A 57,671-nucleotide genomic window follows, 5' to 3' on the forward strand; every position below is an offset into this window, starting at 1 on the left:
ACTTCAGTCTGGCTCTGAACTTTCTTCTCATGAACAGGAAAAGGTCAATCGTCTTGCAGAACTGAGCGAACAGTTTGTAACCGCGGACAAATATGTTTTTGTAACGCCTATGTGGAACTTTTCATTTCCACCGGTTATGAAAGCTTATTTAGACTCTGTAGCCGTAGCCGGTAAGTCATTTAAATACACGGCAGAAGGTCCTGTTGGGCTATTAACGGATAAAAAAGCGCTTCATATTCAAGCGCGCGGAGGCATTTATTCGGAAGGTCCCGCAGCTGATATGGAAATGGGGCATCGTTATATTGGAATTATGATGAATTTCTTCGGAGTACCTTCGTTAGACGGCATTTTTGTCGAAGGGCATAACGCAATGCCAGATAAAGCGCAGGAAATTAAAGAAAAGGGAATAGACGAAGCCAAAAAACTTGCGCAAACTTTTTAATACAAAAACCCGCATAAAGCGGGTTTTTCTACGCAAAAAAACTTTCTCTTTCCCTTTCGATCCATCTGTCCATTTCCTGATCACTTTTTTCTACAAGTCTGTTAACGAGAATATCATGCCAAATATAGTTTTCAAGTAAATTAATGTTGACTGCGTTATTTGTATAGTAAGCCATTTCTTTATGACCATAAATCATTTCACTGCTGTCAACAGATATAATAAACCAGTTTTGATTCCCAATGTTTTCGGTATAGCTTGTATGACGGTGCCGGTCAAATTCCTCCATCGCTTCATCTTGTTCAAACACAATTCCTTTTAGTGTGACACTCTCCCTTAGCTGTAATAAAAGGGGCTTCAACTCATTATAAATATCGGGCCAAAGCGAGATGACAATTTTATTTTTTGCTTTTAACAATAGCGACTCACAAAAAGCAAGAATCGCTCTTTCCCCTTTCATCGTCAGAACCCGGCTTTCTTCTATAGACTCTGCAGCTTCAAGACGTTTAAGCGTTTCGCTAACGTCTTCATACGTTTCGTTCCATTTTTTCTGCAGCGAATGCAAAAAAGCATCGACGGGCAACGATGTGTACTGGGTGCCATCATTACTCTCTTCTTTTAACACCATGCCTTTTTCCTCTAGTGTTTGTAAAATATCGTATACACGCGCTCTTGGCACACCTGAATGTTTACTAATACTATAAGCAGTGGAAGATCCTTTTTTGACAAGCGTCACGTATACTTTTGATTCGTACTGATTAAATCCAAGCGACTGCAGCTGCTGAATAATATTTTCCATAAAGGAAACCTCCCTGTTTTTTAAGTTATTTGAAATTTTCATCATTTACATATTTACAACTGCTTTTTATATAGTTACTATTTAAGTAGTCACTATATATTATGACATGAGGAAGGTGCTTTATGGAAGAATTAAGTTTACAGATTGTTCTTTTGCTTTTACTATTTGGTTTTTTAGCTGCATTCATCGACTCTGTAGTTGGCGGAGGGGGTTTAATTTCAACGCCTGCCCTTTTATTTTTAGGCCTGCCTCCCGCTGCTGCCTTAGCTACAAATAAATTAGCCGGAACGATGGGCGTATTAACGAGTACCATTCGATTTGTTAAATCCGGAAAAGTCGATTTTCGCGTCGTAGGTAAATGGTTTCCTTTTGTATTTATTGGTTCTTTAGGAGGTTCAATCACCGTTCATTTTCTATCCTCTGCTTTTTTGAAACCTGTTATTTTGATTCTCCTTGTTTTAGTTGCTATTTATACAATCTTCAAAAAAAACTGGGGCACCACGTCCACGTATAAGCCGCTGTCTATTAAGAAACTTATTTTCTTTACTGCACTTATTTTTATTATTGGCTTTTACGATGGTTTTTTAGGAGCAGGCACAGGTTCATTTATTTTATTTGCTTTTTTATTTATGGGATTTGATTTCCTGCAGTCAGCAGGCAGTGCAAAATTTTTAAATTTCGGCAGTAACTTAGGTGCTTTGCTTGTGTTTTTATATTTCGATTCTGTTGTATTTTCTTACGGATTAATTATGGGGTTTGCGATGATCGTGGGTTCTTTTGTCGGGTCAAATGTCGCTCTATCAAAAGGCGTGACGTACGTCCGAACGCTTTTTATCCTTGTCACTTTAAGCCTTATTAGCAAAAACATATTCGATTATGTGAATCAGTACAAATAGATCAATGGTTTCTTTAGAACCATAACAATGAACTATATATCTATTAGATTAATAAAACCACCTCTTACTATTTTCTTATTTTTGGGTAAATGTGTAAAAAAACACTAAAATTGCTGTATACTGGTCCATGTTGTTTTACATAATTTAGAAATATTATACAGAGGTGAACATTTTGTTTAAGAAATTCAGGTTTTTATGGTTTATTCTGCTGATCTTTGCACTTATTTTTGTCAAAAATACGTTCTTTTCTTCTTCAGAGAACGCCGCTGAGACTCTAGCAACGTCAGATGTTCCACAAGCCGCAGATACTTTCAAAGATGGAAACAATCAGCAGGACGGAGTCATTATTCAAAAATATCGCAAACAGCTAGATGCAGCGCAGAAAAAAAGCGACGAAAAAGCTACTAAAGAAATACAAGAAAAAATTTATGAACACGGAAGACAAGCGGCACTAAACTTTTTACCGCGCAATAAATTTCAAAGAGCTTTTTCTCAGCCTTCTAAAAAATCGGCCGATGATATTTATAACTTTCTAATTGCCCAAGTGGGGTTTGGAGGATATGATTCTCTTTATCAAGAAGCAATAGCCGCAAAAAAAGAAGCAGCTTCTTCTACTGATGAATTAAATATGAGTGGCATTCAAGCTAAAACCGCTGCACTTACATACGGCACACTAGCACAAAGAGAGCATCTGCTTGTTACAAGTCTTGCCTATGACTTAAGCAGCGTAGGCGTCATTTCTTCCGATACAGCTAAAGATATTGATAAAAAAGCTACTCATATGCTAGAAGTTAGAAAAGAAGGAATAAATGCCGCGATGCAAAAATAGTTTTGCGAAGTGAAAAACAGCGGGTAAAACTGCTGTTTTTTTATTCTAATGTTCAGGTATTTCACTATTTTAATAGCCAATCATTTAATAACACTGGTTAAAGCTTTCATACAAGGATATAAAAATGGAGGTAATTTCTATGAAAGAAGCGATTGTTTATCAATACGATGCATTCAGCACGCGCCCTAATAAAGGAAATCCTGCAGGAATCGTGTTTAACGGAGATGATTTTTCAGCTGAAGAAATGGAGAAGATTGCTTATCAAGCACAGTTTAACGAAACGGCTTTTATCATGAAGTCTTCCCGCGCTGATTTACGAATTCGATACTTTACGCCCGGCCAAGAAGCAGATTTGTGCGGTCATGCAACCGTCGCTTCTCTTTATGCTTTACATAGTAAAAACAAACTTCCAAAAACTACATTTACAGTGGAAACAAATGCTGGAATTTTGCCGATGACTGTACAGAATAGAAACGGACAACCTGTTATCACCATGAGTCAAGCTTCTCCGCAGTTTCATCCGTTTTCGGGTTCAAAAGAAAAACTGGCAAAAGCTCTTAATCTTCATATTGATGACCTTGATCAAAGACTTCCTATTGTATATGGAAGTACGGGGAACTGGACGCTTATTGTACCTTTAAAAAATTTAGATGCCTGTAAAAAGATGAAGCCTAATCAAGAAGATTGCCCTCATATTTTAACAGATATGCCAAAAGCATCTATTCATCCCTTTTGTTTTGAAACGATTCACTCAGAAGCCCATATGCACGGAAGACATTTCTCTTCACCATTTTCAGGTACGGTAGAAGACGCCGTAACTGGAACAGCATCAGGCGTAATGGGCGCCTATTATGCGAGATATGTGGACCAGCAAGATAATGACCGCTGGCAATTTGTGATTGAGCAAGGACAGGAAATAGATAAAGATGGCTTCGTTCATGTAAAAATTACAAAAAAAGAGAATACGTATGGTGTGGTAATCGCAGGAGAAGCGGTCTATGTAACCAAGCAAATCGTTTCTCTTTCCTAATAAAAACGTGTCCGCCTATTTGGCGAACACGTTTTTTTGTTTAGTAAATAATAGCCTGTACGCTCATTATTGTAACGGTTAAAATAAGAATCACGTTCCCTATAATTAACCACGGCTTTGCGCTTCCTCTTCTACCTTTAATAGCCGTGATTAGTCCAGCAATGGGCAATAAAGCCATAACGATGACCCAAATTTTACGAAGAATGCTGGAATCCAAATAAAAACCAAACTGCATCATCGCAAATAACACGACTGTGATAAGGAAGAAAAGTGTAGGCACAGCTAAATGAATGCCTCTTGGTCTCATTGAGTAGTACACAACATCACTTTCTTTCTATGTAAAATCTTACGTAAAATAACGTTATCATTTACAAAGAGTTTTGACAACTTTTTGAAGGATTTTGTCAACAAATTTTAATAATCTAGAAGAAATTACTTCTCACCCAGCTGCCCTAAGACTGCCGGCAGTGCAGAAATAACGTCGCTTGCTAACATATCCATCATTGTATGCCCCTGATCGAGCAGCACATCCGCTGCTTTTCCGTGAACATATACCGCATTACTGATTGCTTCTTGAAGAGAATCATGCTGCATAATAAAAGCGAGGATGATCCCTGTTAACGTGTCACCCGTTCCTCCTTTCGCAAGTCCCGCGTTTCCAGTGGTATTTACGTATTGTTTTCCGTCAGGTGTTGTAACAATCGTGTTTGGACCTTTTAATACAAGGTACACACCATTTTCCACTGCGTATTGCCTAGATATTGAAAATCGATTTGCTTCTACTTCGGCGATTGTTGTGTCCACGAGCCTTGCCATTTCTCCCGGATGAGGTGTTAAAATCGTGGCGTGTTCTCTTTCTTTTACTTCTGTTTCTAAATGGGGAAGATGAAAAAGAGCATCGGCGTCCACCACTACAGAAACCGGCTGGTAAAGCACTTGTTCGACGACTTTCTTCGTTTCTTTCGTTCTCCCAAGCCCTGGTCCGACTGCAATGGCATCATACTTCGCTTCTTCTAAAGGTATCTCCCCTGCAAAAAAGCCATCTTTGCTTGGACATGGTTTATACATCACTTCCAGCATGTGACCAGCTGCAATCGCATGAATATCGCTCGGAAGCGCAAGCGTTAAAAGTCCCGCTCCGCTTGTGAGCGCTGCTTTTGACGTTAACATCGGCGCTCCGGGTGTTTGGATTGAACCTCCTATTACGATTCCTTTTCCGTGTGTACCTTTATTGGACGAAGCATTCCGAATAGGAAAAGATTGTTTAATATGCTGAGTTGACCATACCTCTTTAAAAGATGAACTTTTTTCAATTGCTAGCGGCGACATTCCAATATCTACCACAATCAATTCTCCATAACTTTCTTTGCTGGGGTATGTAAAAGCCGTGATTTTCGGCTGCTGAAGCGTAATCGTAGCATCTGCACGTACTGTAAGCTCTTGCTTCTGTTCCATTACTCCACTTGGGACATCGATGCTGTATATGTAAGCCTTAGAGTCGTTTATTTTTTTTATAATATCATCGTAAGGAGATTTGATGCTGCCTTTTACTCCTATCCCTAGTAGACAGTCAATAAGCACCGTATACTTTTTTACAGAGAAATTATCTCCCGCCGATTGCCACGTAAACCCGGCATTTTCATAGATGATCATTGCTTTTTTAGCCGCGCCTTTTATTTTTTCCCGTGCAGGAACTACCCAGACGTCAACTTCATAGCCTTTTGACTTCAAAGCACGGGCAATAACAAAGCCGTCTCCTCCATTGTTTCCCGTTCCTATAAGCAGCCCTATGTTTTCATGTTTTTCGATTCGCTCACTCAGCGCGTTTGCAGCAGCCTGTCCGGCATTTTCCATAAGGGACTCTTCACTCATCCCAATTGTATTCATCATATAATCATCTACTTGATACATCTCTTGATTCGTTACAATTCTCATTATGCTGCTCCTTACTGAAACGGAAATGGTTCATCTGTATTTACCGTTCCTTTTATTTTCGTTATAGTTAATTGTTCTCCTTTCATCCAATCTTCAAACGAGAAAATGAGAGGCTTTGCTTTTCGTCCAATCCCCACAATAACTTGCAGCGTCTCCGGTACATATGCTACTGTATGAAGCGTTCCAGCAGAATTCCGGTAATCTTCTTTAAAAATACCGTATTCATCTTCATTAAATAAAGAGAAAGCTTCAAGAGGCGATAGCTTTTTTTCAATATGATCTCGAATATGATCGAGCCTTTCCTTTGATTCTACCAAATGATGACGATTTTCTTCGACCAGCTGATTAAAATGGTTCGTACACCCCATCATCGTTCCTCTTTGTACCTGAACGCCTCGTCCAGATGCTTCGACTACTGCTCCCTGTCCGCTGCGGTCATAAATGGAATAATTGAACGCATGACGATGCGGTGCTCTTTCTAAAATAGCAATAGCCTCTTCTGTCGTTTCACATGTTTCTAAAATAAACCGAGCGAGCGTACAGCAAATAAATCCGTTCGTTTGACGGCGGCGATTAACAAAATGATAGCCAATTGCTAATCCTTTTTCATTCATTCCATCCATTCGCCCCACCATTCTCGTTCCAAATCCGACGCTTGCATATCCTTCATTTGGCTGAAAAAGCAAAAATCGACCTTCGTACGTTTTAGGATGATAATCGTAGTTTCGCACATACACGCCGTGCTGCATAAGAGCCGAACATCCCGTTTTTTTCCACTCTTGCTGATACCCGCTGTACTCATGAATAACGTCTTCAAGAGGCCAATCTAAGCCTTCTGCTAAGCCCACTAGCTCATCCCACAGTCCCGGAGCAAATAAGTCGTAATAATGACGAGCTTCTTTTGCTATCGTTTGATAGCTTCTTAATGAACGTTTTCTTCTTTTTTGATGATTTTCAAACAGCTTTGTTCCTTTATGTAATTTCCCTTGCATTTCACCAAGCTCTCGGTAAGAGCCTCGTCCTTGAATAACTTCTACCTGTATTTCTTTCACTTCTATCACTCCAATTTTCCAGTACCTTTATTGTGCAGCAAGCGCTCTATTCTTTGCAACTTTCTCCTTTCATAGAACTCTCTTCCTTTGAATACAGTTATAAAGAAACAGGTCGAAAGATTGAAAAGCATTATCATAAGAGGTGATCATATTGCTAAAGGAAGTTCAGCTAGAGATTCAGCGAAGAATCGCCTATCTGCGCCCAACACAAAAAAATGACGGGTCATTTCGCTACTGTTTTGAAACAGGCGTTATGCCTGATGCGTTTTTAATTATGCTTCTTCGCACCTTTGATTTAGATAAAGAAGGGTTGATTAAACAATTAACCGAACGGATCGTTTCCCTTCAAAATGAAGATGGTCTTTGGACGTTGTTTGATGATGAAGAACATAACTTATCCGCCACTATTCAAGCTTATACAGCTCTTTTATATTCAGGGTATTACCAAAAAAACGACCGGATTTTGCGAAAAGCAGAAAGATATATTATAGATTCGGGAGGCATTTCGCGCGCTCATTTTCTTACAAGATGGATGCTTTCTGTTAACGGTTTATACGAGTGGCCAAAGCTATTTTACCTCCCGCTTTCTCTTTTGCTCGTGCCTACCTATGTACCGCTTAACTTTTATGAATTAAGCACCTATGCCAGAATTCACTTCGTTCCGATGATGGTAGCAGGAAACAAAAAATTTTCACTTACTTCTAGGCATACACCTTCTCTTTCTCATTTAGATGTAAGAGAACAGAATCAGGAATCGGAGGAAACTACTCAAGAATCACGCGCTTCTATTTTTGTAGTCGACCATTTAAAACAGCTGGCTTCTTTACCTTCTTACATCCACAAGCTTGGTTATCAAGCAGCGGAGCGTTACATGCTAGAAAGAATTGAAAAAGACGGAACACTCTACAGCTACGCCACCTCTACTTTTTTTATGATTTACGGTCTTTTGGCTCTTGGCTATAAAAAAGATTCATTTGTGATCCAAAAAGCAATTGACGGTATTTGTTCACTACTTAGTACATGCAGCGGCCACGTGCACGTAGAAAACTCCACGTCAACCGTTTGGGATACCGCGCTGCTATCTTACGCTCTACAGGAAGCAGGTGTACCGCAGCAAGATCCTATGATTAAAGGCTCAACTCGCTACTTAAAGAAAAGACAGCATACAAAGCTTGGAGATTGGCAGTTTCATAACCCAAATACAGCACCTGGAGGCTGGGGGTTTTCCGATATTAATACGAATAACCCTGACTTAGACGATACGTCTGCTGCTATCAGAGCTCTTTCTAGAAGAGCACAAACCGATACAGATTATTTGGAGTCTTGGCAAAGAGGCATTAACTGGCTGCTGTCCATGCAAAACAAAGACGGGGGTTTTGCTGCATTTGAAAAAAATACTGACTCTATTTTATTTACTTATCTCCCGCTTGAAAATGCAAAAGATGCAGCGACGGATCCGGCTACTGCCGATTTAACCGGTCGAGTGCTTGAGTGCCTCGGAAACTTTGCTGGTATGAATAAATCCCACCCTTCGATTAAAGCTGCAGTAAAATGGCTGTTTGATCATCAATTGGATAACGGGAGCTGGTACGGCCGGTGGGGAGTTTGCTACATTTACGGAACGTGGGCCGCTATTACAGGACTTCGTGCTGTAGGGGTTTCTGCTTCTGATCCGCGTATCATCAAAGCTATCAACTGGCTCAAAAGCATTCAACAAGAAGACGGTGGATTCGGAGAATCATGCTATAGCGCTTCTTTAAAAAAATATGTGCCACTATCGTTTAGCACCCCTTCTCAAACGGCTTGGGCTCTCGATGCTTTAATGACAATATGTCCATTAAAAGATCGAGCCGTTGAAAAAGGAATTAAATTTTTACTGAATCCAAATCTTACAGAGCAGCAAACTCATTACCCCACGGGAATTGGTCTTCCTGGACAATTTTATATTCAGTACCACAGCTACAATGATATTTTCCCTCTTCTTGCACTTGCTCACTACGCAAAAAAACATTCTTCGTAAAGAGGCTGGGAGAAAAGTAGTTTAGCTGAAGGAAGATCCGAACGATGAATCGAGATTCTTGCTTGAGAATCCAACTCGTTCGGATTTTTTCATTTGTAGAATGAACGTAGGCTTCATGTATGTAGAGCAGTTAATGGAAAGCCAAGGCTTGCACGGAAGTCAACCGCGGTGTAACAAGCACTCCATACTAGCGTACCGATCCCATTTGTTTTAAGATTCGATGGACATAGTTATGTCTGAATTTCTTTTATACATAAAAGCAGGTTTTTTAGGAGACAAGTGGAATACCTTTTTAAATGTTAGAAAAGAAAGGATGCATCAAATGAATAATGTTTCACCACTTTTAAAAGGAAAAAACGTGATACTAAGAAAACCAAAAGACAGCGATGTAAATGACTATCTAGCATGCAAACAAACAAAAGAACTTATTCGCATGTACGGAGGCGATACCCGAAACTTAAAATCTCTTACATTACAAGATGCCAAGCGGCACGTCGAGTACATAAAGTCTCAAAAGCTGAATTGGTGTATTGAATATGAGCAGCGTTTTGTTGGAGAAGCACGGCTGACCGTTAACGAGCACGACCGGCGCGCACGGTATGCAATTGGTTTATTTGATTCTTCCGTCTGGAATCAAGGGCTAGGCACCGAAGTTACAAAATTGGTACTTGCGTACGCATTTGAACACCTTCACTTGCACAGAGTCGATTTACGAGTGCTCGAATACAACCATAGAGCCATTGCTTGTTATGAAAAATGCGGTTTTGTAAAAGAAGGAATAGAGCGTGAAGGTGCTTTTATTGAAGAAGCATTTCAGACAGATCTTATCATGAGTATACTCGAACAAGAATATTATCAGCTGTAGAAAAGAGAATCAGCTGTCGTCATCCTACTTCTTTAAAAGTTCGTATAGCCCAAGCCTTTTGTGAATAAAGTAACATAACGATATAATCAAAGGAGCCAACGATGACAGCTTATGATTCCTCTTCTTTTGTATTTGTAACCATTGATAAACATGACATTGCTGCTTTTTTACTAATTGATATTATTTGCAGCACCACTATTTATGTAGCATGTAAACATTATCTCCACAATGAGCTTGTTTCCATTGCAAGCAGCGCTCTTTTTCCCATGGTATGTAAGAAGGTTTCTCGACGCTAGCTCAGCTTTTTACCGGTTCTTTTAATGACAGCCAAGTGCGTTCCTTCTGCTGCTGAATCTCTACGGAGTGATTAAAAAATTTAGAAAGATGCGGCTCAGTGAGCTGGTCTTTCGTTTTTCCAGAAGAAAACACTTCTCCTTGGCGCATACAAAGCGTATGGGTAAAGCACGGCAAAATTTCTTCTACATGGTGAGTAACATAAATAAGCGTAGGCGCTTTTGGCTGCTCTGCCATTTTTGCAATCAGCTGAAGAAGCTGTTCTCGGGCCATTATATCTAGTCCTGTACATGGCTCATCAAGTATTAAAAGCTTTGGTGAAGCCATAAGAGCTCGGGCAATTAGCACTCGCTGGCGCTCTCCTTGAGAAAGTGTTCCGTACGCCTGATTTTGTAAATCTTCGCAATTTAGCAGCTTCATTAATTCTATAGCTTGGTTCATATCTTTTTGCTCCACTTGTTCATACAAACCAATAGATGCAAATTTGCCGCTTAAAATCATTTCTAAAACCGTATCGTCATCTTGAAACCGCTGCTGAAGCGAAGAACTTACCCACCCGATTTCTTTTCTGAGCTCAGACAGATTTGTTTCTCCAAATTTCCTTGAGAGAACTTCTACTTGGCCTTTTGTAGGCCAGATATATCCGTTGATTATATTTAAAAGCGTCGTTTTTCCGGAACCATTTAACCCAAGCAAACACCAATGTTCCCCTTTTTTCACTAACCACGACACGTTTTTTAAAATTTCTTTTTCTGCTCGTTTTACCGAAACGTTCTTAATTTTGATCATGCTAACACTCCTATACTCTCATTTTTCATTATATATACTATAAAAGAATAATGATTTGTCCCATTTGTTAACTTGCTTTTCTTTTTTCATGCCAATTCTTTCAGCCACTTTAATCGATGGGTAATTGTCAGGATCTATCAATGATGTAATTTTCTGAAATTTCAGCGTATGAAGTCCATAATCTAAGCAAGCTTTTGCTGCTTCACTCGCATAGCCCTTCCCCCAGCGGCTGCGTAAGAATAAATAACCAAGTTCTGGATCTACCTTTCCGTCTACTTTTTGAAGAACCATGCCGCACTGCCCTAGAAACTCTCCTTTCTGTTTATCCTCAGCGATCCACATGCTAATGCCGTACGTTTGATAATGCTGCTTCATCCATTGAATCCAGCGGCGTGTGTCTTGTTCGCTTTTAGTAGAAGAATAATACTTCATTGCTTCAGCATCCTCAAAGATTTTCAGTAAATTTTCTGCATCGCTTTCGGCCATGGCTCGCAACGTCATTCGTTCTGTCTCAATAATCGTATGAATCCTCTCCTTTCTTACATTCCAACATCTACTATCTTTATTATCCGCTACTATTTTCTTTTCGTAAAGTTTTCCTTTTTTTATTTAAATGAACGAGAAAAAACGCACCAAAAAAGGCTGCTACACACAGCCCTTTAATCTGGATCACACGTTTTCCCGTACCGTAATACGTTATATATAGCACGTCCATCACTTGCAGATGTCTCTGTATATTGAATTGGCAGCAGTGAGAAAATAACATAATAGACTGAAAAATAAACAAATTGATAGCAAAATATATCTTCAGGCAGAATATTAGCCATAATTAATCCATTTATTATAAAAATAGTAAGCACATTAAACAGTACACCACCCGCATACACCACTGCATGAGAAATGCGACTGTCATTCTTAAGATTTTCATATTTACAAAACGAGTCTAAAAAATAGACTGACTTAATTTTAAACTTCCCCATTTTAAGAATCGTTTTCCCTCGCCCAATAGTAAAATCGACCTTCCCTCCGAAAATAATTGCCATGACGGAATGCCCCAGCTGATGAACAAATGATACAAGTGGCAATACAAGACAGAATGACCACACAAACTTTGGAAGATCATTTAACCCAAACACGTTTATCCCTCCTTTTTGTTTCTTCTCTCTACTTTTCCTCCCCGTTTTCACTTAAAACTACATTTAATTTCTTTTTTAAAACTCATACGGAATAACTAGCATACACTTCATGTCTTATGACCTAGATAAACCCTGATGTATGTAGCTTATGAAAAATACATTTTTCGAAAAATAGTTGGCGTAACGTTTTCCTGTTCTTTGAAACGCTTGATAAAGTAGCTTGGATGTTCATACCCTACTTGTCTTGCTATATCTTGTACAGAGATTTGGTTGTTTTTAAGCAGCAGTTTCTTTGCTTTTTGAATCCGCACGCGCGTTACGTATTCAAATGGCCGGATGCCAAGAGATTGTTGAAAAAGCAAACACGTATACTGCTCCGTTACGTTGAGCTGCTGCGCCAGTACTTCTAGCGTTAACGGCTGATGATAATATTCCTCGATATAACGAAGGACTGGGTTTAGCTGAGTAATTTGCTGCAGGCGACTTTTGCTTTCTATATATACGCTGTCTTGGCGAAGTTTTAAAATGACGCTATATAGTAGTTCAGAGCACTGCATGGTGCTAGAGGTATGATTTTCTTCTAACCGATCCATTAGTTCTTGAAGCATCCTGTAAAGACTTTCAGCATTTGTAAGGACGATTTTTCCCGAATTAATAAATTGAAGAGAAAGCATGATATCATCAATCACACTTCCGTTAAAAGAAACCCAGCATACTTGCCATTCGCTCGTAACGGGATAGTATTCGTGCGGAACGTGCGGCGTCAGAAACATCCCTTCATTTTCTTTTATAATATAAACCTCATCATTTACACGAAGCTCGCCTCTTCCTTTTATGCATTGAATCCATTGATAATCAGGAAACTCTCCCTGACGCTTAATATGCTTTTGGTGTCTCCAGCTTCCAGCGCTTGTAACATAGAATGGCAGTTTCATATCTTCATCTGAAAGAGCCGGAAAGTACATACGGTCCACATTACTTCCCCCTTTTTATGTGAATATAGTTATATTACCATGAAAATAATTAGATTGATAAGGTTTTCAGAAAACGTTATCATTTTCATATAAACTAATAACCTAGTACTTTAGAAATGAGGGATCGACGTGTTAAAAACCGGCAAGAAATTTCATTATACAGCACCTGCAAACGGATACCCTGAATGGAATAACAACCCTGAAATTTTTCAATTGAACCGTTCAAAAGCACACGCTTTACTTATGCCTTATCAAACGGTCGAAGAGGCCTTAAAAAATGATAGAAAATCTTCTGTTTACTATCAAAGCTTAAATGGCAGCTGGTATTTTCATTTTGCTGAAAATGCAGATGCCCGCGTCAAAAACTTTTTCGCACCTGAGTTTTCATATGAGAAATGGGACTCTATTTCAGTTCCTTCACATTGGCAGCTGCAAGGATATGACTATCCTCAATATACAAACGTGACATACCCTTGGGTTGAAAATGAAGAGCTCGAACCTCCTTTTGCACCGACTAGATATAACCCTGTCGGTCAGTACATCCGTACTTTTACACCTAAACCAGAATGGAAAGATCAGCCGGTGTACGTCAGCTTCCAAGGCGTCGAATCTGCTTTTTACGTATGGATTAACGGTGAGTTTGTTGGATACAGCGAAGACAGCTTTACTCCAGCTGAATTTGATATAACTTCTTACCTTCAAGAAGGTGAAAATACGATAGCAGTAGAAGTATATCGCTGGAGTGATGCAAGCTGGCTTGAAGACCAAGATTTTTGGCGAATGAGCGGCATCTTCCGAGATGTGTATCTCTATTCTACTCCACCAGTTCACATCTATGACTTTAGCGTTCGTTCGTCGCTTGATAACAACTACCAAGATGGTGAACTTATCGTTTCAGCTGATATCTTAAACTACTTTGAGCACGATACTCAAGATCTAACATTTGAAGCCACGCTGTATGACGCGAATGGCCAAGAAGTACTACAAGCTCCGCTGCAAATAAATTTAAGTGTGAGCGATCAACGTACAGTCTCCTTGCGTACACACATTAAAAGCCCTGAAAAATGGAGTGCAGAAAGCCCTCATTTGTATACGCTTGTACTCAGCTTAAAGAATTCTGCTGGTTCTATTATTGAAACAGAAAGCTGTAAAGTCGGCTTCCGTACATTTGAACTAAAGAACGGTCTTATGACAATCAACGGCAAACGTATTGTACTTCGAGGAGTGAATCGCCACGAATTTGATTCAGTAAAAGGCCGGGCAGGCATCACGCGCGAAGACATCCTTCACGACATTTTGCTGATGAAACAGCATAATATTAACGCCGTGCGTACATCCCATTATCCTAACGATTCAGTATGGTATGAACTGTGTGATGAATACGGACTGTACGTTATTGATGAAACCAATTTAGAAACGCACGGAACGTGGACTTATTTACAAGAAGGTGAGCAAAAAGCCGTTCCAGGAAGCAAGCCAGAATGGAAAGAAAACGTATTGGATCGCTGTCGTTCGATGTACGAACGTGACAAAAACCACCCTTCTATCATTATTTGGTCGCTTGGAAACGAATCATTTGGCGGAGAAAACTTTCACCATATGTATACCTTTTTTAAAGAAAAAGATTCCACACGACTTGTTCATTACGAAGGAATCTTCCATCATCGCGACTATGATGCTTCAGATATAGAAAGCACGATGTACGTTAAGCCAGCAGATGTAGAGCGCTATGCATTAATGAATCCGAAAAAACCTTACATCTTATGTGAATACAGTCATGCAATGGGCAATTCATGCGGGAATTTATACAAATACTGGGAGATTTTCGATCAATATCCGATCTTGCAAGGCGGTTTTATATGGGACTGGAAAGATCAAGCTCTTCAAACAACAGCAGAAGACGGTACTTCTTACTTAGCTTACGGGGGAGATTTTGGTGATACGCCTAACGATGGTAACTTCTGCGGAAACGGCTTAATCTTTGCTGATGGGACAGCTAGCCCTAAAATTGCAGAAGTAAAAAAATGCTATCAGCCCGTAAAGTGGACAGCAGTCGACGCTGCTAAAGGAAAGTTTTCCGTTCAAAACAAACACTTGTTTACAAACTTGAACGCCTATGATTTTGTTTGGACTGTTGAAAAAAACGGTGAACTCGTTGAAAAGCATGCGTCTCTTTTAAATGTAGCTCCTGATGGTACAGAAGAACTGACGCTTTCTTATCCTCTTTATGAGCAAGAAAATGAAACTGATGAATTTGTTTTAACTCTTTCTCTCAGATTGTCCAAAGATACAGCTTGGGCTTCAGCTGGATATGAAGTGGCATACGAACAGTTTGTACTGCCTGCCAAAACCGCTGTACCTTCAGTAAAAGCTGCTCATCCTGCTTTAACCGTTGACCAAAATGAACAAACGCTTACGGTTACAGGAACTAACTTCACGGCTATTTTTGATAAGCGAAAAGGACAGTTTATTTCTTACAACTATGAGCACACCGAGCTGCTTGCGTCGGGTTTCCGTCCGAATTTTTGGCGTGCAGTAACCGATAATGACCTCGGTAATAAACTGCATGAAAGATGTCAAACGTGGCGTCAAGCAAGCTTAGAGCAGCATGTGCAAAACATAAGTGTGCAGCCGCAAATTGACTTTGTTATCATTTCGGTTGAACTAGCTTTAGACAACTCTCTTGCTTCTTGCTATGTAACGTATACGCTATATAACGATGGTGAAATGAAGATTGAACAATCTTTAGCACCTTCTGAGACAATGCCTGAAATTCCTGAAATCGGCATGCTGTTTACGATGAATGCGGCTTTTGATTCTTTAACGTGGTATGGAAGAGGACCTCATGAAAATTATTGGGACCGTAAAACTGGCGCTAAGCTGGCCCTTCATAAAGGCAGTGTAAAAGAGCAAGTTACACCGTATTTACGCCCTCAAGAATGCGGAAATAAAACGGACGTTCGATGGGCCACTATTACAAACGATCAAGGACGGGGCTTTTTGATAAAAGGTTTGCCAACAGTCGAGCTGAACGCTTTACCTTACTCACCTTTTGAACTGGAGGCTTACGATCATTTTTACAAATTGCCGTCAAGCGATTCAGTAACCGTGCGGGTTAACTACAAGCAAATGGGCGTTGGCGGAGACGACAGCTGGGGAGCTAAAACACATCCTGATTACACACTATATGCTAACCGCTCGTATACAAACACGTTTACATTAAAACCTCTATAAAAGTAAAAAGGACTTTCAAATGAAAGTCCTTTTTACTTATGACGTCACCTCTGGCTTTCGCTGAGAAAGTAAAAATACCGTAGCGATAATAAGAATCGTACCTAACCACTCCGTCCATCCAAAGGTCACATGAAGCCATAGAACAGAGAGCGCCGCTGCTGATAAAGGCTCTGCTGACGCAAGAACAATGGCTTCAGAAGCGCTAATATGCTTCAAACTTTCCAAATAGCAATAAAATGCAATAAGCGTTCCAAAGATGACTACAAATAACACCGCACACAGCGACAATAGCGACCACTCACCTGCTATATGCCACGGCGGGTGAATAAATGAAAAACTTACTCCACCTATCACCATTCCCCAGCCTACTACTTCAATTGAGCTCCATTTCGCAAGAAGGCGTTTAGGCTGAAGCGTATAAAAAGCAGACGTCACAGCTGCCCCAATCCCCCAAAACAACGCCCATCCTGTAATAGACAGCTCGTTAAAATTTCCGCTTGTTGCAAGAAAAAATGTCCCCGTTATGACGAGCGCAACAGAAATCATTTCTACTTTCACCGGCCACTTTCTTGCTTGCACAGCTAAATAGCCAATAATAAATATTGGCGACGTATATTGAAGCACTGTAGCTGTAGCAGCGTTTCCTGCTTCAATAGCTGCAAAATATGTATACTGCACGCCGAGCATACCGATTACACCAAACAAAAGCAGCGAAGTCCTCTCTTCTTTTGTTTTCCAAATTGCAAAAATATTGCGCTGCTTAGAGGCTATTGCCAAAAGCAGCAATCCGGATACTAACATACGAACGACGACCAGCCATTCTGCGTTAAAACTTTTATGCTGAAATAAATATTGAGCCACCGTGCCAGATACTCCCCACATTGTGGCACCAATGATTACAAGCAGCAGCCCCCATGCTCTTCTAGATGACGTTTGAACTCCTTCCACTTGCCATTCCTTCTCTCTTTTTCATATATATTTAACTTACCTCGCTCCTCTTTAACGGTCAATAGCAAAAAAAGTCGAAGCAATATGCTTCGACTTTTTTAAATGCTTTTATGAAGTAATTTCTTCAGTAAAGGAAATAGCACATCGGGAAGTTCTTCGATGTTTGGTACTAGAATACTATATTTCCCGTACATATTTTGAATGGTTTTCTTTTGTCCTTCATCAATTTCTCCGTTGGATAAAAAGACGTTGATGACTTCAATTCCGTGCTTGCGTGCTTCTAATACCGCTTCGTGCGTATCTACAATACCATTTTGTTCATATCCCATAGCGGCTGGTTCACCATCTGAAAACACAAGTAAAAACTTCTGCTGTTCAGAACGCTGAAGCAAACGGCGTGTCATATGGCGAATAGCAAATCCATCACGGTTGTCTTCTTCAGGCTCAAGCTGCATAATTTCAGGACCGCTTTTACGCTTTAACGATGCTTGAAAGTCCATAACCGTCTGCAGGTAGTTAGGCTGGCTCGTTTCGGTGGCATCATTTGTATCTTCCCAAAACCCTACAATTTGATGAGGCACCATAACAGACTTTAACGCTTCATGAAATAGCGTAATCCCAAGCTTCGTTTCATCCATTTTGTCGTACATCGATGCGGAACAGTCAACTAAAAGAGAAAAGACGGCATCAATTTGCGCAGAATCTTCATCTTTTTTATAAAACAAACGAGGATTGTCGTCTGTCCATAGTTTTAGAAGCTTTTTATTCAATCGGCCAAAGTGCAGCTCGCTTCTAGGAAGCGTTTTTTTATGTTCAAGCGTTTTTTCAATCATTTGCTTTAATTTCTTTTGATACGATGCAATAATTTTTTTATTCTCATCATACTGAACAACGTGATCGTCGTTCGGAAGTTTAGAATCTATAAAAACAGCATAGGCATGCTTATTTTCTTTCCCATACTCATAATCCGCTTCCCCGTCTTTTTCCGGATGCGTTTGCTCCATGGCTTCGATTTGAGAATAATCGTTGCGCGATGTTTTTTGAGAAGACCCTTGCACCATGCCCATTGCTTGATCTCCATCGTCGCCTTCACGAACACCATCGCCTAGCATGTCTGTTTTTGAGCCTTGATCCATATCAAACTGTAGAAAACTTTGCGTCGCTTCGCTTGTCTCTCGATGCCACATTTCCATTTTCTCTTCGTGAATGTCTTCATCCCCGTCTTTTTCATGCTCTAAAATATCATCGTTCACTAATGAATCTTTGCGCTTTAAATCTTCAAATGTTAACCCTTCTTCTAACTGATCATACTGGAGTTCAGCCAAGAAGAAATAGGTATTAAGCATATCTTTTTCAATAATATCATCAAAAACATCTACAAGTTCAAGACAGATGCGCGATACATCTTTTGTTGTTTTAGCTTCATATACATTTGTTAGCTGTCTGCGAATAAAAGGCATCGCTAAATTAATCGATTCACTCATTGAAGGAATTTCTTCAAATGGATTTTCGGCCGTCAATAGCAAGTAGATGCCGTTAAAAAGTGCATCCGTATACACGCTTTTTGTTAAATTTGCGCTCATTTGTGTAGCAAAATATTTTCTATAGAGCTGTCTTCTGACGGCGAAGGCTTTTTTCGTTCCAGAACGTTCGCGTTTGCATACTTCTTCTAAACGAATATCTTCAAACAGCATAAACAGCTGCTTAGCTAAGCTAGGTACCGAGGTTTTATTTATTTTCTTTAAATATGCATTAATTTCTTTGAAGTTTGAATGCTTATAGCTTCCAATACTTCTTAAAAATACATCACTTTTTAAGCCGTACACTTTGTCTTGTTCTGGACGGTTATCCCAAAAGTGACTGAGATAAATAATGCCGTGTACAGGATCATAATAAGACGAAACGCGATACTCTACTTCAATTTCATCATTTTTTGTTAATGTTTTCGTTAAATCTGCCAGCTCCATATAGAGAAAGGAATCTACATTTTTGTCGTTAAATTTAATAAATCGCATAGCGCCACTCCTTACTCAAATAATGTTTCAGCAATATTTTGAATGGCGGCTTTTTCCCTTTCATCTTCTAGCTTTTCAATAATACCGCGTTTAATCGCGCGAAGAGGCGGCATATAAAGAGCTAAATCACACGTATCGATAAGCGCACGAATAGACGCAGCTTCTTCTGATACATGGCCGCTTTGAACTTGAGTAATTAAATCTGCAGAGAGCGTGACAAATTTATCAATTAATTTTTCGTCTTTTAACTGAGACTGAGACATCAAAACTTGCTTTAAGCTGCCTCCTTGAATATACGGAACTTCAATAACAACAAAACGATTTTTTAATGCTTCGTTTAATGGAACAGTACCAACATACCCCTCATTAATAGCCGCTACTACGCCGAACGTTTGCTGACCGCGTACTACATCTCCAGTGAATGGGTTCGTAATCATTTTCCGGTAATCAAGAACCCCGTTTAAAATAGGAAGCGTTTCAGGTTTAGCCATGTTAATTTCATCAATATATAATAAATGGCCTTTTTTCATTGCCTGAATAACAGGTCCTTCCACAAACTCAATACCTGTTTTCCCTTCTTGTTCAGCAATTGTTTTAAAACCAAGCAGCGCTTCTGCATCTAAGTCAACCGAGCAGTTAACGCTATGCATCGGCTGAGAAAATAAATGCGACAGCGTTTCAGCCAGCTTTGTTTTACCTGAACCTGTTGGCCCCTTTAAAAGTACATTTTTCCCTAGTGACAAGGCAATAATGGCATCTTCTAAAATATCTGCTTCTTCTGCTGTATAGCCGCCTTTTCCAATTAATAGCTGATCAGCATCGGACAAATTTTCATATTTACGATTCGCTAAAAGCGAAAGAACCTCTTGCGGTAATGATAATTGTGATAGTTGAATTGACATAACAAAAATCCTTTCTTTCTGCATACTTTCTATAGTTTACTAAAAAACATTGTTCATCTCAAAGAATTGCTTTACCTACGCTTTTCTCTAAGGTTTCCGATAGAAAAATCGCAGCCTTTAAACATATATTCAGTAAAAAAAAGTAGGTTATTCACCTACTTTTTTACGATTTTATAATTTTTATGATTAACAACTGTTTTCATGGATTCGCCCGTTTCAGCATCTTTCCCAAAATCTACGATAACCGAATTGTCTCGCACTACCATAACAATTCCTTTAAATCCTTTATAGTCGCCTTTTTTTGGCTGAATCGTATCGCCAACTTTAGCTGCTTTGACTTTAGGTGCTTGTTCTTCTGTACCTTGTGTATTTTCTACGTCCATCATGACCCCACCTTTTCCAATTTACCGTGTTTTTTATAAGTGAAAACACAATTTAATTTACTTTTTGTTGAAAATACTTAGTTCATTTTCCCACAAACATCCATGGTTAAACAACATGTGTTTGTCCATTTTTATTTTGCAAACAAACGCTGTATTTTTTATTATGTATGTAGCTGTTTTTTGTAAGAGCACATCCTTGTTCTATCATAACATTTTCTGTTTCCTTCGAACACCAATTACCCTTTAGTTTTTTAAAAAAATGACAAATTACACGGAATTATGTCGAATTTCATATGGTTTTCTTTTTAGTATGATAAGCTATATATCGTATTTTAAGCATCTTTTATCTATTACATACGATTTTTAATAAAAAAACCGAAACTTTTATCCACAAATTGCGTTGATTAAATGAAAGGGGGAGAAAATGGCACAACAGCATAACTTTGAACACATTTATAAACAGCACATGCATGATTTGCTGCGCTATCTTCTCTCTCTTACTCGCAGAAAAGAATCAGCGGAAGATTTAATGCAGGAGACCTTTTACCGGGCACTTTTACACTTAGAAACATATAAAGGCGAGGAAGTGAAGCCTTGGCTGTTCAAAATTGCTTATCACGCCTTTATTGACTGGTATCGAAAAGAAAAAAAACGCCCTACTGTCGAAATAGAAGAATGGCACTTTACTCCTCAGCCAAGTGCTGAAGAACAAGTGATGATTCAAAGTGAAATCGACGGCTGGCTTTCTGATGTATCTGCTTTGCCTCCGGCTAAGCAGAATATTGTACTGCTACGAGATTATCACGGCTTCACATATGAAGAGATTGCAGAAATGACTGGCTTTACTCTGTCAAAAGTGAAAATGGACTTGTATCGTGGTCGTCAACAATTGAAAAAAAGAAAGGAAGAGGACGGATGAGCTGTCAAGATATGAAGCATCAATGGGAAAAATATAAAAACGGCACTTTGACAGACAAAGAAGCAGAAACACTTGAAGAACATACGGAAAATTGTGAAGCATGCTCAGCTCATTTGGAGCACTTGCTAACCGAAGATGAACCGTTATCGCCAACTGCATCAGCTACTTCATTAAGTGACGATACGATGTTGGATAATAAAAAAGTTAAAAAGTCCATTTATATCGCCAAATGGAAGCAGCGCCTTTCAAATGTGACAACTGTCATTGGCTCTGTCGTTCTGCTATGGATAATCGGCAGCTTTTTATCTATTGTATATTATCATCAATCAAAAACCGAATACATAAACAGCGTGAATCAAGCGGCTATCGAATCTGCTTTTCCGAACGTTCATATACGTGAAACCACTTCTGATACACAGTCCTTTTTCCGCATGCAGTCGCAAATGGAAGCTTATAAGCAAATTGGACGTGAAGAGCAGGCCATTGGGACGTTTACATTTCATCAGCTGTTTGATAAAACAAGCGGTGTAGAAAAAGAATTTCCTGGCGGCAAATACGATCTTAACCTTTCTTTTGTCTATCCTGATCCAAAAAAACTAAAGCAACATACAAAAGAGTATAAGGAATGGACGAATGAAACATGGAAAGCATTAGAAAATCTACCAAAAGGAACGGTAAGCGAAGTGGCTATTTCTTTTGATGATACATACTCGCTAAAAGAAGTTCAGCAAAAAATGAACGCCATCGACAGCCGTGATTTTTCTACCTCTTGGTACGCGCTTAATACAGGGCACGAACAAAAAACAAGTACAAAAGACGAGCCATTAATTGACTTAACATCAACATTTGGCTTTCCAGAGTTTCTAGACTTACCTTACGAACACAAAGGAAATCAAACCCACTCTACTAGCAAGTCGAACGTTTTAAATATGATGAAACTATTAGCTGATAATGAAGAAACGGTCCAAAAAGTTCGTCAGCTAGACCATTCGGATCTGTTGCTAAAGCAGCGATATTCTTATGTAAAAAAACATGGCGTCGGTGTGTACGGCGTTGTGATTACAGGGCCTACAAAAAAGCTTCTGAAATTAAAAAATGATCCGTCGATCACATATGCGTCACTTGGAGATGTAGAGCTATGGAATTGGTTCAGTCGTCCCTCATCAGGTACCTTAATGAATCAGTAGAGGCTGAGACAAAAGTATAGCAATGGAAGAAAAATCCGAACGATGAATCAAGACTCTTGATGGAGAATCAAATTCGTTCGGATTTTTTTATGGATAGGGTGAACGTAGGTTTCATATATGCAGTTATTTCGTTACGTCCCGGCCTCTTTTTTATTCATTCGTTAATTCTTCAAACCTTTTTACCGCTTCGCTTTTATCAAATGAACTAAACCATCGATAGTCTTGGTCATCTAAAACGCGATAGTGCTGACTAATCATATTTTGCTGCAGACGAAAAGAGCCTTCTTTTTGAATTTCTTTCCACCATACTCTTCCTCCGAGCGTTCTATCTTTTGGAGAAGATACGCCGTTATGAGCAATGATTTCTACTACTTCTAAAGGAACGTCTCCTAAAACCGATTGAAGGATTTCACTGTCACCAAACAAACCGCATACTGCAACAGTGGTCGTCCACCCTGCTTCCGTGCGCCCTTTTTCAATTTGAACCAATGTTTTTTTGGAAATACCAATGACTTCAGCCATTCTGTCTTGTGAATAGTTTCTTTCTAAACGAATTAATCGTATTTTATCTGATACTGATTTAATTACTTCTTGTTTATTCATTTTCACAGCCCTTTCTTTCTATACACGTACATTTCTTTAGTGTAATATTACACCTAATTAAAGAAGAGTTTCAAGCGTTTCCCTTCGTCACAAGACGGGGAAATATACTGAAATGGTTTTTGTACACTAAAACAAGTAAAAGGAGTTGAGAATATGTATATCATTGGATGGGCTATGCTTGTACTATACGCCTTGCTGCTAGCTCCGGGAGCAAGCGCCGCTAATAATTTGCTGTTTAAAAATCTTATCACAGGAAATTTTCAACAGGTAGATCCGCTCGTGGTTATGGTATTCTCTTTTTTAGGACTTTTCCCAGTATTGTTTATGATAATGATCTGTAAAAAAGATACATACAAACTGCCTGGATGGCCATTTTCTCTTCTATCATTTGCGCTTGGAGCTTTTTCTCTTTTGTTCTATTATCATTGGAAAGGACAAAAAGTTCGAACACGTTCGCGTATTTCTTCACGCTTCATTGCTATCATTTCTTCTCGTCTATGGATTGGACTGTGCTTAGCGCTCACGATTTCAGGTTACGCATACGGACTATCCGTAGGTTCAATAAAAGCTTATGGAGATGCTTTTATGCAGTCACAGCTTGTTAGCGTGATGACCGCTGATTTTTTTGTTTTAACGTGGCTTTCTTACTCCGTTATGACAAAAGAAAGGATTGCATCCCAGCCTTACCTTCTTTTATGTTTCATTCCAGTTGCGGGCCCTTTTCTTATTTTGTTACTGCTTCCCCGCCAAGATGTTAGAGAAGAAAAACTTTAAATAAAAGTCTTGCGTTCCATTCATTATTCCGTTATAATCATTTCTTGTACGATGAAAGTTGATTAATTAGAAAACATTTATATATCGGCATCTTATTTACATTTGTTATACATACCTGCGCTGTGCGTATACTCATGTTGTCTTAAACCTTTGAGTGTTAAAAGGGAGCTCAAAATTTAGCTGCAGATAGCACGCCCTTCTTGGGACGCTAAACCCGGCTATGAGGGCACCCACCTAGTAGATCTGGGTATTTAAGACACTTAGGGTTACGGCAGTGCGGGCTTATTTTTTAGTTAGCTGTAGCTAGCTTTTTTTATTTTTCATTTTATTAGTTTACATAACTATTTTATTGTTAACTTATATTTTTTTTAGACATGTATGTTTTATTTATCTTCGATTGAGGAACATAAAAAGTAATAAAGGAGATGGATAAAATGAATGAACAAAAAATTGCTAAAAAAGTAAACGAAGTATTAGAAGGAAATCGTGTAGGAACATTAGCCACAGTTGTAAACAACAAACCCCATTCTCGCTATATGACATTCTTTAGCGATGAAGAGGGTATCGCTCTTTACACACCAACAAATATCAATACACATAAGGCAGAAGAAATCGAAGCCAATCCGAACGTGCACGTACTATTGGGCTACAGCGGTGAAGGATATGGCGATCAATACTTAGAATTATCTGGTACAGCTGTTCTTCGTACTGGTGATCAATTAAAAGGGCGTATATGGAACGATCACATGAAAGAATGGTTTGACGGTCCAAATGACCCTGAGTATGTTATTCTTGAAATTACGCCGAACGAAATTCGCTTCATGAATGAAGGCGAAGAAACTCCTCAAACTGTTCAGCTATAATAAAAAAAGCGCACAGTGTGCGCTTTTTTTATTTTCCTACCGCTTCTTTCAATTGAGCTGCTTTTTCTTTTGGAGACGCTGCTAAGCTAATCGCGGTAATAATAGAAACGCCATCTGCACCTGCTTCTACTACTTGTTTGGCATTTTCAGGCGTGATGCCACCGATTCCTACAATTGGAAAGTCAATATTCTGGTTTCGCACTTCTTCAATTAATTTTGTACCTTGCACTGCTTTTGCGTCTTTTTTTGTAGAAGTAGGAAAAACAGGTCCCATTCCTACATAATCCGCCCCGTCTTTTATCGCTTGCTGCAGCTCTTGTACATTATGAACAGAGACGCCCACAATCCCTTTTCCTATTTTCTCTCGAACAATATGAGCTTTTTCATCTTCTTGTCCAATATGAACGCCATCTGCTTGTAAGCGGATCGCTAAGTCAAGATCATCATTCACAACAAAAGGAACGCTGTGCTGCTGACAAATTTGCTGAAGTTCCTTCGCCAGCTGATATTTCGCTTCTCCTGTTAAGGCACCTTCGCCTTTTTCACGAAATTGAAACACGGTAACGCCGCCTTCAATTGCTTCTTTCAACACTTCTTTCGGATCTTTTTTACAGTTATTGCTGCCCATTATAAAATAAACTTGCAGCAGCTTTTTGATTTCTTCGTTTGTCATTTTCCAGCTCCTTTTAACGTTGATGTACTCTTGCATATGATTCAATATCCTGCCCAGATAAAAGATGAAGCTGGTTTAACAGCTCAATTTGAAAGCTTCCCGGCCCTTCTTCACCTTTTTTCGCTGCGGCGATCTCACCTGCCACTCCGTAAAAACTTAAAGCAGCAACGCTTGCCTCGACATATTCTTTTTCTACAGCAGCGAAAGCTCCTATAATTGATGTCAGCAGACAGCCAGTACCCGTCACTTTCGTAAATAACGGGTGACCGTTGTCTACTGTATACGTTGTGTTTCCATCCGTGATTACATCTTGTTTACCCGTGATAACAATCACTGTATCTAATTTGTTCGCTGCTTTCTCAGCAAGTTCAATGACGTCTCCTTGCCCTTCTAATGAATCAACGCCTTTAATGAGCCATGACTCGCCTACTACATTCGCAACTTCAGCAGCGTTACCACGAATAACTGCAATATTTAATTCTTCTACAAGCTGACGTGCTACTTCTGTACGAAACGGTGTCGCTCCGGCTCCTACAGGATCGAAAATAACCGGCACGCCATTTTCATTTGCTGATTTTCCTGCTATTCTCATCGCTTCTACTTCTTGAGCCGTCAGTGTACCCATATTTAAAACAAGCGCTCCGGCGATTCGTGCCATGTCAGCCACTTCTTCCTTCGCATAAGCCATAACAGGTGAAGCTCCTAGTGCAAGCAGTCCATTTGCAGTAAAATTGGTTACCACAACATTCGTAATATTATGAACAAGCGGACTTGTATCTCTTACTTTTTCTAATTGAGCTGAAATTTTACTAATATCCATATTCTCTCACTCTTTTCATTTAGTTTTAACACTGCAAAAAAAAGACAAAAAAGCACCTTGCATGCGCAAAGTGCTTTGGTATGTACTCACATTCCCTGCGCTGGCATTATCCAACAGGTTCAAATGGTCAACAGGCGTCCCTGTACTCTCAGCCTGCCCCGCGCAAGCTCCCATACTATTCTTGTTACGTTTAAAGTTTACTATTAACCTTTTTTATTTGCAACCATTTCACTGTTTTGCCGATAAAATAAAGCTTCTCTATAGGCTGAGTGGCGTTGTAAACCTTACACCTTTACTAAAAGAATAATCAAAAGACCTCCAGTAAGCTACTAGAGGTCTTCTATTCCCTAAGAATTCTATCATTTTTTCCTTATGGTTATTTCTCTTGAACCGCTTGATTTCTCACAGCTGTTTTTCTGTCCTTCCCTGCTCTTAAAGATAAAAGAAAACAAAGCAGCAGTACAAGTGCAGCTGATACGTACGGATAATTAATGTTTATATCAAAGAGAAAGCCTGCTACAACTGGTCCAATAATATTTCCAAGACTTGTATAAGCAGAATTTAGTCCGGCTACATACCCTTGGTCGTCTTGCGCCATCATCGACATTTGCGTGCTGATTGCCGGACGTAAAATATCTGTTGCTAAAAAGACGATGAATGTCACAACAATAATAAGCCAGTACGTGTGCACAAATAGCGTAAGTAAAATAAAAAGTCCCGTCATCATCAAGCAAAACGAAATCACTCTTTTTTCACCAAACTTATTTAAAATCCAGCCAAAAATCGTAACCTGCACTACAGCCCCCGCAATAGAGCCAAACGTAATAACAAACGCAATATCTTTTGGCGTAAAGCTAAATTTATGATCAACAAATAGTGAAAAAATCGTTTCATAATTGGATAATCCAAACGATGTCACAAAAACAATAATTAAACTTAGAAAATAAGGTTCTTTATAGGAATTCATAAGCTGCAGTAGCAGCCGATCTTCTTTTGGATTCTCATTGTTTGAAACAGCATGATTTTGTACAGGACGAGACTCTGGCAAAACAAAAAGCGTAATCACTGCAGCCAAGCCTCCTGCTACTGCGGCCATATAAAATGGTACACGCATGCCGTATTCAGCTAAAAAGCCTCCGATACCGGGCCCAATAATAAATCCTGTTGTAATCGCCGCCGTCACATAGCCCATTCCTTTAGCGCGTTCTTTAGCAGACGTCACGTCCGCTGTATAAGCCATAACAGCAGGCATAATAAGCGCGGCCCCGACCCCTCCTAACATTCTCGATACAAATAATAAAAGAGGTGTACTCACTGAACCAAAGAACCATTCAGATAAGGCAAAAACAATCATTCCCGCTACAATAATTTTCTTTCTCCCTAACGAATCTGATAACCGACCCGCTAAAGGTGAAAACAGAAATTGAGTTAGTGAAAACACCGCTACTAAAAGCCCCATCACGCTGCCGTTGATATGAAGCTCCGTCATATATGTTGGCATAATTGGAATAACGAGACCGATTCCTGTAAAAATAATAAAAATATTTAGCATGAGCAGCAAAATCGCCGCTCGATTTCTTAACAATAATGACATATAAACCTCCTGATTACAAAAATACTGAACGTTCGGTCTATAAAAATACAAAATAATGAGGGATTACTCATTACCGCAATAAGCATCCCCGATTATTTAAGAAGACCTTGCTATAATTCCGTTTAAAAATACATCGATTGCTGAATGGTAAAGCTGCAGGGCATTTTCCGTGTTCGTTTTTCGAGACATACGGCTCATTCCAACAAACAGCCCTTCTAAAATCACTGCAAGCTGTTCTGCATTTTTAGGAGAAAACTCTCCTTCATCAATGCCTTTTTGCAAAAGTTCCCGGTTAAACTCCACGTGTCGTTTCACCATCTCATCAATTCGCTCTTCGATGTCGCTGCCCTTTTCCTCGTTGTTAAAAAACTCATCGGCGGCTTTCGTAAGAGGATGATTTAAATCATCTAAAATGATTTGCTCCGCAATTCCAAAAAGCTTATCTCTTGTTGTTTTGTAAAGAGACTCTCTTTCTTTCCAGTTTCGTTCCCACTCGAGATCCCATTCGTCTATTAAATAGAGAAAAAGCCCTTCTTTACTTTTAAAGTGATAATAAATATTCCCTTTACTGCTTCCCGTAGCCTCTACAATTTCCTCAATAGATGTAGCTTTATAGCCTTTTTGAGAAAACAATGCTTTAGCGGCATCTGCCACTTTTCTTTTGGTTTGTTCACTTTGAAGCTTTTTTTTATTCAAGCTATTTCCACCGCCCCGCACATTTATTATTTATACTGAACATTCGTTTTATATTATCTGATACCTATACTACTTAGGAAAAACCTTTTTGTCTAGTAAGAAAACCTAGTTTATACCTTTTTATATGAATTATGACAAAACAAAAAACAAAGAGGTTAAGACATAACTAAATCAATTCAATCTAAAGACACACAAACGGGATAAATGATCAGGTATGAATCATTTGTTACACCGCTGTCGATTACCATGAAAAAATCCGAACGAGTTGGATTCTCCATCAAGAATCTCGATTCCTCTTTCGGATTTTCCTTCAACTAAAATACTTTTGTCCCATCCTCTTTTAATCATTCAATTTCTTTGTCATAAATACACTGTATGGATCTTCTTTGTAGGTAGAAAACGGTTCGCACTCGTAAAATCCAAAACTGGCGTACAGCTTTCTAGCCGGTTCAAAAGCAGACGCGGATCCTGTTTCTAAGCTTAAGCGTCGGTACCCTCGTTTTTGTGCTTCGTTTATTATGTACTGCAGCAGCTCTTTAGCGATTCCTTTCCGCAAATGGGCGGTAGCTGTTCGCATCGATTTAATTTCTCCGTGATGCTCATCTAACTCTTTTAAAGCCCCGCACCCTGCTAGCTGACTGTCTTCCCACACGCTCCAAAACGTAATACCACGTTGCTTTAAGTTTTCAATATTTAGAGCATGAATACTTTCAGGGGGTGAATGTAAGTTCATTCCTTGAAGGTGAGAACTTACCAGTTCAATAACTTCATTGTTCATTAAGTGGTCTCTTTTTATTTTAATCATTTTCTCTTCCTTCCTGCTACTAAGGGGTGGTCAACTACAAACCGACTTATGAATAAATTCACTGTCGACCTTTAAAAATCCTTTTATACACTCCCTTCTTTTTCTCCAGTTATTAAAACCGACTTTGCCAAGCAGATGTTTCATACATTGTTAAACGGAGGTGAAATTCATTGAAGAAGGTTTTATTTTGTCTTATTCCTCTTTTGTTTTTATTATCCGCCTGCTTTAGTGATCCTGTTCAAGATGATTTAATCGACTATAACAATCAAGATTTAAAAAAAGCGGCTCAGCTTGAAAAAGAAGCGATTGACGCATACGATTCTGTTACAGGCGCTAACTACACAAGTGACGCAGTGATGTATGATACGATGACGAGTGAAGTCATTCCTACCTATCGTAAATTTGTTGACGAACTGGAAAACATCGATGTAGAAACCGACGATCTTCGAAAGATTCATGAAAGTTATATAAAGGCTGCCAATATCCAGTATAATGCTTTCATTAAAATTGTCAGCGCTTTAGAAAAGCAGGACCGCAACCTTATTGCTGAGGCAAACGCTATGCTTGATGAAGCACGAAAAGGCATACGCGATTACAATGCAGCTATTAAAAAGCTGGCTAAAGAACATGATGTAAAAATTGAAGAACCAAAAACACAGCGAGAAAACAGCCTATAGTTTTGATGCAAAAAGAAGGTCTCTAAAAATAGTAAGAGACCTTCTTTCGTATGCTGTTTCAATTTCTACACGTTCGTTCGATAGATAAATGAAGAAGAGTATTAGGAAATATTGCTTAACGATGCATAATAAGAAGCAATAATTTCTTCATCGGAATGCGGAATTTCGTTTCCTTTTACAAGCTGAGCGCCGTTAATACAGCCGCTTGTAAGTAAGATAATATCATTCGGCTTTCCTAAAGAAAGCGACTTTAATACTCCTTCTGTTCGAGTAGGGGCGCGGTGAATATTACTTGCGCTCGGATTTGAAAAACCCGTCATCACTTGATCTACAATTACGTTCGGGTCATGATGACCTGGATGATCAACCGTTACGATAATTTCATCCGCTTTTCCTTCAATGACACGCGCCATTTTAGGCATTTTATTAAAATCTCGAATGCCGATTCCTGCAATCATGACAATTAGCTGGTTATACTCCATCTTTTTTACTTCTTCTACTAGACGCGTAAGGGCAACAGGCGTATGGGCATAGTCTAAAATCACTTTTTGGTTATTGGGACCTTCTACCACTTGAAAGCGCCCTTCTGGACTTTCCAATTGAGGAAGCACGCTAATAATATCCTCAATGTGGTATTCAAAATGAAGAGCTGTACCAATGGCCGCTAGCACGTTAGCAATGTTGTAATCGCCATATACAGGCACTGCTACTTTGTATGACTGTCCTTTATACAGTAAATCAAAGAAAGAGCCCCCTTCTTTGACAGTAATGTTTTTTGCTTGCAGAGTTGCCTCCGCATTATTTAATAAGCTATACGTGACTTTAGGTCCTTCAAATAGCCTGCTCAAGTCTTTCCCCATGTCCTGATCATCTATATTAATAACGGCATGTTTTGCCTGCTGAAATAATTTCATCTTGCATTTTTTATAGTGCTCAAACGTTTTATGATACTCTAAGTGCTCTTCTGAAAGATTTGTGTGAATGGCTACATCAAAATAAATATCTTCTACTCGCTGCTGATCAATCGCAATTGAAGATACTTCCATCACTGCCGCTTCATCGCCTCTTGTATACAAATCATAAAAAATTTTATGTAAGTCTACCGATTCAGGTGTTGTAGGCGTACTTTTTTTATAAACTAACTTCTTCTTTGATGACCAAATGCCGGTCGTTCCAATCGATCCTGTCGGCAATTTTAAAAGAGTTAAAAGCGACCTTACGTAAGCTGCTACGGTTGTTTTACCATTTGTACCTGTAACGCCAATTGTCTCAATTTTTTCATCCGTATAATCAAAATACATTTTAGAAAAAGACGCCATTACTTTGCGAACGTCATCAACAGCTAAAAACGTACAGTGAGAATACTGAGTACTCAAAAGACGCAGCTCCTCAATGCTTGTCCCAAAGACTGCTACGGCTCCTCTAGTTATAGCTTCTTTGATATATTGATGTCCATCTTCATTTTCACCTTTTATACTAAAAAATACTGATCCGTCGTGAACCTGCTTTGAATGATATGTCAGATGGTTGATCGTTTGAGATGCAGGCCCAAAAATATGTTTAATTGATAAGTTCATTAATGTATCAAAGTGGATGTTCATAGCTATTCCTCACAGTGTATAAATTTTATTTTTAATATGTTCTAAAATCCCTTAAATACTCTTTGAAGGATATTTTTTCTTTATTTCCATTTATAAAGAACTTTCTACAATTCAATCTTTTTATTTTGCTTTCATGTGTAGAACGAAAATAAAGAAAAGACGGATCACTATTTTTTAAAACTAAAAGCATGTAAAATATGGATGAACTGTGTATATCATACCAGCAGCAAAAGCGAAGTATTGTAGTAAAATATTCCCCCTATACGTGCAAAACGAAACCATTCTTTAAAATAAAATAATTTCATAGAGTGAGTTGAATCATGATAAATACTTGAACGTGGGATAAGAAAGATTACTGTATTAATCAGTGCCTCCCTTTGCAAAATAACAAAGAAAACATCATAATAAAAGATGCGCATAACAGCGTGAATGACTCTGTTTTGAAAGGATGGACTACAGCAAATGACGCGTTCTCTTTTAGCGATTGAACCACTTCCTCTTTTATTTTACCAACAGCCTACACTTGAATTAGCTCAGTCGCTGTTAGGATGTCTTCTTGTTCACGAAACGGCAGAAGGAACTGCATCTGGTTTTATTGTAGAAACAGAGGCTTATAAAGGGCCTTTCGACCGAGCAGCTCATAGCTTTAATAACCGGCGCACAAAAAGAACGGAGGTAATGTTCGGTCCTCCTGGTCATGCCTATACGCATACAATGCATACACATTGTTTACTCAATGTTGTAAGCAGCGACATCGATTGTCCAGAAGGCGTCCTCATTCGAGCTATTGAGCCATTTAGCGGAAAAAATTTGATGAAAAATAGACGTCGAGGAATGGAAAATGAAATAAATTGGACAAACGGTCCTGGGAAACTAACAAAAGCACTAGGGGTTTCAATGGATTTGTACGGTCATGATTTAACCAGCCCTCCTCTTTATATTGCTCGTGGCTTCACTCCTTCAGAGATTTCCGCCGGACCTCGCGTTGGCATTGATAATTCTGGTGAAGCGAAGGATTACCCTTGGCGCTTTTGGGTTGCCAATCACCCTTTTGTATCGAAATTCAGGTGAACCAAAGGCGAATTGATTTACTAACGAAAATAAAAGAAGCACCTCTTTTTAGAGATGCTTCTTTTTGCTTACGCCCACCACATTTGTGAGGGAGTTTCTTCAATTAATACACTTTGTAAGTTTGTAACCGCGCGTTTAAATCCTTCTTCAATCGACATGATTGGATCTTCGTGCTCAATGCTGACTACATAATCGTATCCGTATGTGCGAAGTGCACTCATCATATCAGACCACTCTTTTACATCATGTCCGCACCCTACGGATCTAAACGTCCATGCACGCGTTTGGACTTCTCCGTATGGCTGCATATCCGTCAGGCCATACATGTTAATATTATCCTGGTCCAAGTACGTATCCTTTGCATGGAAATGATGAATCGCATTTTCTTTTGCTAAAATTTTAATAGCTCCTACCGGATCAATTCCTTGCCACCATAAATGACTTGGATCAAGGTTAGCGCCAATCGCTGGACTTGTTTTTTCGCGAAGCTTTAGGAGCGTATACGGAGTATGAACTAAAAATCCGCCGTGAAGTTCTAAACCAATTTTCACATTATGCTCCTCGGCTAGTTCTCCAATTTCTTTCCAATAAGGAACAAGCTTATTTTCCCATTGCCAATTCAATACGTCTCCATACTCGTTAGGCCAAGGAGTAACAGGCCAGTTTGGGTACTTGGCTTCTTCGTGATCTCCTGCTGTTCCAGAGAAACAGTTCACCACTGGAACATCTACTAATGATGCTAGTTGGATGGTCTTGCGAAGCGTTTCGTCAGATACTTTTGCAAAACTTGCCTCAGGTGAAATAGGATTGCCGTGGCAGCTAAATGCGCTGATTGTAAGTCCGCGGTCTTTTATCTGCTTCATATAGGCTTCTCTTTTTTCTTTATCTTCAAGCAGCTCATCTAGCGGACAATGGCTGTTTCCCGGATAGCCGCCCGTTCCGATTTCAACAGCATGAAGACCTGCTGCTTTTACTTTATCTAACATCTCTTCAAAAGAAAGATCCGCAAATAAGACCGTGAATACTCCAAGTTTCATTTTAATTTCCCCCTGTGCGATATATTTCGTCAATAATAGCTGAGACTTGAAGCGCTTCTTGTGGCTTTACCACTAATTCAGCATTTCCTTTACACGCTTCAACGAAATTTTTAGCCTGACTTAGGCTGTAATCATCTTCTCCATCTATCCAAGGTGACGTACTGTTCATGAGCATACCGTTTTTAGACGTGTATAGTTCAAACGGAAACACACTTAAACCGCCCTCTACCCCTGATATGCTTACGTGCTCTTCATCATCTTCGATATTAGCTGCCCAAGAAGTTTCTAAAAGAAGCGACGCTCCATTTTCAAATTTAATATAGGCCGTTACATGATCATCCACGCTGAATGTTTCATGATCAAATGCTCCCCATTGATTTAATTGGTTAGGCGTTTTACTCAGGTCATTATATGTACTTCCCAGCACTTCAGTATGCTTTGGGTTTCCCATCAGCCAAAGCGTTAAATCAAGCAAATGGCAGCCGTAATCAATTAAGCTGCCTCCTCCTTGAAGATCTTTGTTCGTAAATACCCCCCAACCGGGAACCTTTCGGCGACGCATTGCTCTGACACGTGCAACTAATGGGCGCCCTACCTCTGTCATCATTTTTTTCGCAGCCTGCGCTTCTTTCATGAATCGGTAATGATACGCAATCGCTAACTGCTTACCTGATTCTCTAGCAGCAGCAAGCATTTCTTCACCTTGCTCTTTAGACATCGCCATTGGCTTTTCACATAGGACGTGAACGCCTGCTTTTAGCGCTTCTACTGCAAACTCGGCGTGAAATTTATTCGGTGTACAAATACATACAGCGTCCACTTCTTTAAACATATCTTTGTAATCAACAAATACGTGAGGGATATTATGCTCATTGGCTACCTCTGTGGCTCTTTCACTATTAATATCGCTAAGCCCCCAAATCACACATTCATCACCCAGTTGTTTGAATGCTGGGATATGCCTGCTTACAGCAATCCCTCCTGCTCCGATTATGCCAATTCTCACGTTTTTCACCTCTTACACGCGCGTAATTTGTTTCGTTTGACTTGATTTTAAAGCTGCTAAAATAACAGCAAGTGATTTTAATCCTTCTTCACCAGGAACAGGAGATTCTTTATCTTCTGCAACTGCATCTACAAATTGTTCAATGACGTGAGAATTACTTTGTCCGCCTTCATCGTTCGACTGGATTTTTCCTAACTCATAGTTCACCACTTCACCTGTTGCATATTGGGCAACTAATGAATACGTCGGATCGTCCTCTAAACGAAGAATCCCTTTCTCGCCGTAAACAATCGTGGAGTTGTCTTCTTTTCCATTGTAAGCCCAGCTTGCCGCAAGCGTACCGATAATCCCGCTTTCCGTTTTTAATACGCACACAGCATTGTCGTCTACATTTGCAAAGTCTTTTGCATTGCTTTCTACAAATGCACCGACTTCTACAATTTCTTCATTTAATATGTAGCGGAGCATATCGGTTTTATGAACGCCTAAATCCCCCATAGCACCAATAAACGCTTCGTCTTTTTTAAAGAACCAGCTGTCTTTTCCGTCCACGCTCCAACCTTCAGGACCACCGTGGCCAAAAGCCGTACGGAAACTGTAAATTTTACCGATTTCCCCTTTTCCAATAAGTTCACGAGCTTTTTGATGAGAAGCTACAAAGCGCTGATTATGTCCGATCATTAGTTTTTTACCGTTTGTTTTTGCTGCTTCAATCATTGCTTTCGCTTCTTCTTCTGATGTTGCCATCGGCTTTTCACACAGGACATGAACTCCGCTGTTTAACGCTGCCACCGAAATAGGCGCATGAAGATAATTGGGCGTACATACGCTCACTGCTTCCACTGTACCGCTTGCTAAAAGTTCTTCGTAGTTTGTGTAAGCTTTTACACCGTACTGCTGCGCTACGCTGTTTGCACGTTCTGTGTTTATATCGCAAACGGCTACTAATTCTACTTGTTCATTCATCTTATATTCTGGTAAGTGACGGTGTTGCGCAATGCTTCCGCACCCAATAACGCCAATTTTTACTTTTTCCATCTTTCCTATCCCCTTTGCTTAAGCATTATTAATTAGTTTTTAACAGCGATTGATTCAAGCGGTTGCGCATTGCCGTAAACAGGACGTTTTCTCTCTGCTGGCTTCGCCCATTTAATAGCATTCATAATGACACGCTGAATGTCTTTGTTATGGTATGTTGGATATGTTTCATGTCCAGGTCTGAAATAAAATACTTTTCCGTTTCCGCGTTTGTACGTGCAGCCGCTTCTGAAAATTTCTCCGCCTTCAAACCAGCTCGTGAAAATCAGTTCATCAGGTGCTGGAATATCAAAGTGCTCTCCATACATTTCTTCGCGCTCAAGCTCGATAAATTCACCAATACCTTCCACAATCGGATGACTCGGTTCTACTACCCACAAGCGCTCTTTTTCATCTGCTTCACGCCATTTTAAGTCGCAGCTTGTGCCCATTAACGTTTTAAAAATTTTAGAAAAGTGACCTGAGTGTAAGACAATAAGCCCCATACCGTCTAGCACGCGCTGCTTTACTTTCTCAACGATGTCATCTTTCACTTCGTCATGTGCTAAATGACCCCACCATACTAAAACATCCGTTTGATTTAATACTTCTTCAGTCAACCCGTGTTCTACTTCGTCTAATGTTGCGGTGTGTGTACGAAACCCTCCTTCTTCTAAAAAAGAAGCGATGGCACCGTGAATGCCTTCAGGGTAAATTTCTCTTACAACCGGATTTTTCTGTTCATGACGATTTTCATTCCATACTGTAACATTAATCATTTTCATATCCCCTTTTTTTGTGAATGCTAACTTATATCCCCTTTTTTCATAAATGCTAAACTTTGGTTAACCGGTTAACTTACTCTGATTCACCCGCGCTTAGCAGTCGAATCTCGAATAATAAGTTCAACCGATAATTTCACATGCTGCAGCGTGCTGAAACGGTGTTCAATTGCTTGAATAACAGACGTCGCGGCGACGACTCCTTTGTTAAATACATCTTGACGAATGGTTGTTAGACTTGGAGATGCATAGCTACTAAACGTTATGTCATCGAACCCTACGATTGAGTAGTCCTGCGGAATTTTTTTCCCCTTTTCTTGCAGTGCTTTCATAATTCCAAGCGCCAGCGTATCAGAGGATGCAAAAACCGCCCGAATATCCTTATGATCTTGCAGCAGCTTGTTCCCTAAATTGTAACCGTTATCAAACGAACTTTCGTTCACTTCAAAAACAAACGTCTTTGATGGTGTAATGCCCGCTTCTTTTAATGCTTTCTCGTAGCCTATATACCTCTTTTTATCCACTGGACTATTGACGAGGTGATGAGCAACAAAGGCAATTTCTTTGTGACCCAAATTCACTAAATGTGTTGTAGCTAGATATCCTCCATACTCATCGTCTACAGAAATATGATGATAATCGCGTTCGTACCTTTCGTATGTATCTACTAGCACAATCGGATTCGATAACGCTTTCATTTTCTCATACAATCGATGCGGGAAGGCTCCTAAAAACAGAAGACCATCAATATTTCTCGTTCGAATCCATTTTAGGCAATCAGCTGGGCTACTCGCTCCAGATATGACTAGATCATAACCATGCTTACGGATTACATATTCAATTCCACTAATCATTTCACTGTAATAATGGTTATCTTTAAATATAGTAGAAAGTGAATCATCTGTAAGCGGGAACATAACGCCAATCATATTTGACTTTTGTTTCGAAAGACTAACGGCGGTTAAATTTGGTTCGTAGTTTAATTCTTTTACCGCTGTTAAAATTCGCTCTTTTGTTTCATCGGATACTTTGTTAATTCCGTTTAAGACGTAAGATACTGAAGCTGCAGACACCCCTGCATGCTTTGCTACATCACGAATCGTTATCTTTTCTCCCATAAAATCTCTCCAGTTAAACGGTTAACTATTTACTCGTTCATTATAATTCACTCCTTTATTATCAGTCAACGTATTTTTCAAATTATCTGTTAACTATTATAATATCTTCCTAGATTGGTATGTTTTAAGCAGTGACAAGATGTATTGACACCTGTTAATCTTTGAAACGTACATATAAAGTTCGGTGCACAGCACGCACCGATCCGTGATAAAAGGGGCGCTCAAAAGGATTTCAGGAGGTACTTACTTTATGTTTAAGAAACTAGCAATTATTGGAGCACTAGCAGTTCCTATGTTCGGCATGAGTCACGGGGCAAATGCCGCTGAAACAACCCATCGCGTAAAAGCCGGAGAGACTCTTTACAAGATTGGCGCTGAATACGGCGTTACGGTTAAACAGTTAAAAGAAGCGAATCACAAATCTACCGACTCTATTAATGCAAATGAAACATTAACAATCCCTAACTCTATTAGCGAAAGTGATAAAGAATTGTTAGCTCGCCTTGTACAAGCTGAAGCAAAAGGCGAACCTTACGCTGGCAAAGTGGCTGTAGCAACAGTCGTTTTAAACCGCGTGGATAGCGATTCTTTCCCAAACTCTATTCATGATGTCATTTATCAAGGTACACAGTTTACACCTGTACAAAACGGTGAAATTAATAAAGCAGCGGATGCTGACGCAAAAAAAGCTGTAAATGAAGCACTAGCTTTTAGAGGTCAAGGAAAAGGTTCGTTATTCTTCTTTAATCCAGATAAAACAAGCGACCAATGGCTTCGTCAAAAACAGGTTACGATTACGATCGGAAATCACGTTTTTGCAAAATAAACAAAAGATTGAGACATAAAAAATTGCTCCAATCTAAAGGCGAACAAATGGCGTAAAGGAGCTCGTATGGATTGCTTGTGACACCGCTGTTGATTTCCGTGCAAGTCTTCGCTTTCCGCGGGCGGCCGGTGAGCCTCCTCGTTGCTTACGCTCCTGCGGGGTCTCACCTGTTCCGCTTTTCCCGCAGGAGTCTTGGTCTTGCGCTCCAATCAACAGCTAGAAGCAATTAAATCGATTAAACTTACCTTCACTATCACAATAAAAAGCTCCGAACGATTCATCGTTCGGAGCTTTCTTCAACTAACATATTTTTTGTCTCAGCCTATTTAATATGCAACAAGTAAGCTTAATAGAACAACTATAATTATAATAGGCAATACGTATTTAACTAGAAAGAACCATGCATTGAATAATTTAGCGCCTTTTGTACTTCCTGAAATAAACTCTTCATACACGGCTTCTTTTTTCATTTTAAATGTCACAAAAATCGCAATGGCTAAACTTCCAAGAGGCAGCATTAAGTTGCTCACAAAAAAGTCAGCTACGTCAAATATACTTCTGCCAAAAAGTGAGACATGTTTTAGTACACCAAACGAAAGCGCTGATGGGATACCTACCACAAACACAAGAATCCCTGATAAAGAAGCGTAGCGAGTTCGTTTTGTCTGATCGTCTTTGGTTAAAGCAGCTACGATAATTTCCAGCAGTGAGAAAGCAGAGGTAAGCGTAGCGAATAGAAATAAAATTAAAAACAGTGCTAAAAAGACGGTACCAAACGGCATTTTCTCAAATACTGTTGGCAAGACCACAAACAAAAGTCCAGGTCCTTCAGTTGGCTTTAATCCAAATGAAAAAACGGCTGGAAAAATAGCCAAGCCCGCCAGCAGCGAAACAAACAAGTTCAAAATAGCAATAGTGCCAGCTGAACGCGTCAAGCTTACTTTTTTCCCTAAATAAGAGCTATATGTCACCATGCAGGATAATCCCACGCAAAGCGAGAAAAACGACTGACCGAGCGCATAGAGAACAGATGACCCTGTAATGGCTGAAAAATCTGGTTTCAAAAAGAACTTTACTCCGTCCATTGCTCCGTCTAATGTTAAAGAACGCACCACGATAATGATAAAACAAATAAATAACAGCGGCATCATGTATTTATTAGCACGCTCTATTCCTTTTTGTACGCCTTTTGAAATAACAAACACTGTAATTAATAAAAACAGCGCCTGCGCACCTAATACTACATAAGGCTGGCTAATGACGGCATTGAACAACGGGCCGTACTCTTTTCCGCTTAGCATACCGGTTACGCTCATAATCGTATATAAAATCACCCAGCCGCCAACGACGCTGTAAAAGGAAAGCAAAACGACACAGCTTAGTACTCCCAGCCTGCCAATCCATACCCAAGCGGATTTTGGAGCAATTGCCTTATAAGCACTAATCGCTTCTTTTCCCGTATGTCTTCCAATGATAAATTCTGCCAACAGAAGCGGCAATCCAATAAAAATCGTAAATAAAATAAACAACGCAAAAAACGCTCCACCGCCACTGGTTCCCGTTACGTATGGAAACTTCCATATCGCTCCTAGACCAATTGCTGCCCCAGCAGATGCTAAAATAAAACCGAGGCGTGAAGACCACTGATTTCCTTTACTCATATAATGTTACTCTCTCCTCTTCTAAACTCAAAACTCACCTGATTAGTACTGTACCATAAATGCAGAAGAAAATCATTCCCGTTTTACTTTTTTCTATAAAACGATATCTATATAGAATAGAAAAATGAAGAAGCAGCTGCTTCTTCATTTTAAGGTTGGTGTTTCTATTCAAAATTTATTCTCTGTACGATGATTCATCTCCCCGGTAGGCTTCTTGATTTGAAATTTCTTCAATATGCATATGCCCTTCTCTCTCTAAACGAAGGACCGTACGCTCTGCATCTTCATAACTCTCGCACGTCACTTGTTTATATTCCATATCATCTTTATCTGTGTAAGCGACTAAATATGTTTCCATTTTAACTCCTCCTAATACAACCTGTATGTAACGTATGTTGCCTTTTTCGTTTATTTCTAAACATATAGGCTCCAAACATAAAGCCTAGCATACTATAATAGCGGAACTTCAATTTAAAAAAGTTGAATTTTTCATTATGCACCGATGCAACATGGAGGTTACACTTATGACATTTATTTTATCATTCGTACCAATTGTTGTTCCTTTTGGTATTTTAATTAGCTTAATTGCTTTTACAGCTGCTTTTTTACAATCAAAAGAGCATCATAAAAAGCTCTAGCTTACAAAAGCTAGAGCTTCTTTTTAAAAACGTCTATAGCGTTTAATCAATCCCACAATAATGGCAATTGCTAATAAAACAACTGAAATGATGACAGTAATGACAATTGGCTGATTTCCACTTTGCTTCACTGCAATGGCAATATAAGCCCAAATAAAAACAAGCGGATAAACAGCGTCTCGGTTTTTTAATGTAAACATAATGCCCAGCGCAGCTCCTACCAGCAGCATAATAATCGTCCATGCTAACTCGCTCAGGCCAAGCAAATGCTGTATTCCATTTGCTTGAAATACGACAAACACATTGACAATAGTCGCAACAGAAATCCATCCAAGATAAAGCGAAATCGGCAGACGCATAAACCATGTCGTCATCCGAGAATGCTGAATAATGGAATATACAATCATTAATGTGCCTAGAATAAAGAGCATAACTAAAAGAGATAACTTATAGTAATCGTTTTGGAAAATAAAGATCCACGCACTATTTAACAAACAGTTTAGAAAAAACCAAATGCCGATACGTGCATATATTTCCTTTTGATCTTCTCTTGCAAAAAATTGGCGTATAACCCAAATGGTTAATAATAAATAAATAACGCCCCAGATAGCAAAGGCATAACCCGCTGGTGTAAACAACGTAGGAACTTGCGCAGAAGCTTCTCCCGTTGTTTTGCCTCCTATTGGAATGGCATTTGCTAAATAATTCACAAGCAGTGTAATAGCCAAGCCTACTGTATTTAATACAGCATACAAACGAAATTTCGCCATTTTGTTCTCTCCTTTCTTCTATTTATATGGGAGTGTTTCGGAGACGAAAACGGCTCTTCCCTTCATTAATACCTCTTCTTCCCTAAAAATATGCATTTTTAAACAAAAATGATTAAAAATAGCTTTAAGAAATTTCCTCTTTAAGAAAGAAAAGCGGTTAGCACACAATTTCCCATAACGCTTTCTATTTTTCAGAATATATGGTAAGTTAAACATAGATTAATAGGAAGTCCACTAGGGGTGCCCACCGGCTGAGACAAGTTTTCTTGATCCCTTTGAACCTGATCTGGCTCATACCAGCGTAGGAAAGTGGCAATGTTCAGTTTTTTACTGTCCTTTGCCACTCCGTTTATAAACGGAGTGTTTTTTATTTCCTTTATGTGCTTGTTTGTGACTTCCTCATATTAAAGGAGGATTTTGATGTCATTTTCATCTCAATTAAGACAAGAAGCAAACTATATTTACGAAGCCATTTTTAACCATCCTTTTATTAAAGGAATTGCTGAAGGAAACGTGCCAAAAGAAGCGCTTATTCACTACGTTTCTCAAGATTACGAATACTTAACAGCATTTGTTCGCATTTACGGCGCTGCTTTAACGAAATGCCGCACGCGTACCGAAATGGAAGCCTTTAATGCCGGCATTTCTACGGTATTACATAGTGAAGTACACCCTCACAATAATTTTTGTGAAGTAGCAGGCGTACGTTATGAAGACCTTCACACTGAGACGCTTTCACCGACGGCCAGCCACTACATTAACCATATGACAAGCGTTGCGCATACAGGCAGCTTAGCAGAAATCATTGCAGTGCTTCTTCCATGTCCATGGACGTACGTTGAAATTGGGCAGCGCATTACAGAACAAGTAAATCCATCTCCTTCTCATCCTTTTTATGAATGGATTCAGTTTTATAATAATGAAGAAATGAATGGCACAACACAATGGTTTTGTAACAAGCTCGATGAACTCGCCGAACAAGCGACTGAAGAAGAACGTAACCGTATGAAAGATCACTTCATCAAAAGCTGTGAACTCGAGTATTTATTTTGGGAAATGGCATATACCCAAGAAAAATGGCCGCTTTCTCAGCTTTCACTTTCAAAATAACGAAAAAGCCTCCTATCAGGAGGCTCTTTTATTTCAGTAATTTTTTGATCATTTTCAAGCTTTGTTTTTCCGAAGGATAGCGGAATGACAAATCAAACTTGGTTGTTTGAGACAGCATGCTTTTAAAATGAGTAAATGTCTGAAAGCTGTCTTTTCCATGATATTGACCCGTGCCGCTTTCTCCCACTCCGCCAAACGGTAAATATGGCGTAGCGATATGCATAAGCGTATCGTTTATACAGCCTCCTCCAAATGAAAGACGCTCCGTTATGGCGTTTTGCACATCTTCACTTTCTGTAAATAAGTAAAGAGCTAACGGCTTAGCTTTTTCTTGAACTTTATGAATGACTTCGTCTAGTGTTTCATATTCAATCATAGGAAGAATAGGCCCAAAGATTTCTTCTTGCATGACATCTGAGGTCCAGCTTACTTCACTTAACACCGTAGGTTCTATTGTTAGCGTGTTTTTATTGTACCCGCCTCCAACTATAGCATTTCCGTCTTTTAAAAACTCAACTAGCCGAGTAAAATGGCGCTCACTGACAATACGGCCATAGCGGTCGCTTTCAAGCGGATTACTACCGTAAAATTGAGAAATCGCTTCGCGAAGTTTCTCTACAAGCTGCGCTTTTACCTTTTTATGCACGAGCAAATAATCAGGAGCAACGCACGTTTGGCCTGCATTCATCCCTTTACCAAACATAATTCGCTTCGCTGCAAGATCTAGGTTTGCGTCTTCATGTACAATGCACGGACTTTTTCCGCCTAGCTCAAGCGTGACGGGAATAAGCTGCTTCCCTGCTTCTTGCATAATAATTTTCCCTACATTTACACTTCCCGTAAAGAAAATATAATCAACGGGCTGTTTTAAAAGCAGACTTGTAGTGTCTACAGCCCCTTCAACCACCGTCACAAATGCTGGGTCAAAAGCTTCAGCTAGTAATTCTTGTATAACGCGAGATACGCTAGGCGTTAATTCAGAAGGTTTTATAATCGCCGTGTTTCCAGCGGCAATCGCTCCTACTAAAGGAGACAGTGCTAATTGAAACGGATAGTTCCACGGAGCAATAATTAACGCGACTCCATACGGTTCAGGAACAATTTTCCCTTTAGAGCCCACATGTGTTAAAGCGGTTTTTACTTTTTTAGGCTTCATCCATTTTGCTAAATGTTTAAGCGTAAATCGAATTTCCTCTAGTAAAATCCCAATTTCCGACGTGTAGGCCTCTACTTCAGATTTATTTAAATCTTGTTTTAAAGCATCCATAATTCTCTGCTCGTTTTGTTTGACTGCGTCTCTTAGCTTATTCAGCGCTTGAATACGGCTGTTGATACTCTTTGTCTTTTGCGCATAGAAATACTGCTTTTGTGTAGAGACAATATGTTCAATGACCGTTTCATCTGTGATATAAAATCGCTCGTGGTTCATCTCTTTCATCTCCCTATAAACATTCGGCTTCAACTGTAGCAAGCAAGCTTTTTAATAGCTCAACTGCCTCACTTAAAGCTAGTGAATAATATCTCTGCGTCCCTTTTTGCTCAATTTGCACAAGCTTTTGATCGCGTAAAATTTTTAAATGATGAGAAATTGCCGGTCGTGATAGAGTAGACTCGTTTGCAATTTCATTAACGGTTAAAGGCTCTTTTTCGGCGAGCAGCAAAATAATATCTTGTCTTGCTGAATCACTTAGAGCCTGAAAAACAGGAATGCTGGCACGAAATAACTCGACTGCTTTTTCACTCATATATATTCTCCTTTATTTAATTTCTTGTGTTCTTCGGACAACGGATGTAAGCCACTTTCTTGGCACGAAGCGCGGGATGAACGTAGCAAGACGAAACTGTACTCCTGGTACGATAACCGTCTGCCCTTTCATAAATTTTTTATAGCCAACTTTCGTTACTGTTTCTACATCCATTGCACCGCTTTGAAAAAGCTTGGAGTTGCTTAGCTGGGCTCGGTCGCTAAAACCAGTTTTAGTTGGACCCGGGCATAGAGCACTTACCGTTACATTGGTACCTTTTAATTCATTTTCAAGGGCCTCTGTGAAAGATAACACGTACGCTTTCGTTGCGTAATATACCGTCATAAGCGGACCTGGCATAAATGCAGCAACAGATGCAATGTTTAAAATTTTTCCGCGATTTCTTTTGACCATATCCGGTAAAAATAATTTTGTTAAATGAGTTAATGCTCGAATATTTAAATCAATCATGTTTAACTCTTCATCTAAAGCTGTTTCAATAAATTTGCCGTATAGTCCAAAACCAGCATTGTTCACTAAATAATCAACGTGCATTTTTTTATTTTTAAGTTCTTCATATAATGACTGTATCTCTTCTTCTCTTGATAAATCCTTAACAACCGTTATCACTTCAATATTATAAGTAGATTTTAAATTCTCTCCAATCGCTGTTAGTTTATCAGCGCTTCTGGCAACTAAAATTACAGGATGCCCTTCCTTTGCGAATTGATAAGCTAACTCTTTACCTATTCCTCCCGACGCACCGGTGATGAGCGCATAATGCTGTGACATAGTGTTCACTCCTTATGTTTATATGTTCAAGAACTTAAACATTTAAACTTATCTTATAGGATTCATTTTTTCCCGTCAACTGTTTTCTATACTCTCCTTTTCTTTTATGTTTTCCATTTTTGCCATTTGCGCATTTCTGTACATTTTTTTACAAAATATGCGTTTTCTTTACATAGAAGGCTAATGTCGTCTAGTTTTGACAACCTTTGTCACCTAGCAGGAAAACAAGTGAAGATATGGTGAATACAACATACAACAAATAATCCATTACATAGTTGGATGAAAATAGATAAGGGAGGAAATGAAAAATGATGGAGACATATACAATTAAAAAAGTAAGTGATCAATTAGAGGTAGAAAAGAAAACGCTAAAACAATGGGAAAAATTATTGGGCAGCTATTTAACAATTGAACGAGTAGATGGGGCTCGTGTCTATACAGAGGAACAGATTGAATTATTTAATGATATTAAACAGCTGTTTGATGAACAATGTACGTTAGATGAAGTCAAAGAATATGTTCAGCTGCTGATAAAGGAACAAGAAGAACAGGAGCATTTAGTGATGGAATCAGAGGCAGCGGTTTCAAAAGAAGAGGAACCAGCAAAGTTGAAAACTTCTAAAAAAGAAAACGTCATTGATTTTCAAGAACATTCCAACAAACAAATAAAGCAAGAAAAGAAAAAAGCTGCTGAAAAGCAGGAAAGCATTTCAGAAAATAAGCAAGAGAAGACCCCTCCTATACCTGAAGCACGATTAGCTACTGAAGAAGAAAAGCAGGCTATTTCTGCTTCTATTGAAGAGCCAAAACCAAACGACCTTGTTGTGAATGAAAAAGAACTGCTTCAAGGGGAATTAGTAGAAGCTGTTCGCCGCTATGAAGATGTGTTTGAGGTACTTGATACATTTAAAGCTGATTTGTTAAAAGAAATGCGAGAAGGTATGCGAAATGAAGTTCGCGAAGAAATTGTCGGAGAAGTAAAAAGAGAGCTTGAAAAAAGTGCTACCCAAACTGTAGAAATGGTGGAGTCGGTCGGGGCATACATTTCTGAGTCTTCAGAACGCAGCGCAAGAGATGTAGAAAATATGTCTAAAAAAATTATCCGTTCTAACGAAAAATCGTTTGATGAAGTCACTTCTTTGATTGAAGATTATTCAACAATCGCTGAAGAGAAAACCGAGGATATGCGCCTGTTCATGAAAGATGTCATGGAGAATGCGGATGAATCCTCTAAAGAAATGCAGTATTTATTAGACCGATTCTCAAGCAACTCCACCGTTGCGATGAATCAAGTAAAATTTATGGTTGAAAAATTAAATAATTCTTCAACTAATACGACAGAAGAGCTTCGTGATTTAATTGATTCAATGAATGAGGAACGAGTCTATTATTTAAAAGAAATGGAGAAAGAACGTAAGCTTCATCGTCAAAGCGTAGCTGAACGCGAAGAGATGTTTAGTGATTTCGTCCAAACCTTTAGACAAACCGCCGCTGCTGATATGAAGCGAAAACGGAAGTGGTGGAAGCTGTTTCTCTCCTGAAAACACCGGCCCTATGGTAATGGGGCCGGTGTTTTTAATGGTATGAACAATAGTAGTTTGTATGTAAGAAATGTTAAGGTAACGTATGGCGGTGAGACGTTATACTTTGAAACACATGATAGCCGCTTACCGATACGCCTATAGTTCCCGCTCCTGGAAACACTGTATCTCCGCATAACCACAGTCCTTGTAAGCCAGATCGATGCGAAATGCTGTTGAACAAGGCATGATCTAACGTTTGCGGAAAGCCTCCCACTCCGCCGTTTGGGCGAGAAGTGAACCTTTCCCATGCTTTAGGAGCTCCCGAAATTTGATGCTCTGCTTTTTCAATGCTAGGAATAATGGTTTTAATGCCTGCTACCATTTTTTTCTCAAGAACTTGTTTTTGAAGGTCATAGGCTTCTTTGTTACTCCACTTGCTAAGATCAATGTGAGTAGATGCTGTAATTGTACGCTTGCCTTCAGGCGCTCGAAAACGATCATCAGGATGAGAGACTGAGATAAATAAATGATTTCCTTCTGTCATTTCCCCTTGTTCGGATTGAAGTACTTGCTGAAACAACTCTACCTTTTGCGGCAGATCTCTTTCATCAATGGCAAAATACATCGAAAACGTTCCCCACTGCGGAAGCTCGCTTTTTTCTTTTGCCCGCTTATGAATATGTTGGTAATCTTCATCATGCAGCAAAGACTTTAAGCTTTGAACCGGGGCGTTGCATACAACGTCTGATGCACGGTAACGGTTACCTCTATGATCATGCACGATCCACCCGTCATTATCACGCTCTATCTTTACTACTTTCCTTCCTAGAGTCGTTTTTCCTCCGTTGGCTTTAATCGATTTTTGCAGCGCTTCTGCGACTTTGTATAAGCCGCCATTCACATAAAAAGCTCCTTCGTGATAAATATCCAACGCTAAACATCCAATAAGCATTGAACAGTTCTCACTCGTTGTCTGCATGCTGTCTATTAATTGACCATCAACAAAATGAAGAAAGTCCGCTTCGTCTAACAAGCTGTGTTTTTTTAGTAAATAACTAAACGATTGATGAAAATAAGGCAACAGCTTCAAAGAACCAAAATTCAACGAACTTACCAGCCTGCTCCACTCACCGACTGTCAGAGGAGGAAGAACCGGCAGAGACTGCATAAGCTTGCGAATTTCTTTTGCAATTCTAAAAACATTTTCATAAAAGCTCCTAATATTTTTTGCTTTATGAGGAAATTGTTTTTGAAGATAGGAAATATGCTGATACCAGTCTTGATAATAAATCAGTGTACGATGAGGAAGATGAACTTTCATGATTTTCTCAAGAGAAACCTTTTCAATTTCTAGGCCAAGGTACATGCCGATTCGCTCATGTATCCCTCCGTGCTCAAATCCCATTCCAAGCGTCGCTCCAACAGGAAACGTATACAAATGGCGCTGAAATTTCCCTGCACAGCCTCCCCATTCTCGAGAAGCTTCTAAAACCGTCACTTCATAGTCATGTTTAGCTAAAAGCGCTCCCGCTGTTAACCCACCTACTCCTCCGCCTATTACGACAACTTGCTTATGCATGTTTTCACCTTCTTTGCTCTTTCTTCTATTGTGCAAAAAAAAGAAGCTCACCACAATTTAGAAGCGGCTCGTTACTGAAATAAAAAAGCCGTGAATGATTTCACAGCTTTTTGGCTTATTTTGTAATCACTCCACAAACAATCCGATCTCCTGAGTTTCCTGAAGGATCCGTTGTGTAATCGTCGACTTTATCATGTATCACTAATGCCGATCCATCCATATCCAAAAGAGAATTCGGCTTTCCTTCTTGCAGCGTGACAAGAGAAGCAAAAATTTCTGTATCTACTTTGCCATTTGGAGCAACTTCTAGATTGGGCAAATCACCTGCATGCGGGCCTTTTGTATTTTTAAAACCGTGTTCACGTTTAAAAGGATTAAAATGGGCACCCGCTGTTTTAAAATCCGGCACCTCACATTTTCCTATTTCATGAATATGAAATCCATGTCTTCCCGGTGAAAGACCTTGAGCAGTTAATTTAATTTGCACGCCGTTCTTTGCTTCTGACAGGGTAGCCTCTCCTAGTTTTTTGCCCGATGTATTCGTTAAATCCACTTTAACAGGTTCTACCGATACTTCGCTTGTTTCTTTCGCTTCCTCTGTTTTCAAGTGGTTTTCATGAGCGTTATTTTGCTCTTTTACCATGCTGCATGCTCCTAACAATAACAGAACAAAGACTACACATCCGTTCATTATTAACTTTTGCATCCGTGATTCCTCCTTTTTCTTATTTATCACCATCCTTTCACTATTTTCCTTTTTTTAGACATCAAAAATAAGATTGAGACATACGTTCACCTTACCAATGAAAAAATCCGAACGAGTTGGATTCTTAATGAAGAACCTCAATTCATCGTTCGGATTTTCCTTCAACTAAAATATTTTGCTTTAACGTCTTACTTTTGTTTAAAGTTGTATTCTTTTTCCGTTCCGTTTGAAAAACGAACTTCTAATTCAAACGACTGAAAATCTTTTTTTAGGCCAAACGCATCGATTACTTCCTTTTTTACATCTTCATCGGGGGTGCGCTGATCAAAATTTAAATTTTTAAATTTTGAAGATAATTTATTAAAAGCTTTGTCTCCGTTCAAGTGCTCATCGTTAATATTATCATCCACTTTGGCTTCTATCTCATCATTTTCATTTTCGTAGTCGGCTTCATAATCATTGTTGAGCCCCTTATAGTCTACTTCTAAATCAAATTTTGAAAAGTTAAAAGATGTGTTTTCGCTTTGATTATCATAGCTCATCGGCGTTCCGCCATTCGTCACACCTTGTTTATTTTGAGCTTCTTTTGCCGGTGCTGCATCATCATTGTGGCATGCTGAAAGTACGCTAATACCTATAAGGGAAAAGAATATGAAAAAGGGTCGTTTCTTCACTGTATTTCCTCCTTTGACTTCACTCTTCCTTCCCTTTATGTCCACAAATTTGATTTTTATACGCCTTCACTAGAAAACCCCGCTCTCTAAAAAGAAAGCGGGGTTTTTCGTCTTGTTTATTTTATATTCAAATAAGAAATACTGTACATGCTGTTAAAATACGTATTGTAAAGAGCTTGAACAGCACGGTCTAAAGCATCTGCTTTCACACCAAACATCATGCTCACCTCAGAAGAACCTTGGTTGATCATTTCAAGATTCACTTCAGCACGAGCAAAAGCTTCTGTAGCTTTTGCAGCAATTCCTACTGTGCTATTCATTCCTTCTCCTACTACCATAACCATAGCAAGATCACGTTCAATAAAGATTTCATCCACTTCAAGTTCTTTTTCAATTCGAGCAAATACACGCTTTTCCACATCTGGCGTAAGCTGATGCTCGCGCATGATGACAGAGATATTATCAATTCCTGAAGGGGTATGTTCGTATGAAATACCTTCATCCTCTAAAATTTCAAGCAATCTTCTGCCAAAACCAATTTCACGGTTTAATAAGTATTTGCTCACGTGAATGTTGCAAAAACCTTTGTCCCCAGCGATTCCAACCACCGGCGTATCTCCGTGAGGACGCTCAGCTACAATTAATGTACCCTTTGCTTCAGGATTATTTGTATTCTTTACACATACAGGAATGCCTAGTTTATAAACCGGCTCTAGCGCTTCATCATGGAAGACAGAAAAACCTGCATAGGATAGTTCACGCATTTCTCTGTATGTTACCTCTTTCATTTCATGAGGCTTTTCCACAAGTCTTGGATCTACGCTATAAATAGCATCTACGTCGGTAAAGTTTTCATACAAATCAGCTTTTACTCCCGCTGCTACAATTGAGCCTGTGATATCTGAACCACCGCGCGAGAACGTAACCATGTTCCCTTCTTCGGAGTAGCCAAAGAATCCTGGAATCACTAGAATACCCGAACGCTCTCTTAGCTTCGGCAATTTTTCATAAGACAGTGGAAGCACTCTTGCTCTTCCGGGTTCATCAGAAACAAAAATACCTGCTTCTTTTGGATTTACATAATGAGCTTCAAACCCTAAATGGTTTAAATAAGCAGCCATTACCTTTGCGTTATTATCTTCTCCACTTGCTTTTAGACAGTCTAATAAGCGAAATGGATCGTTTTTATGTAAATCAATAAGTGATTGTAAATTCGTAATAATGTCAGTAATAATCGTTTCTGGGATAGACAAGTCCACAACGATTTCACGATAGCGATCAATTACTTGCCCAAACTCATCGACGTAATCTTCTCCAAGCTGTATTTTGGCAGAAAGTGCGATTAGCAAATCTGTCATTTTTGTATCTTCTCCGTATCGCTTGCCCGGAGCTGATACAACCACCAGCTTTCTCTCTTTATCAGACGTTACAATATGCGCAACCTGTTTAAATTTCTCTGCGCTTGCAACTGAACTCCCGCCAAACTTCGCAACCTTCATGTTTGAGACACTTCCTTACTTTGTTTTTAATATTCGATTATTGTACCATATTTTATCAAGTAGAAAAGCTTATCTATCTAACTTTTCTAAAAATTAAAGGAATACTACCGTAATTGTACTCTCATAAAGAACAAATGTCTACCGCAAAAACACAAAAAGACTGATTTTACATGATGTAAAATCAGTCTTTATTTGTTATTCTGCTTTTGGCTTTTTTAATACACCTACAAGGACCGCTGTTACAATTGCACCAATTAAAATTGCTAGTGCATATAAAAGAGGATTTCCTTGTACAATTCCGATAACGAATACGCCGCCGTGTGGTGCTGGTAAACCGATGTGGAACATCATTGTTAAAGCACCTGCTACTGCAGCACCGATAACCGATGCGGGAATCACACGTCCTGGGTCAGCTGCTGCGAATGGAATCGCACCTTCTGTGATAAATGAAAGACCCATTACATAACACGTTTTACCTGTTTCGCGCTCTTGGCGAGTAAATTTGTTTTTGAACAAAGTTGTCGCAATAGCCATACCTAATGGTGGAACCATACCGCCTGCCATAATCGCTGCGTGTGGTGCATAGTTTCCAGCATCAATCATTGCAATACCAAATGTAAAGGCTGCTTTATTAATAGGACCACCCATATCAATCGCCATCATACCGCCTAAAATAATACCTAATAATACTAAGTTACCTGTACCAAATCCACTTAACCAGTGCGTTAATCCTTTGTTAATTGCACTAACTGGCTCATTTACAACATAAAGCATAATCAATCCTGAGATAAAAATCCCAAATAGCGGATAAAGAAGAACTGGCTTAATTCCATCAAGCGCTTGCGGTAAACCGCTGAATAATTTCTTTAACCCCACTACTACATAACCTGCTAAGAAACCAGCGATTAAACCACCTAAGAAACCGCCTCCGCCAGAAGCTGCTAAAAGACCTGCAACCATACCGGGAGCTAAACCAGGACGATCAGCAATACTCATTGCAATAAACCCTGCTAGTACTGGTACTAGTAAGAAGAATGCATTATCTCCGCCAATTGTTTTTAGCGCCGCTGCAAATGCATTGTACGTTGGATCTTTCGGCTCTGCTGAGTGAATGCCAAACATAAATGAAATGGCAATTAAGATCCCGCCCCCTACAACAAACGGAAGCATTGCGGATACACCGCTCATTAGGTGCTTGTAAAACCCTGTACGCTCTGATCCTTTACTTTCTCCGCCTTCTTTGCTGCCACCGCCGCCGCTGTATACAGGAGCGTCTCCTTTTAACGCGCGGTTAATTAATTCTTCCGGCTTGCGAATTCCTTCAGCTACTGGAACTTGAATGACTTTTTTACCTGCAAAACGTTCCATTTCTACTTGCTTGTCCGCTGCAACGATAATAGCGGTAGCGTTTTCAATTTCTTCCTTCGTCAACGCGTTTTTAACTCCGCTGGAACCGTTTGTTTCAACTTTGAGCGTCACATTCATGTCTTTCGCTTTTGCTTTTAAGCTGTCCGCTGCCATATATGTGTGGGCAATTCCCGTTGGACAAGCCGTTACAGCAAGCACTAATTGATCTGAAGCTGTATCTACTTCCTCTTCCGGCGCTTCATTTTCAGTTTCTTTATCATCAATTGCTTTAATGACTTCATCAATTGATGATGCTGTTAGCAACGTTTTTCGGAACGATTCATCCATTAATAACGTAGACAAACGAGATAGTGTTTCTAAGTGAGCATTATTCGCTCCTTCACTCGCTGCAATCATGAAGAATAAGTGTGCAGGCTGTCCGTCTAAAGATTCATAATCAATACCTTCTGTTGAGCGTCCAAATGCAATGGCCGGTGTTTTTACCGAGCTTGTTTTTGCATGTGGAATGGCAATGCCTTCCCCAATTCCCGTTGTGCTTTGAGATTCACGATTTAAAATTGCTTCTTTATAGCCAGCTCGGTCGCTTAAGCGACCAGCTTCGTGTAATTTCCCAACTAATTCATCAATAACATCAGCTTTTGATGTGCTTTTTAAATCAAGAATGATTGTATCTTTTTTTAATAGTTCTGTAATTCTCATTCTCGGTTCCCCCTACTCTACCTTTGTGATTGACACTTGTTCACGAAGCGTCTTTACATCTTCTGCTGTACATAATTCAAGTGAGAATGCTGTGGCACTTCCTGAAGCTACTCCTGTTTGAAAAGCTTCTAATAAATCTCCTTGTTTTACATAAGAAGCAATAAATCCAGCTACAAGTGAATCGCCAGCTCCAACAGAATTTTTCACCGTTCCTTTAGGGACTGTGGCACTGTAGACACCGCTTTCGTTAATAAGAAGTGCTCCATCACCTGCCATAGACACAACGACGTTTTGCGCTCCTTGTTCCACGAGCTTCTTACCGTATACTAGCGCATCTTCTGCACTGTTTACTTCTACATCAAACAATTCTGCAAGTTCATGATGATTGGGTTTGATAAAAAACGGCTTGTGGGACACGACGTCTAGCAAAGTTTTTCCACTTGCATCTACTACAACTTTTACTCCGTTCGCTGATGCTAGTTCAGTTAACGTTTTATACACAGAACTTGGAAGCGTTTTCGGTATACTCCCTGCTAATACGAAGATATCGCCTTCAGTCATTTGCTTTACTTGAGTCAATAAAGACTGAAGCGCTTCGTCTGTAATAGCAGGTCCTTGACCGTTAATTTCTGTTTCTTTTTCTGTTTTTAACTTTACGTTAATACGGGTATCTCCCTCAACTCTTGTAAAAGCTGTTTCGATATTCTCCGCTTTTAAGTAGTCTTCGATATAGGTTCCTGTAAAGCCGGCTACAAAACCGAGGGCTTTATTATCAACACCTAATCTCTTTAAAACGCGAGAGACGTTAATGCCTTTTCCTCCTGGAAACTTGGCTTCATTCGTTGTGCGGTTAAGCCCGCCTTCTTCGAATGCTGAAACATGTACTACGTAATCAACGGATGGGTTCAACGTACATGTATAAATCATGATTTCACAACCTTTATGTCTGTTTTGTTTGCATACTGTATAAGTACATCGCTAGGTACGTCATTTGTTATAATTTTTGCTTCATGTAAATCGGCTATTTTCGCAAAGCTTGTTTCAAAAAACTTAGTGGAATCTGATAAAATATAAGATTCTCTAGACAGCTTCATTGCCGTTTGCTTGATCAATGCTTCTTCTGGATCAGGAGTTGTATATCCATATTGATGATGAATTCCATTCGCTCCCATAAAGCACTTATCAAAACGATATTGCTCAAGACTTAAAAGAGCTCCATTGCCAATTAAAGCGCCCGTTTTATGTTTAACAGATCCCCCAATTAAATAGAGGGTGATACCTTGTTCTAGCATCGGGTTTAAATGCATTAAACCATTTGTCACGACAACTACATCTTTTTGCTTTAAAAAAGGAATCATTTCATACGTTGTAGTTCCTGCATCTAAAAAAATACAGTCACCTTCATTTATAATGGAAGCCGCATACTCTGCAATGTTTCGTTTATCTTGAACATTTTTAGCAGATTTTTCGATAACGCTCAGTTCGATTCGTTTACTGCGAATAAGCGAAGCGCCACCGTGAACACGTTTGAGCATTTGCTCTTCTTCTAGTTGACTTAAGTCTCTTCTAATGGTGGATTCCGAAGCGCCTGTAACTTCGATAAACTCTTGCACTTTTACAAGTTCTTTCTCTTTTAAAAGTTTTAAGATTAGTTGATGTCTCTCCGGCGTTAACATGTTCTAGCTCCTTTTTCAAAAAAGCGTTTTCATTTATTTCATGTACTTACTTTATCACGGTTTACATTCAAAATCAATCATAAAAAATCAAAAACATTCATTTTTTTAATTACAAAATAAAGTTTTTTGAACGAACAATTAGATTTGTATTTGGTTTAATAATAGTTCGCACAAAAGGAAATATGCTGGTAATTCAAGAATTTGTCTACTTTTCTCATTATATGTAAAGGTTTTCTTCTACTCAATTAGCTATGACTGTTTTTGACTATTTCTTGACCGATTGAATTTTTCTGACTGAATCGAGTATAGCTTATCCTGATTTCATAAAAGCCTACACACAAAAAAAGTTGTCCACCTTTTTGGACAACTCAAAGTGACCCATCATTTAAATAAAAACAGAAGCATATATAATATGGAAGCAAGGGCAGAAGAAATAGCTAAACTTGAGATAAAACGAACGAGTCTTTTTTTAATGAACTGCGTTAATTCGATTTCTCTTACTTGAGTTTTTTCATTTTGCATACAATAATCCCTTCTTTAATTAAAATTTCCTAGTAGCTAGAAGTTACTACTCGCAGAATATGCTTTTATGTATTGTATGCATGCGTAAAAAAAAAGATACAAAACGAACAAAAAAGCTACTCTTAGCTAGAGTAGCTTTCATCTTTCCATACATCTGCTTCAATTACTGCATCCGCTCGAATCGAATATGTATAACAAGGGCCTGTAACCATCAGCGTATTCGACTGCAGTGAGACTTTATCAATCGTCACTCGTTCATACCTTTGAATATGTCCTGCTTCATAGACGTGAAGCGTTACTGGATGATGCTCCGAGTAACTGTTCATAATGACATTTTCAATATGCTCAATCTTTTCTTTTTTCAACCCTAAAGACTGCTTATGCGCCTCGGGACTGTACATTTTCTTCATTTTCTCTAAATGCTCGGGCATTACTAACTTTGCATACTGTTTTAGTTCATCTTGATACACGTTCATTCTCCCCCTTGACTCTTGCTTCTATTTTACCGAACGAACATTCTCATTGCAAAACTTTTTAATCAAAATAAAAGCAAACAATTCATTTTTTCATACTCCATAAAAACTGTCAAAAGATTTTATGTTAATAGCAGAAACTGATTTTTAAAAAAATAATAATATCCCATCTTTAATTCGGTCTCTAGAGTTGGTATAATACATTGTCATGACTGTGTTTTCGGAGTTTTTGATGATTGGAGGTAACGTTCATGATTAATAAAATAAAAGAAATTATCCTCATTATTCTAGGGAGCCTCATTTTTGCACTGGCCATTAATTACTTTGCCATTCCAAATGAATTAGCTGAAGGCGGTGTAACCGGTGTAACAATGATTACCTATTATGTATTAGGCTGGTCTCCCGGTATCACAAACTTTATATTAAACGGTTTGCTGGTACTGATCGGATACAAACTGCTTCACAAACGTGTTATTGCTTACACAATTATATGTATTATTTTCACGTCTCTATTCCTACATATAACTGAAGGACTGGGAAATCCTCTTGACGATACGTTACTGGGGGCTATTTTTGCTGGTATTTTAGCTGGTGTAGGACTTGGACTTGTGTTTAGAGGAGGCGGAACTTCCGGAGGCTCTGCAGTTATTGCCCGTTTAGCTAATCAATATCTAGACTGGAATATTAGCAAAACGATGCTGGCAATTGACTTATTAGTTGTAGCAAGCGCTTATTTTGTTATCGGTGGAGAAAAGACGATGTATACGGTTATTTCTCTTTACATCGGAACAAAGGTGCTTGATTATATCATTGAAGGACTCAACCCTCGCAAAGCAATCACCATTATTTCACACCGTTCAGCTGAAGTAGCCGAACAAGTCAATAAAAAGATGGAGCGCGGAGTCACCGTCTTTTCTGCTCATGGAAGCTATACAAAAGAAGCAAAAGACGTATTGTACGTCGTTGTGAACAAACAAGAACTTCTGGAGTTGAAGCGCATTATTCATAAAGTTGACGAACAGGCTTTTGTGGTCGTCCACGATGTGCGCGACGTCTTTGGAGTAGGTTTTACCATTCCAAAAGCCAGCTGAAAACCCGCTATAAAAAAGCGGGTTTTTTCTATTATATATGTTTGCGCTGAAAATACAGTAAACCTGCTGTTATAAAAAGAAAAAACTTTCTTATAACGACAATAAAAAGCTCTGTAATGAAAAAGAAAAAAGCTAAAAGGCGACGCCTTTTAGCTTTTTTCTTTACACGTCCATTTGATTAACAGACCGCAGTGCGTTAATCCTCCTCCAAACCCATAGAGAATAAGGAGGTCATTATCCTGTACTTTTCCTGTCATTATTCCTTCGTTTAAAGCAAGCGGAATAGAAGCTGAAGATGTATTTCCGCAGTATTGCACACTCGTTAACGTTTTATCCATTGAAACATCTGTTTTAGCACAAATTGCTTCGATCATTCGAAGGTTTGCACTGTGCGGAATAAACCAATTTACATCAGAAAGAGAAATGGAAGTATCCTTTAATAATGCTTCTACTCCTTTTGGAATCGTTCGTACAGCAAAGCGATATACTTCACGTCCATTTTGAACTAAATTTCCACTCGAGTTAATTTCTTTTCC

General features: G+C 39.2%; 59 protein-coding genes, 1 other RNA gene and 2 riboswitches (2 of these 62 running past the window's edge). Of the genes, 19 read left to right on the plus strand and 41 right to left on the minus strand.

The annotated features are described in order from the left end of the window. Nucleotides 1-442, plus strand: the 3' portion of a protein-coding gene (locus AC4NPH_RS04225) for an FMN-dependent NADH-azoreductase (RefSeq protein ID WP_098196439.1). The gene continues 185 nt to the left of window position 1, outside the view; 442 of the gene's 627 nt are visible here — the last part of the coding sequence; the start codon falls outside the window, past its left edge; it ends in the stop codon at nt 440-442. A gap of 28 nt (nt 443-470) precedes the next feature. Here AC4NPH_RS04225 and AC4NPH_RS04230 read toward each other — a convergent pair whose 3' ends face one another. Continuing rightward, entirely contained in the window at nt 471-1,238 is a 768-nt protein-coding gene (locus AC4NPH_RS04230; RefSeq protein WP_098196438.1) for a TrmB family transcriptional regulator, read from the minus strand. Between the two features lie 122 nt (nt 1,239-1,360). Here AC4NPH_RS04230 and AC4NPH_RS04235 point away from each other — a divergent pair, with 122 nt between their 5' ends. From AC4NPH_RS04235 to AC4NPH_RS04245, 3 genes are all read left to right on the plus strand, one after another. Beyond that, a complete protein-coding gene (locus AC4NPH_RS04235; protein WP_013056888.1) occupies nt 1,361-2,134 on the plus strand; it encodes a sulfite exporter TauE/SafE family protein in 774 nt (257 codons plus the stop codon). Between the two features lie 163 nt (nt 2,135-2,297). Further along, nucleotides 2,298-2,963: a hypothetical protein gene (locus AC4NPH_RS04240; RefSeq protein WP_240530756.1), complete on the plus strand. Its 666-nt coding sequence runs from the start codon at nt 2,298-2,300 to the stop codon at nt 2,961-2,963. 139 nt (nt 2,964-3,102) lie between these two features. Continuing rightward, nucleotides 3,103-3,993 carry a PhzF family phenazine biosynthesis isomerase gene (locus AC4NPH_RS04245; RefSeq protein WP_491938601.1) on the plus strand — a complete coding sequence of 297 codons (891 nt, stop codon included), beginning with the start codon at nt 3,103-3,105 and terminating at the stop codon, nt 3,991-3,993. 40 nt (nt 3,994-4,033) lie between these two features. Here the strand turns inward: AC4NPH_RS04245 and AC4NPH_RS04250 are convergent, their stop codons facing one another. From AC4NPH_RS04250 to AC4NPH_RS04260, 3 genes are all read right to left on the minus strand, one after another. Beyond that, nucleotides 4,034-4,312 (minus strand): hypothetical protein, encoded by a 279-nt coding sequence (locus AC4NPH_RS04250; RefSeq protein ID WP_223268911.1) that lies wholly within the window; start codon nt 4,310-4,312, stop codon nt 4,034-4,036. 113 nt (nt 4,313-4,425) lie between these two features. Then, nucleotides 4,426-5,928, minus strand: a complete 1,503-nt coding sequence (locus tag AC4NPH_RS04255; RefSeq protein WP_098196435.1) for an NAD(P)H-hydrate dehydratase — start codon at nt 5,926-5,928, stop codon at nt 4,426-4,428. Between the two features lie 11 nt (nt 5,929-5,939). Beyond that, a complete protein-coding gene (locus AC4NPH_RS04260; RefSeq protein WP_098196434.1) occupies nt 5,940-6,980 on the minus strand; it encodes a C45 family autoproteolytic acyltransferase/hydrolase in 1,041 nt (346 codons plus the stop codon). A 142-nt stretch (nt 6,981-7,122) separates the two neighbouring features. On the opposite strand from AC4NPH_RS04260, the gene AC4NPH_RS04265 reads away from it, so the two are divergent. The 3 genes from AC4NPH_RS04265 to AC4NPH_RS04275 all read left to right on the plus strand — a co-directional run bounded on the left by AC4NPH_RS04265 (nt 7,123) and on the right by AC4NPH_RS04275 (nt 10,161). After that, nucleotides 7,123-9,000, plus strand: a complete 1,878-nt coding sequence (locus AC4NPH_RS04265; RefSeq protein WP_098196433.1) for a terpene cyclase/mutase family protein — start codon at nt 7,123-7,125, stop codon at nt 8,998-9,000. Nucleotides 9,001-9,322: 322 nt separating this feature from the next. Then, nucleotides 9,323-9,865: a GNAT family N-acetyltransferase gene (locus AC4NPH_RS04270; RefSeq protein ID WP_098196700.1), complete on the plus strand. Its 543-nt coding sequence runs from the start codon at nt 9,323-9,325 to the stop codon at nt 9,863-9,865. A 101-nt stretch (nt 9,866-9,966) separates the two neighbouring features. Then, nucleotides 9,967-10,161: a hypothetical protein gene (locus tag AC4NPH_RS04275; RefSeq protein WP_013056879.1), complete on the plus strand. Its 195-nt coding sequence runs from the start codon at nt 9,967-9,969 to the stop codon at nt 10,159-10,161. A gap of 1 nt (nt 10,162) precedes the next feature. Here AC4NPH_RS04275 and AC4NPH_RS04280 read toward each other — a convergent pair whose 3' ends face one another. The 4 genes from AC4NPH_RS04280 to AC4NPH_RS04295 form a co-directional block, all read right to left on the minus strand. Further along, the gene (locus AC4NPH_RS04280) at nt 10,163-10,948 is read right to left on the minus strand and encodes an ABC transporter ATP-binding protein (RefSeq protein WP_013056878.1); all 786 of its coding nucleotides are present in this window, start codon (nt 10,946-10,948) and stop codon (nt 10,163-10,165) included. A gap of 18 nt (nt 10,949-10,966) precedes the next feature. Beyond that, nucleotides 10,967-11,449, minus strand: coding sequence for a GNAT family N-acetyltransferase (locus AC4NPH_RS04285; protein WP_013056877.1), 483 nt, complete (start codon nt 11,447-11,449; stop codon nt 10,967-10,969). Nucleotides 11,450-11,607: 158 nt separating this feature from the next. Beyond that, a complete protein-coding gene (locus tag AC4NPH_RS04290; RefSeq protein WP_013056875.1) occupies nt 11,608-12,084 on the minus strand; it encodes a site-2 protease family protein in 477 nt (158 codons plus the stop codon). Between the two features lie 146 nt (nt 12,085-12,230). Next, nucleotides 12,231-13,049, minus strand: a complete 819-nt coding sequence (locus AC4NPH_RS04295) for an AraC family transcriptional regulator (RefSeq protein ID WP_155660429.1) — start codon at nt 13,047-13,049, stop codon at nt 12,231-12,233. A 138-nt stretch (nt 13,050-13,187) separates the two neighbouring features. Between AC4NPH_RS04295 and lacZ the strand changes: the two genes are divergently transcribed. Further along, complete coding sequence (gene lacZ, locus AC4NPH_RS04300; RefSeq protein ID WP_098196432.1) at nt 13,188-16,292, plus strand: beta-galactosidase, LacZ type; 3,105 nt, start codon at nt 13,188-13,190, stop codon at nt 16,290-16,292. Between the two features lie 36 nt (nt 16,293-16,328). Here the strand turns inward: lacZ and AC4NPH_RS04305 are convergent, their stop codons facing one another. From AC4NPH_RS04305 to AC4NPH_RS04320, 4 genes are all read right to left on the minus strand, one after another. Beyond that, on the minus strand, nt 16,329-17,240 hold the full coding sequence (locus tag AC4NPH_RS04305) for an EamA family transporter (protein ID WP_013056872.1): 912 nt from the start codon (nt 17,238-17,240) through the stop codon (nt 16,329-16,331). 98 nt (nt 17,241-17,338) lie between these two features. Then, the gene (locus AC4NPH_RS04310) at nt 17,339-19,255 is read right to left on the minus strand and encodes a vWA domain-containing protein (protein WP_013056871.1); all 1,917 of its coding nucleotides are present in this window, start codon (nt 19,253-19,255) and stop codon (nt 17,339-17,341) included. 11 nt (nt 19,256-19,266) lie between these two features. After that, nucleotides 19,267-20,181 (minus strand): ATP-binding protein, encoded by a 915-nt coding sequence (locus tag AC4NPH_RS04315; protein ID WP_013056870.1) that lies wholly within the window; start codon nt 20,179-20,181, stop codon nt 19,267-19,269. A gap of 131 nt (nt 20,182-20,312) precedes the next feature. Beyond that, nucleotides 20,313-20,543 (minus strand): YkvS family protein, encoded by a 231-nt coding sequence (locus AC4NPH_RS04320; RefSeq protein WP_013056869.1) that lies wholly within the window; start codon nt 20,541-20,543, stop codon nt 20,313-20,315. Between the two features lie 421 nt (nt 20,544-20,964). Here AC4NPH_RS04320 and AC4NPH_RS04325 point away from each other — a divergent pair, with 421 nt between their 5' ends. Together AC4NPH_RS04325 and AC4NPH_RS04330 are read left to right on the plus strand one after the other, a co-directional pair. Next, entirely contained in the window at nt 20,965-21,459 is a 495-nt protein-coding gene (locus AC4NPH_RS04325) for an RNA polymerase sigma factor (protein ID WP_013056868.1), read from the plus strand. Then, complete coding sequence (locus AC4NPH_RS04330) at nt 21,456-22,646, plus strand: anti-sigma factor (protein WP_098196431.1); 1,191 nt, start codon at nt 21,456-21,458, stop codon at nt 22,644-22,646. Before AC4NPH_RS04325 ends, AC4NPH_RS04330 begins: the two co-directional genes overlap by 4 nt. Before the next feature lie 150 nt (nt 22,647-22,796). On the opposite strand, the gene AC4NPH_RS04335 is transcribed toward AC4NPH_RS04330, so the two are convergent. Further along, nucleotides 22,797-23,249 (minus strand): helix-turn-helix transcriptional regulator, encoded by a 453-nt coding sequence (locus AC4NPH_RS04335; RefSeq protein WP_057273096.1) that lies wholly within the window; start codon nt 23,247-23,249, stop codon nt 22,797-22,799. A 153-nt stretch (nt 23,250-23,402) separates the two neighbouring features. On the opposite strand from AC4NPH_RS04335, the gene AC4NPH_RS04340 reads away from it, so the two are divergent. From AC4NPH_RS04340 to AC4NPH_RS04350, 3 genes are all read left to right on the plus strand, one after another. Beyond that, entirely contained in the window at nt 23,403-24,023 is a 621-nt protein-coding gene (locus AC4NPH_RS04340) for a hypothetical protein (protein ID WP_057273095.1), read from the plus strand. Between the two features lie 109 nt (nt 24,024-24,132). Beyond that, a non-coding RNA gene (gene ssrS / locus AC4NPH_RS04345) (6S RNA) lies at nt 24,133-24,310 on the plus strand. 147 nt (nt 24,311-24,457) lie between these two features. After that, the gene (locus AC4NPH_RS04350) at nt 24,458-24,886 is read left to right on the plus strand and encodes a pyridoxamine 5'-phosphate oxidase family protein (protein WP_057273094.1); all 429 of its coding nucleotides are present in this window, start codon (nt 24,458-24,460) and stop codon (nt 24,884-24,886) included. Nucleotides 24,887-24,914: 28 nt separating this feature from the next. Here the strand turns inward: AC4NPH_RS04350 and thiE are convergent, their stop codons facing one another. The 5 genes from thiE to AC4NPH_RS04375 all read right to left on the minus strand — a co-directional run bounded on the left by thiE (nt 24,915) and on the right by AC4NPH_RS04375 (nt 29,471). Beyond that, nucleotides 24,915-25,559, minus strand: coding sequence for a thiamine phosphate synthase (thiE, locus tag AC4NPH_RS04355; RefSeq protein WP_013056863.1), 645 nt, complete (start codon nt 25,557-25,559; stop codon nt 24,915-24,917). Between the two features lie 13 nt (nt 25,560-25,572). Continuing rightward, complete coding sequence (gene thiM, locus AC4NPH_RS04360) at nt 25,573-26,379, minus strand: hydroxyethylthiazole kinase (RefSeq protein ID WP_013056862.1); 807 nt, start codon at nt 26,377-26,379, stop codon at nt 25,573-25,575. A gap of 75 nt (nt 26,380-26,454) precedes the next feature. Next, nucleotides 26,455-26,563, minus strand: a riboswitch (TPP riboswitch). 192 nt (nt 26,564-26,755) lie between these two features. Continuing rightward, nucleotides 26,756-27,973: an MFS transporter gene (locus AC4NPH_RS04365; protein WP_013056861.1), complete on the minus strand. Its 1,218-nt coding sequence runs from the start codon at nt 27,971-27,973 to the stop codon at nt 26,756-26,758. Between the two features lie 96 nt (nt 27,974-28,069). Next, entirely contained in the window at nt 28,070-28,669 is a 600-nt protein-coding gene (locus AC4NPH_RS04370) for a TetR/AcrR family transcriptional regulator (protein ID WP_013056860.1), read from the minus strand. 340 nt (nt 28,670-29,009) lie between these two features. Further along, complete coding sequence (locus AC4NPH_RS04375) at nt 29,010-29,471, minus strand: GNAT family N-acetyltransferase (RefSeq protein ID WP_371399890.1); 462 nt, start codon at nt 29,469-29,471, stop codon at nt 29,010-29,012. A gap of 173 nt (nt 29,472-29,644) precedes the next feature. Here AC4NPH_RS04375 and AC4NPH_RS04380 point away from each other — a divergent pair, with 173 nt between their 5' ends. Further along, complete coding sequence (locus tag AC4NPH_RS04380; protein WP_098196429.1) at nt 29,645-30,151, plus strand: hypothetical protein; 507 nt, start codon at nt 29,645-29,647, stop codon at nt 30,149-30,151. A gap of 101 nt (nt 30,152-30,252) precedes the next feature. Here the strand turns inward: AC4NPH_RS04380 and AC4NPH_RS04385 are convergent, their stop codons facing one another. Further along, the gene (locus tag AC4NPH_RS04385; protein WP_013056857.1) at nt 30,253-31,752 is read right to left on the minus strand and encodes a UDP-N-acetylmuramoyl-L-alanyl-D-glutamate--2,6-diaminopimelate ligase; all 1,500 of its coding nucleotides are present in this window, start codon (nt 31,750-31,752) and stop codon (nt 30,253-30,255) included. Between the two features lie 462 nt (nt 31,753-32,214). Here AC4NPH_RS04385 and AC4NPH_RS04390 point away from each other — a divergent pair, with 462 nt between their 5' ends. Then, on the plus strand, nt 32,215-32,823 hold the full coding sequence (locus AC4NPH_RS04390) for a DNA-3-methyladenine glycosylase (RefSeq protein ID WP_013056855.1): 609 nt from the start codon (nt 32,215-32,217) through the stop codon (nt 32,821-32,823). A 68-nt stretch (nt 32,824-32,891) separates the two neighbouring features. Here the strand turns inward: AC4NPH_RS04390 and AC4NPH_RS04395 are convergent, their stop codons facing one another. The 5 genes from AC4NPH_RS04395 to AC4NPH_RS04415 form a co-directional block, all read right to left on the minus strand. Further along, nucleotides 32,892-33,860, minus strand: coding sequence for a sugar phosphate isomerase/epimerase family protein (locus AC4NPH_RS04395; protein WP_098196428.1), 969 nt, complete (start codon nt 33,858-33,860; stop codon nt 32,892-32,894). 1 nt (nt 33,861) lies between these two features. Then, nucleotides 33,862-34,866 (minus strand): Gfo/Idh/MocA family protein, encoded by a 1,005-nt coding sequence (locus tag AC4NPH_RS04400; RefSeq protein WP_013056853.1) that lies wholly within the window; start codon nt 34,864-34,866, stop codon nt 33,862-33,864. Nucleotides 34,867-34,878: 12 nt separating this feature from the next. Further along, complete coding sequence (locus AC4NPH_RS04405; protein WP_013056852.1) at nt 34,879-35,904, minus strand: Gfo/Idh/MocA family protein; 1,026 nt, start codon at nt 35,902-35,904, stop codon at nt 34,879-34,881. Between the two features lie 32 nt (nt 35,905-35,936). Next, the gene (locus tag AC4NPH_RS04410) at nt 35,937-36,662 is read right to left on the minus strand and encodes a ThuA domain-containing protein (protein WP_013056851.1); all 726 of its coding nucleotides are present in this window, start codon (nt 36,660-36,662) and stop codon (nt 35,937-35,939) included. 89 nt (nt 36,663-36,751) lie between these two features. Beyond that, nucleotides 36,752-37,783, minus strand: a complete 1,032-nt coding sequence (locus AC4NPH_RS04415) for a LacI family DNA-binding transcriptional regulator (RefSeq protein ID WP_029321510.1) — start codon at nt 37,781-37,783, stop codon at nt 36,752-36,754. Nucleotides 37,784-38,033: 250 nt separating this feature from the next. Between AC4NPH_RS04415 and AC4NPH_RS04420 the strand changes: the two genes are divergently transcribed. Then, complete coding sequence (locus AC4NPH_RS04420; protein WP_013056849.1) at nt 38,034-38,609, plus strand: cell wall hydrolase; 576 nt, start codon at nt 38,034-38,036, stop codon at nt 38,607-38,609. Nucleotides 38,610-38,642: 33 nt separating this feature from the next. On the opposite strand, the gene AC4NPH_RS04425 is transcribed toward AC4NPH_RS04420, so the two are convergent. The 4 genes from AC4NPH_RS04425 to AC4NPH_RS04440 form a co-directional block, all read right to left on the minus strand. Further along, on the minus strand, nt 38,643-38,822 hold the full coding sequence (locus tag AC4NPH_RS04425; protein WP_055991262.1) for a hypothetical protein: 180 nt from the start codon (nt 38,820-38,822) through the stop codon (nt 38,643-38,645). A gap of 113 nt (nt 38,823-38,935) precedes the next feature. Continuing rightward, complete coding sequence (locus tag AC4NPH_RS04430) at nt 38,936-40,270, minus strand: sodium-dependent transporter (protein ID WP_013056848.1); 1,335 nt, start codon at nt 40,268-40,270, stop codon at nt 38,936-38,938. Nucleotides 40,271-40,445: 175 nt separating this feature from the next. Further along, the gene (locus AC4NPH_RS04435) at nt 40,446-40,628 is read right to left on the minus strand and encodes a hypothetical protein (protein WP_013056847.1); all 183 of its coding nucleotides are present in this window, start codon (nt 40,626-40,628) and stop codon (nt 40,446-40,448) included. A gap of 303 nt (nt 40,629-40,931) precedes the next feature. Further along, entirely contained in the window at nt 40,932-41,678 is a 747-nt protein-coding gene (locus AC4NPH_RS04440) for a TspO/MBR family protein (protein ID WP_013056846.1), read from the minus strand. 226 nt (nt 41,679-41,904) lie between these two features. Continuing rightward, a riboswitch (TPP riboswitch) is annotated at nt 41,905-42,003 on the plus strand. A 95-nt stretch (nt 42,004-42,098) separates the two neighbouring features. On the opposite strand from AC4NPH_RS04440, the gene tenA reads away from it, so the two are divergent. Continuing rightward, nucleotides 42,099-42,788 carry a thiaminase II gene (gene tenA, locus AC4NPH_RS04445; RefSeq protein ID WP_013056845.1) on the plus strand — a complete coding sequence of 230 codons (690 nt, stop codon included), beginning with the start codon at nt 42,099-42,101 and terminating at the stop codon, nt 42,786-42,788. Nucleotides 42,789-42,816: 28 nt separating this feature from the next. Here tenA and AC4NPH_RS04450 read toward each other — a convergent pair whose 3' ends face one another. The 3 genes from AC4NPH_RS04450 to AC4NPH_RS04460 are packed head-to-tail and all read right to left on the minus strand — an operon-like array spanning nt 42,817 to nt 45,325. Next, the gene (locus AC4NPH_RS04450; protein WP_013056844.1) at nt 42,817-44,217 is read right to left on the minus strand and encodes an aldehyde dehydrogenase; all 1,401 of its coding nucleotides are present in this window, start codon (nt 44,215-44,217) and stop codon (nt 42,817-42,819) included. A gap of 13 nt (nt 44,218-44,230) precedes the next feature. Next, entirely contained in the window at nt 44,231-44,533 is a 303-nt protein-coding gene (locus AC4NPH_RS04455; protein WP_013056843.1) for an ArsR/SmtB family transcription factor, read from the minus strand. Nucleotides 44,534-44,545: 12 nt separating this feature from the next. After that, a complete protein-coding gene (locus AC4NPH_RS04460) occupies nt 44,546-45,325 on the minus strand; it encodes an SDR family NAD(P)-dependent oxidoreductase (RefSeq protein WP_098196427.1) in 780 nt (259 codons plus the stop codon). 308 nt (nt 45,326-45,633) lie between these two features. On the opposite strand from AC4NPH_RS04460, the gene AC4NPH_RS04465 reads away from it, so the two are divergent. Beyond that, on the plus strand, nt 45,634-46,866 hold the full coding sequence (locus AC4NPH_RS04465) for a helix-turn-helix domain-containing protein (protein ID WP_013056841.1): 1,233 nt from the start codon (nt 45,634-45,636) through the stop codon (nt 46,864-46,866). Between the two features lie 73 nt (nt 46,867-46,939). Here the strand turns inward: AC4NPH_RS04465 and AC4NPH_RS04470 are convergent, their stop codons facing one another. The 9 genes from AC4NPH_RS04470 to AC4NPH_RS04510 all read right to left on the minus strand — a co-directional run bounded on the left by AC4NPH_RS04470 (nt 46,940) and on the right by AC4NPH_RS04510 (nt 56,047). Continuing rightward, a complete protein-coding gene (locus tag AC4NPH_RS04470) occupies nt 46,940-48,427 on the minus strand; it encodes an FAD-dependent oxidoreductase (protein ID WP_098314904.1) in 1,488 nt (495 codons plus the stop codon). A 115-nt stretch (nt 48,428-48,542) separates the two neighbouring features. After that, nucleotides 48,543-49,133, minus strand: coding sequence for a superoxide dismutase family protein (locus tag AC4NPH_RS04475; RefSeq protein WP_098196426.1), 591 nt, complete (start codon nt 49,131-49,133; stop codon nt 48,543-48,545). 188 nt (nt 49,134-49,321) lie between these two features. Beyond that, nucleotides 49,322-49,807, minus strand: a complete 486-nt coding sequence (locus tag AC4NPH_RS04480) for a YusW family protein (RefSeq protein ID WP_098196425.1) — start codon at nt 49,805-49,807, stop codon at nt 49,322-49,324. A gap of 116 nt (nt 49,808-49,923) precedes the next feature. Further along, nucleotides 49,924-51,306, minus strand: coding sequence for an aspartate kinase (locus AC4NPH_RS04485; protein WP_098196424.1), 1,383 nt, complete (start codon nt 51,304-51,306; stop codon nt 49,924-49,926). Nucleotides 51,307-51,501: 195 nt separating this feature from the next. Further along, nucleotides 51,502-53,373 carry a PTS fructose transporter subunit IIABC gene (locus tag AC4NPH_RS04490; protein ID WP_098196423.1) on the minus strand — a complete coding sequence of 624 codons (1,872 nt, stop codon included), beginning with the start codon at nt 53,371-53,373 and terminating at the stop codon, nt 51,502-51,504. 12 nt (nt 53,374-53,385) lie between these two features. Continuing rightward, the gene (gene pfkB / locus AC4NPH_RS04495) at nt 53,386-54,300 is read right to left on the minus strand and encodes a 1-phosphofructokinase (RefSeq protein ID WP_013056835.1); all 915 of its coding nucleotides are present in this window, start codon (nt 54,298-54,300) and stop codon (nt 53,386-53,388) included. Then, nucleotides 54,297-55,049: a DeoR/GlpR family DNA-binding transcription regulator gene (locus AC4NPH_RS04500; RefSeq protein WP_013056834.1), complete on the minus strand. Its 753-nt coding sequence runs from the start codon at nt 55,047-55,049 to the stop codon at nt 54,297-54,299. Before AC4NPH_RS04500 ends, pfkB begins: the two co-directional genes overlap by 4 nt. 381 nt (nt 55,050-55,430) lie before the next feature. After that, the gene (locus AC4NPH_RS04505; RefSeq protein WP_013056833.1) at nt 55,431-55,571 is read right to left on the minus strand and encodes a hypothetical protein; all 141 of its coding nucleotides are present in this window, start codon (nt 55,569-55,571) and stop codon (nt 55,431-55,433) included. 122 nt (nt 55,572-55,693) lie between these two features. Continuing rightward, entirely contained in the window at nt 55,694-56,047 is a 354-nt protein-coding gene (locus AC4NPH_RS04510) for a YolD-like family protein (protein WP_033578844.1), read from the minus strand. Nucleotides 56,048-56,295: 248 nt separating this feature from the next. On the opposite strand from AC4NPH_RS04510, the gene AC4NPH_RS04515 reads away from it, so the two are divergent. Next, entirely contained in the window at nt 56,296-57,135 is an 840-nt protein-coding gene (locus tag AC4NPH_RS04515) for a YitT family protein (RefSeq protein ID WP_013056831.1), read from the plus strand. A 149-nt stretch (nt 57,136-57,284) separates the two neighbouring features. Here the strand turns inward: AC4NPH_RS04515 and AC4NPH_RS04520 are convergent, their stop codons facing one another. Continuing rightward, nucleotides 57,285-57,671 carry the final stretch of a ketoacyl-ACP synthase III gene (locus tag AC4NPH_RS04520; RefSeq protein ID WP_035438927.1) on the minus strand. It continues 609 nt past the right edge of the window, so the window shows 387 of its 996 coding nt (coding positions 610-996); its start codon lies beyond the right edge, outside the window — the gene reads right to left on this strand; its stop codon occupies nt 57,285-57,287.

It is taken from the genome of Priestia sp. MDV22-iso46 (assembly GCF_058629175.1).

Coding starts and splice junctions, on each gene's coding strand:
- AC4NPH_RS04230 (WP_098196438.1), bottom strand. CDS start 1,238: ATGGAAAATATTATTCAGCAGCTGCAGTCGCTTGGATTTAATCAGTAC.
- AC4NPH_RS04235 (WP_013056888.1), top strand. CDS start 1,361: ATGGAAGAATTAAGTTTACAGATTGTTCTTTTGCTTTTACTATTTGGT.
- AC4NPH_RS04245 (WP_491938601.1), top strand. CDS start 3,103: ATGAAAGAAGCGATTGTTTATCAATACGATGCATTCAGCACGCGCCCT.
- AC4NPH_RS04255 (WP_098196435.1), bottom strand. CDS start 5,928: ATGAGAATTGTAACGAATCAAGAGATGTATCAAGTAGATGATTATATG.
- AC4NPH_RS04270 (WP_098196700.1), top strand. CDS start 9,323: ATGAATAATGTTTCACCACTTTTAAAAGGAAAAAACGTGATACTAAGA.
- AC4NPH_RS04275 (WP_013056879.1), top strand. CDS start 9,967: ATGACAGCTTATGATTCCTCTTCTTTTGTATTTGTAACCATTGATAAA.
- AC4NPH_RS04280 (WP_013056878.1), bottom strand. CDS start 10,948: ATGATCAAAATTAAGAACGTTTCGGTAAAACGAGCAGAAAAAGAAATT.
- AC4NPH_RS04285 (WP_013056877.1), bottom strand. CDS start 11,449: ATGACGTTGCGAGCCATGGCCGAAAGCGATGCAGAAAATTTACTGAAA.
- AC4NPH_RS04295 (WP_155660429.1), bottom strand. CDS start 13,049: ATGTACTTTCCGGCTCTTTCAGATGAAGATATGAAACTGCCATTCTAT.
- AC4NPH_RS04310 (WP_013056871.1), bottom strand. CDS start 19,255: ATGCGATTTATTAAATTTAACGACAAAAATGTAGATTCCTTTCTCTAT.
- AC4NPH_RS04315 (WP_013056870.1), bottom strand. CDS start 20,181: ATGCAGAAAGAAAGGATTTTTGTTATGTCAATTCAACTATCACAATTA.
- AC4NPH_RS04320 (WP_013056869.1), bottom strand. CDS start 20,543: ATGATGGACGTAGAAAATACACAAGGTACAGAAGAACAAGCACCTAAA.
- AC4NPH_RS04325 (WP_013056868.1), top strand. CDS start 20,965: ATGGCACAACAGCATAACTTTGAACACATTTATAAACAGCACATGCAT.
- AC4NPH_RS04330 (WP_098196431.1), top strand. CDS start 21,456: ATGAGCTGTCAAGATATGAAGCATCAATGGGAAAAATATAAAAACGGC.
- AC4NPH_RS04335 (WP_057273096.1), bottom strand. CDS start 23,249: ATGAATAAACAAGAAGTAATTAAATCAGTATCAGATAAAATACGATTA.
- AC4NPH_RS04340 (WP_057273095.1), top strand. CDS start 23,403: ATGTATATCATTGGATGGGCTATGCTTGTACTATACGCCTTGCTGCTA.
- AC4NPH_RS04350 (WP_057273094.1), top strand. CDS start 24,458: ATGAATGAACAAAAAATTGCTAAAAAAGTAAACGAAGTATTAGAAGGA.
- thiE (WP_013056863.1), bottom strand. CDS start 25,559: ATGACAAACGAAGAAATCAAAAAGCTGCTGCAAGTTTATTTTATAATG.
- thiM (WP_013056862.1), bottom strand. CDS start 26,379: ATGGATATTAGTAAAATTTCAGCTCAATTAGAAAAAGTAAGAGATACA.
- AC4NPH_RS04365 (WP_013056861.1), bottom strand. CDS start 27,973: ATGTCATTATTGTTAAGAAATCGAGCGGCGATTTTGCTGCTCATGCTA.
- AC4NPH_RS04385 (WP_013056857.1), bottom strand. CDS start 31,752: ATGAACATCCACTTTGATACATTAATGAACTTATCAATTAAACATATT.
- AC4NPH_RS04390 (WP_013056855.1), top strand. CDS start 32,215: ATGACGCGTTCTCTTTTAGCGATTGAACCACTTCCTCTTTTATTTTAC.
- AC4NPH_RS04395 (WP_098196428.1), bottom strand. CDS start 33,860: ATGAAACTTGGAGTATTCACGGTCTTATTTGCGGATCTTTCTTTTGAA.
- AC4NPH_RS04405 (WP_013056852.1), bottom strand. CDS start 35,904: ATGGAAAAAGTAAAAATTGGCGTTATTGGGTGCGGAAGCATTGCGCAA.
- AC4NPH_RS04410 (WP_013056851.1), bottom strand. CDS start 36,662: ATGATTAATGTTACAGTATGGAATGAAAATCGTCATGAACAGAAAAAT.
- AC4NPH_RS04415 (WP_029321510.1), bottom strand. CDS start 37,783: ATGGGAGAAAAGATAACGATTCGTGATGTAGCAAAGCATGCAGGGGTG.
- AC4NPH_RS04420 (WP_013056849.1), top strand. CDS start 38,034: ATGTTTAAGAAACTAGCAATTATTGGAGCACTAGCAGTTCCTATGTTC.
- AC4NPH_RS04430 (WP_013056848.1), bottom strand. CDS start 40,270: ATGAGTAAAGGAAATCAGTGGTCTTCACGCCTCGGTTTTATTTTAGCA.
- AC4NPH_RS04435 (WP_013056847.1), bottom strand. CDS start 40,628: ATGGAAACATATTTAGTCGCTTACACAGATAAAGATGATATGGAATAT.
- AC4NPH_RS04440 (WP_013056846.1), bottom strand. CDS start 41,678: ATGGCGAAATTTCGTTTGTATGCTGTATTAAATACAGTAGGCTTGGCT.
- tenA (WP_013056845.1), top strand. CDS start 42,099: ATGTCATTTTCATCTCAATTAAGACAAGAAGCAAACTATATTTACGAA.
- AC4NPH_RS04450 (WP_013056844.1), bottom strand. CDS start 44,217: ATGAACCACGAGCGATTTTATATCACAGATGAAACGGTCATTGAACAT.
- AC4NPH_RS04455 (WP_013056843.1), bottom strand. CDS start 44,533: ATGAGTGAAAAAGCAGTCGAGTTATTTCGTGCCAGCATTCCTGTTTTT.
- AC4NPH_RS04460 (WP_098196427.1), bottom strand. CDS start 45,325: ATGTCACAGCATTATGCGCTCATCACCGGTGCGTCGGGAGGAATAGGT.
- AC4NPH_RS04465 (WP_013056841.1), top strand. CDS start 45,634: ATGATGGAGACATATACAATTAAAAAAGTAAGTGATCAATTAGAGGTA.
- AC4NPH_RS04470 (WP_098314904.1), bottom strand. CDS start 48,427: ATGCATAAGCAAGTTGTCGTAATAGGCGGAGGAGTAGGTGGGTTAACA.
- AC4NPH_RS04475 (WP_098196426.1), bottom strand. CDS start 49,133: ATGCAAAAGTTAATAATGAACGGATGTGTAGTCTTTGTTCTGTTATTG.
- AC4NPH_RS04485 (WP_098196424.1), bottom strand. CDS start 51,306: ATGAAGGTTGCGAAGTTTGGCGGGAGTTCAGTTGCAAGCGCAGAGAAA.
- AC4NPH_RS04490 (WP_098196423.1), bottom strand. CDS start 53,373: ATGAGAATTACAGAACTATTAAAAAAAGATACAATCATTCTTGATTTA.
- pfkB (WP_013056835.1), bottom strand. CDS start 54,300: ATGATTTATACATGTACGTTGAACCCATCCGTTGATTACGTAGTACAT.
- AC4NPH_RS04500 (WP_013056834.1), bottom strand. CDS start 55,049: ATGTTAACGCCGGAGAGACATCAACTAATCTTAAAACTTTTAAAAGAG.
- AC4NPH_RS04505 (WP_013056833.1), bottom strand. CDS start 55,571: ATGCAAAATGAAAAAACTCAAGTAAGAGAAATCGAATTAACGCAGTTC.
- AC4NPH_RS04510 (WP_033578844.1), bottom strand. CDS start 56,047: ATGAACGTGTATCAAGATGAACTAAAACAGTATGCAAAGTTAGTAATG.
- AC4NPH_RS04515 (WP_013056831.1), top strand. CDS start 56,296: ATGATTAATAAAATAAAAGAAATTATCCTCATTATTCTAGGGAGCCTC.